Below are 57671 nucleotides of genomic sequence, written 5' to 3'. Positions count from 1 at the left end.
CAAACAACCCGAGGTTCAATTTGTGCCGCGCCAGTTCCAATAACTTTCGGTAACAAGAATAAGCTATAGAGAGATTCCAATGAATTTTGATCGTAATACGAAAATTGCATTTCTGGGGATGGGGTTAATGGGCAGCCGCATGGCAACCCGTTTGATTCAGGCTGGATTTGACGTGGCTGTATGGAACAGAACTGCTGCCGCTTGTGATGTCCTGATTGATTTAGGTGCCACAGCACTGAAACTGGAAAATATTGCAGATTATCCTGTGATCTTGACCTGCCTTTCAGACGATTCCGCTGCACAACAGGTGATAGAAAAAATTCAGCCTTACTGGACAGCGAATCAGGTGATTGTGGATTTCTCAAGTTTATCTGTGGATAAAACCAAAACGCTGGCCGATTTAGCGCAGCATGATGGACTACACTGGATTGATTCACCTGTCTCTGGTGGTACAGCAGGTGCTGAGCAAGGAACGTTGGTGATTTTCGCTGGTGGAGATGCCGACATCATTCAGCGTTTAAGCCTGATTTATAACGTGCTTTCACAACGCGTCACGCGTATGGGTGAAACAGGTACAGGGCAAGCCACCAAAATTTGTAACCAATTAATTGTCGCAGCCAATAGCACGCTTATTGCAGAAGCTGTTGCCTTGGCACGCCAAGCGGGTGTGGACACCACCCTACTGGCTCCTGCACTGGCGGGAGGATTTGCCGACTCGAAGCCGTTTCAAATTTTAACACCAAGAATGGCCAATCATCAGTTTGAACCTGTACAATGGAAGGTGCAGACTTTATCAAAAGATTTAAATAATGCGGTGCAATTGGCTGAAAAATTCCAATTAGATATACCTGTAGCAAAAAAAGCATTATCACAATTGCAGACACATCAGAATAAAGGCTATGCTGAATCAGATTTAGCCACAGTAATTCAACAGGTTGAAGCAGAATAATAATGCAGGAGCAGACTCATGACTAAACTCGCAGTGAATCTTTCCATGATCTTTACTGAAGTGCCACTCATTGAACGTTTTGCACTGGCTTATGCGCATGGCTTCAAACATGTTGAAATTCAATTCCCTTATGAACTCAGTATTGCCGACATTCAAAAGCAACTGACTCAGCATGACTTAAGTTTGTGCTTAATTAATGTGCCCGCGGGCGATTTGATGCAAGGAGGAAATGGCTTGGCGGGCATTCCTGGCAAAGAAGTTGAATTTCACCAAGCCCTTGAATTGGCAATTCAATATGCTGTGGCATTAAAAGTCCCAAATGTAAACATTTTAGCAGGCAAGCAGCCACTGGATTGCGATCTGCTTCCATGTCTCAATACCTTGGCAAAAAACTTAAAACTGGCGTGTTTCATGCTGGCAGAACACCATATTCAGCCCGTCTTTGAAATGATTAATGGCACCGACATGCCACGCTTTCTAATTCAAAATATCGCCCAAGCACAAGAAATTCTAGAAGCGGTGCAACACCCTGCCCTTAAAATGCAATTTGACTGTTATCACATGGCCATGATGGGTGAAGATGTGCTTGAAGAATTGAAAGAAAATATTCTTGAAATTGGACACATCCAGTTTGCCGATTGCCCTGGGCGACATGAACCCGACACCGCGCAAATTAACTTTAAAGAGATTTTTGACTGGCTCAGCCATAGCGATTATGCAGGCTTTATTGCCGCAGAGTATCGCCCGCAAGCTCACTCAAACCACTCATTTGCATGGAAAAACAAGTACTTTGCCGAACATCCACAAAGTTAAAAAACAGACAATTGAAATTTGGTGATAAAACCGCTATATTAGAAGATGAGTTATTGTCAGGAATTATGACCCTTTATGAATTTAGAACCATCGCCCAGCGCTTCTAATTCTCTCGATCTCGCAATGAATTCTCAAGCTCAAGACGTACAAGCTTGCTTAAAAGTTGTACATGAAGCTCTATTAGATGTAAAAGCAAAAGATATTATCGAACTTGATGTAAGCAGCATCAGCAATGTCGCAGATGCGATTGTGATTGCTAGCGGTACATCAACTCGTCACGTAAAAGCACTTGCAGACAATGTCGCTGAAGAAGCGCGTAAAGCAGGTTTCCGCCCAATTGGTGTGGAAGGCGAACGTGATGCAGAGTGGATCTTGATTGACCTTGGACTCGTTGTGGTTCACGTCATGTTACCGACTGCGCGTAAATTTTACGATCTCGAAAGTTTATGGCGCACAGCTCCAGAATCTGTAGCATAAGAAATTGACCGATTCGGTCTAAAAAAGCCAGTTAATCTAAAGACTAACTGGCTTTTTTATTTTCTAGCATCCGTTCAATGGATTGATAAAACGCCCCACGCTTGAAACGCTTTATCTTACTTCACACTTATGCCTGCTAAAGCAATTGATGTAGATCCACATCCATAAATTGTTGCTTAATCTGTTCTTTGGCCCGCGCAAAGATATAGTCCGCTTTACTCGGTCCATAAAACTCGCAATACACTTCATAAATAGTGGTGAGTACTTTGGCATAACTGGTGATCGGCAAACAGCTCACAAATTCATATTCATGAATGTCCTGTTGTGTGACCACCGCATAACCTGATTCATTCAGGCGTGCTTTAACATCCTGATCAAAATCGGGATAGTCCGACTGCGCAACCCCCTTCACCACAAAGACCACAAACTGCATGAAAGCATCGGTCAGTTGAGCCGAAACCAAGGCTTCTTCTTTGGCTTGCGGCTTGGTTTGCATTAAAACCTGTTTTTCCACCGCTGAGATTTCAAACAGCACTTGGCGCAGCATGTCTTTTCGATAAAACCGCAGTTCTTCGGTATTACACACTTCACTTAAAAAGCGGTTCAGTACAAAAGAAGGTTTATCGCCATATTCTTGCTCCCAATAACTCAGGACACGTTCCAGCGCAATTCCTGTTATATATTGGCTTAAGCCCCGCTCAATTGCAGTGCGCTTTTGCCCTATCGTCAATAATTCATTCGGCATACTCATGAACTCCTTAATGGCGTTTGGTCATACCATCGGTTTCAAAAGTCACATCCCGCTGAAACTCGGGGTATGACAACTCGGCATGTTCGGTATAGTCCAGTCCACGCTGTTCATGTTGTTTGCTGACACGCAAACCACCCAAGACTTTTTCCAGCACTTTGAACACCACAAATGCCACACCAAAACCCCAGACAAAACCAGCAATGATACCTAAAATCTGAATAGAAATAATTTGCGAATTGAATGGACTTGCTTCATAAAACAGCCCTGCCGCCAATGTCCCCCAAGCACCACAAAAGCCATGGACGGTAACCGCATCGACTACATCATCGAGTTTTAATTTTTCAATCAGAACTGGCATGACACTGACCACCAGCCCTGCTGCCAGACCTGTCACCACCGCATATAATGGAGACATGGTGGCACAGCCCGCAGTAATTGCGACCAAGCCCCCTAAAGACGCATTAATTGTGGTGCGAATGAGAATGGCTTTACCACGCATAAGCGCATACAGCATGTAGGCAACAGCGGCAGCACATGCTGCCAAGTGGGTATTTAATGCTATACGTCCAATACTGACAGTTGCATTCACTGTAGAAGCCGCATTAAACCCAAACCATGCCAACCATAAGATAAAACCACCCAACGCCACTAAAGGTACGTTATGACCTGCCAAGTAATGTGACTGACCATTCCGCCCAAAACGCCCCAAACGCGGACCCAATACCACAATCCCAGCCAAAGCGACCCAACCGCCAATCGAATGCACCACGGTTGAACCCGCAAAATCGATGAAGCCGAGAGACTTTAACCAACCCTCACCCTCAAACAGACTGCCCCATGCCCAACTCCCAAAAATTGGATAAATCAGACCACTGACCACTGCCGCACTAACCACATAAGCCACAAAATGAATTCGCTCCGCCATGGCACCACTGGCAATGGTGGTGGCAGTTGCAGCAAACATCATTTGAAAGAACACCAAGTTCCAATGCCAATCATCCAAATCATTTGGCGCAAAATGACTAGCACCAAACCAACCCGTGGTATTGATGCCAAACATCAAGCCAAAGCCAATCAACCAAAAGACCAAGCCCCCCAAGCAAGCATCCATATAGTTTTTCATAAGGACATTGACCGTGTTTTTGCCACGGACAGAACCACTTTCGACCAAGGCAAAACCCGCCTGCATGAAAAAGACCAAAATCCCGCCCATGACCACCCAGACACTGTCGAGTGAAATGCGAATTTCCTGAATGTTTTGTGCTTGTGTTGCTACAGGATCAGCCGCAAAACTTGCGCTTGATAGCAGCCCTAACATGATGAAGTAGATATAGTTTATTTTTTTCATGAACACCCCCAAATTATGTTCACAAAAAAGCAAAATCAGTGCCAAGAAAAACACATAATTTAAATTAAGTGACTCATTCAGCATTTTAAAACTGCCGTTTCAGCCCACTTTTTTTCAATTTCTCGGTTACGATTCAAAGTACATCAATAAAAAAACCACCCCGTAGGATGGTTTTGATTTATCAATGAAACTACCAGCTTGAACGTTTAAAATTTATAACGCAAATTTAAATTAATCTGACGCTCATCCCCTACGGTGACCACATTGTTACTTAGACCACCTGCATAATATTCCTTATCAAAGAGGTTTTTCGCATTCACACTGGCTTGCCACGTTCCAGCGTCATAGCCCATTTCAGCATCAAATAACGCATAACCTGGAATCGTGTAATCATATTTATAACTGCTCTTTTTCGATTCGCTGCGCACCCCAGCTCCAATAAACCAACCTTGTAATGCACCTTGATTAAATTCATATCGAGTATTGAGATTGAACATTTGTTCGGAAACATTATTTAAGCGCTTCCCTTCATTACTGCTGATTTCGCTATCTACAATACGTGCTGTCGGTAAATAGGTATAGTTAGCATTCACGACCCAATTAGGTAAGACTCGTACAGCAAGCTCAGTCTCAATGCCTTGAGTATTCTCTTCACCCGTCTGATAGTTATCTCCATTGGCATCGCTCGATACCACATTAAAACGGGTCAAATCAAACCATGCCAGACTGGCTTGTAAGCGCTGATCCAAGGTTTGAAACTTAAAACCGACTTCATATTGTTTAGCTTTTTCAGGGTCGAATACATTGCCATCCACATCTACATCGGTTACTGGTAAAAATGAAGTGGAATAGCTCACATAGGGCGAAACCCAGTCATTATAGGTATATAAACCTGCGATACTGCCAGAAAATGCCTGACTACTTTTACTGCTCTGATTGTCGTTATAATTACTTTTGGCATCGACGGATGCCCAGTCATGTCGTAATCCTAAATTCACATTAAAACGATCCGTCACATCCACTTGGTCTTTAAAATACACCCCCATGGTTTTTAACGTTGTTTCGACACTGTCACTGCGCAAAGTCTTGCTGGCACACCAATCTTGATTGGTATAGCTCGGTGTATAAATATTTAAAGCCGTGATCGTACAATTATAGTTCCAGATATCACGGGTATCATGCATGCCATCTAAACCCAGCATAATATGATGCTGCATATTGCCCAGTTCGACTGTTTTGGCAATATTATTATCAATACTAAAATTTATATCATCATAATGCTGATCACGCCCCTGACGGGTGATGGTGCTACTGCTCGCTGTAGATTTACTAATAAACACGCCTTGCCCATCTAAACGAGAATTTTGTACGGCAAAATTCTGTTTGAATGTCCAGCCATCCTCAAAAACATGCTTCAGGTTATAACCAATACGCATGCTGTCTGAAAGATAGGGATCGGCACTGGGCTCACCAATAAATAAATGACGGTTCACCTGCCCGTTGCTGTTGGGCAAAATACTGCCATAGACTGGCAAACCCTGCTGTCGAACATATTCTTTATGGTTATAAGTCGCAATCACCGACAAATCCGTCTGATCCCCCAAGTCAAAATTATACGAAGGTGAGATATAAAAGTTTTTAAAATACACATGATCCGTTGCATCATCTTGATCTGAATAGTTCGCATTTAAACGCCATGCCGCTTTATCCGAACCCTCAATAGTATGGTTGGTATCCACCCCAATTTGGCGCAAATTATGACTGCCGTAGCGCAAGTCCAACTGATTAAAATCATCCTGTACAGGGCGCATGGTCACCAAATTCACAATCCCACCCGGTGCGGTTTGACCAAAATCCATGGAATCTGGACCTTTCACCACCTCAATGCGCTCTAGACCTGTAATATTACTCGGTGAATCAGAAGCTTGAGCCTGACGTAAACCATCGACATAAATTGCGTCGGACGACAATTGCCCGCGAATAATAAAATCATCTGCACCACGGCGACCCAATGGTGCTGAAATGACTCCAGCCACGCCTTGAATGGCATCGGTCAAATTCATGGCTTGCTTTTTTTCAATTTGTTCTTTGGTAACCACCGAAACTGATTTTGCTGTTTTAAATAACGGCTGCTCTGACTTTAAGCTTTGCGTAGTGGTGGGTACATCACCATCGGATTGTGGATTTTCTGCCGTTAACGTAATGGTTGGAAGGACACTGTCTTCAGCAAGGGTCGGTTGCGTTACAGATAAAATTGCCAATGCCAAGCTGCTTGGCACAAACCAAATGGGAGTACTTTTTTTCATAAAATCTTAAAAATGGAAGCATAAAAAATTATTCGCAAATATTAAGCTTATTAATAATCTTTCTCAATAACAATTAAAAAAACCAATGTACTTACAGTAACTTCATAAAAATATTAATAAAAGCTATACTTTCAAAGTAAACACCTGACAATAACAACCAAAACACTTAACGATCAATCTTTAGAAAAATAGAATTAAAATAATCATTTAAATAAATCATGTAGTAAAAATTAATAGTTTTTATTAAATGTACTGCTTCCAAAATGTGACTTATTCTTTTCAGTAAAAAACGGACAATTTGAAAAATTAAGAATTTATTATTTTTAAAACCCTCAAAAATAGCAGAACAACTTACACCATCACCCTCGTAGAACAATTCAATCTAACTTTGGAGCTATCTCACACGGAGATAGCCCTCAATAAAATCCACTCAGACTGATCTGACTCTATCGGGTTCTGCTCACACCCTACTTGGAGAGTGCAGCAATCATCAGTGGACCCGCTTGCTCATCAGTTAACGCAGGATAGACTTCCATAGAAAGGAGGTCATTCCACTCCATTACCCACTGTTGAATCAACATGGCATCACTAGCCTCAATGATTGCAACACCAGAGAGCTGTGCAATAGCATGCCATCGACCTAACATTTTTATGCCCGAAGGTACTGTACCTCCTGTCTTCAAAAACCGTTCCATTGCAGCATTACGGTTTTCAGGGCGAATACTATACTTAACTATAAACAACATAAGTCACCTCTCACATTGATTGGCGCACCTAACTAGACCACATGAGAGAATATGCAAGCAGATAAATTCACATGTCTTATACCGCTGCTAAACCTCCACGCGGTTAGATCTGACCATCAAACCTCTTCGTCATTTAAATCACCTACCCCTATATTTTGAGCGCTTTTCAATCAATTTTAAAGAATAGCAGCGCCTAAAATTATTCAAACAAATGTTGCAAACAAAATGTTTTAAATATTTAACTTAACCCATAGCAGCAGTAGATGATGCATTCAACACGCCCTCACTCACTCCCACCCCAACAGCTTAATATTAAAAAATAAAGGATAGGCTTACCTTGTGAAGATCGAATTTCAGCCGTAAAAAAACCACCCCGAAGGATGGTTTTAATCTCCCTAAATCCCTCTTTATAAAAGAGGGACTTGAGACTTTGATTTAGTGTCCGCCACCATTAATCGCTTTCGTCATATCTTCCACAACTTTCTTCGCATCACCGAAGACCATCATGGTTTTTTCATTGTAGAACAAATCGTTGTCTAAGCCTGCATAACCTGTCGCCATAGAGCGCTTGATCACCATAATGGTACGTGCTTTATGTGCTTCAAGAATTGGCATACCGTAAATTGGTGAGCTTGGATCGTCTTTTGCCGCAGGGTTAACCACGTCGTTCGCACCAATCACTAGTACTACGTCAGTCGCTGGGAAGTCAGAGTTAATTTCATCCATTTCCAAGATGTCTTCATACGCGACATCTGCTTCTGCAAGTAATACGTTCATGTGACCTGGCATACGACCTGCAACAGGGTGAATAGCAAAACGAACTTTTACACCCTGTTCTTTCAGGATTTCACATAACTCTTTTACCGCATTCTGTGCACGACCTTGCGCCATACCATAACCCGGTACAATCACAACACTGTCCGCATTTGACATCAAGAAGCCTGCGTCATCTGCCGAACCAGAACGATGGTTACGTTGAACTTGCTCACCTTTGTCTGCTGACGCAACTGCCGCACCACCCATCGCACCACCAAACAAGACGTTGATGATTGAACGATTCATCGCCTTACACATGATGTAGGACAGAATCGCACCCGAAGAACCCACCAATGAACCCGCAACAATCAACATATTGTTTTCAAGGGTAAAACCAATCCCTGCCGCAGCCCAACCTGAGAATGAGTTAAGCAGTGAGACCACAACTGGCATATCACCACCACCGACTGGCGCAATCCACACCCAACCGAATGCAAGTGCAAGTGCAGTCATCGCCCAGAATGCAGCCATGTTGCCCGTGGTAAAGAATGTGAAACCACAGACCAACATTACAATAAAGATGGTTGCTTGAACTGGTTTAACCCATGCACCCGAAATGGTTTTTGCCCATTTCTTCGCAGCCAATTTACCGTATGCGAATACCGATGCAGTAAAGGTGATTGCACCAACGAAGCAACCTACAAACAGTTCAAATAAATGAACCGAGCTCATATGTGCATGTTGAACGCCCGCAGCAGTTAAAGCTGCTTCATTTTGTTCAAACAATACAGTGAGTTGGTTGTTATGCAGAATCGCTGCAATCGCAATGAGTACCGCAGCCAAACCGACCAAAGAGTGCATTAAAGCCACTGTTTCTGGCATTTGCGTCATTGGAACCGTACGAGCACGTGCGATACCGACAACCGCACCCAATACCATTGCCCCACCAATCATCCAAATCACAGGATGGTCTGCAACAAAGAAGGTAGTCACCACAGCAATTGCCATAGCGATCATACCGTAACGGTTACCTTGAATTGCGGTCTTAGGACCTGACAAGCCACGCAACGTGAGGATAAAGAGGACGGCACCAATAAGGTAGAACCAATCCGCATAGTCTCGAATGAATTCCATGTATTAGCCCTCTTTTTTCTTTTGCTTTGGCTTGAACATTTCAAGCATACGAGCAGTTACAGCAAAGCCACCGAAAATATTGATACTTGCCAAGAACACAGCCACTGCACCCAAAATGCTCACCACATTCACGCTTTGGAATGCAACATTTGCTTCCATACCAATCGCAGGCATACCTACAGTTTGCAGCATTGCACCCACAATGATGATGGATGACAATGCATTAGTTACCGCCATTAATGGCGTATGTAATGCTGGCGTTACGCCCCATACCACGTAATAACCTACGAAGATGGCAAGGACGAAAATAGTAATCGTTTCAACCATGAGAAATCTCCTTAACCACGCTTCAGCAGTACTTGACCGCCATGAGTGACCATTAGGGCTTTTTGAATTTCATCTTCTTGATTCAAGACAAAGTTTTTGTCCTTATCAAATAATGTTTCGACAAAATTAAAAACGTTACGTGCATACAGTGCAGATGCTTCGGTAGACACGGTCGATGGAATATTTGGAATACCCAAAATCTTCACACCATTACTCGTCGTAACGGTCGTACCACATTGTGAACCTTCAACGTTACCGCCTGTTTCCACCGCCATGTCTAGAATGACTGAACCCGGTTTCATCTTGGCAACGGTTTCAGCCTTGATTAAACGTGGTGCATCACGACCTGGTAACAATGCCGTGGTAATTACGATATCTGCATTCGATACCGCTTTGTCCACGATTGCCGCTTGGTCTTTGATGTATTGCTCACCTGGCATCCATCCATAACCGTTTTTCGCGGCATCTGCTGCACGTTGTTGCTCTTCTTCAGACATTGGCACGTCTAACCACTTACCACCCAAAGATTCCACTTGGTCTTTTGCAGTTGGACGTAAATCTGTAGCTTCAACCACTGCACCTAGACGTTTTGCCGTAGCAATGGCTTGCAGACCTGCCACACCCACACCCATGATCACAACACGTGCAGGCTTAACAGTACCTGCAGCCGTCATTAACATTGGGAACATACGTTGATATTCTGCCGCAGCCAAAAGTACAGACTTATAACCTGCAAGGTTGGCTTGAGAAGACAACACGTCCATGTTTTGCGCACGAGACAAAGTACGTGGCAACAGCTCTAATGCAAATGCAGACACTTGTTGTGATGCAAATTGATCAAGCTCGGTGTTACGGTACGGGTCAAACATTGCCACTACGGTGGTGTTTGCTGCCAATTTTTGAATTTCCTCACCCTTTGGGGCACGGACTTTCAAAATCAGTTGACTGCCGGTATAGGCATCTTCTGTAATTTTGGCACCAACTTGTTCATAAGCACTGTCAATGTACGCAGCATTAACACCCGCGCCACGTTGAATGACCACAGTATGACCAGCGTTGATCAACTTCTTGACTGTCTCAGGCGTAGCAGCTACGCGATGTTCACCGACGACAGTTTCGGTTGGGATTCCGATTTGCATGAGCATTCCTCAAGCTAAATTTTTCTCTAGCAAACACCGTTAAAAACGATGTTCCCCCAGGATGTGTTCTTGTTGAATTTTTGGATTCTAATTGAACTTTTTTAAATTACCACCCAATATTTATTTAATAAATACCCATATTTTGAACTGATGATTCATAAATATAATCGTACGATATATCATTCATCAGTTTTGCCTAACACCCAGATCTGCTGCATAAGCATACAATTCGGCTATTTTTCTCATTTTTAGCCTCCTTCACGCCCTGTTTCAGGCTGAATGCTATGTGGGTGATTTGAGCTACTGGTATTTTTGACAGAATTCAGCCTTTGAGCATCCCTCTTCAGATTCATCCCTGTTCTACACAATTTAAGCAATTCTTGCTTTTTTATGCGCAAAATTGACTGATCTGACAATTTATAAAGCATTCTTTCGAAATTGGATTGACCGAACATCAGCCTATTTTCTGTCTTTAAAGCAATCCCTAAAATACCTAAAAAAAACCGTTTCAAGCTGAGCTTAAGATGATTTAAAGACACGCAGATGAAATCCCACAAAAGTCTTATAAAGCAGGAAATTTAATTAAAAATAATTTTCAAATCATTTAGTCTGATGATGCAATATGTTTCACTTGTCATATTTTGCACTATTTTAGGTCGTTTATCATTCAAGAGCGGTAGAGGAAATCTTTGCACTTAAAGCGCTAAACCGTTGACACTCCTGTACTTAGAATACACACGACTATTTCATTAAGTTAATATTTATCAATCGATTAGTTTTATGCAACAAAGCATTTAAATAAATTAATTCTATATATTGTTAAATTTATTATTCCAAATAGTATGCATATCTATCATTTTTTTGCATTTTTAACTTTTTAAACCAGCACCTATACTGAGCATCAACCCTAGCTTGCTAGTGCTTACACAGTCCTATTTTCATGAATTTTTCTTTATCTCGTACCCAGCTCGGCAGTTTATTCGCGATTGGCGCGGCATTCTTGTTTAGCAGCAAAGCCATTTTCATTAAACAAGCTTATGCTCTCTCTCCTTTGGTGGATGCCACTTTACTGATGGCCATTCGGATGGCATCTGCCTTACCTTTCTTTTTGCTGATTTGCTGGTTGAATCGGGAAAAAAGCAAAGGCTTGCAAGCGAAAGATTGGGCGCTACTGATGACCGCGGGTTTAATGGGCTATTACTTTGCCAGTTGGCTCGACTTTTTAGGGCTGATGTATATCAGTGCTTCTTTGGAACGGATCATTTTATTTCTCTATCCAACCCTAACGGTCTTGGCATCATGTGTTCTGTATCGCCAAAAACTGTCTCTTAAAAGTGTGATTGCCATCCTGCTCAGTTATGGTGGCACGGTCGTGGTGATGCTACAAGAACAGCAAAATGCACCTGTACAAGAACATTTTTGGTTAGGTGCCAGCTTTGTGTTTGCCAGTGCAATTGCCTTCGCTGCATATCTCTTACTCACCCCACCCTTGATTCAAAAATTTGGTTCTTGGAATTTTACCGGACTGGCGCTCAGCACGGCTTGTATAGGCACACTGGTACAATTTTTCTGGGTCACGCCTCACCCAATATTGTTGATTCAACAACTGCCTCATGCCGTACTTTGGTATGGCTTGGCTTTGGGCTTCTTTGTGACGGTCGTCCCTACCGTTTTGTTAATGCAGAGTATTGAACGCTTGGGGGCGGCTCAATCTGCCATGATTGCCTCAATTGGTCCTATCCTGACCATTTTATTGGCAGTGGCGTTCTTAAATGAACATCTGAATTTCTGGCAATGGGTCGGCTGCGCACTCAACATTGTCGGGGTTATGATGATTACCTTATCCAAAAAGAAATTAGCCAAATAAGCAGGATGGCGCCACATGAGATCTCACTTATTTAGACTCAGTGGTTTCGTCTTTGCTACGAAGCGATAACTCGCCATGCTCTGGATGAATTTGCATAAGTAACTGCTGAAAATGCGCACCTGCCGAAGTTTCAGCAAAGACATCATTCGGATTACGCAAAGGGCATTGCTCGAGGGATAAACACCCACAACCGATGCACCAGTCCAGTTGTTGGCGTAGCTGCAATAAACGCACAATCTGCTGATCTAACTGAGCTTGCCAGTTTTTCGACATCTGCTGCCAATCTTGCTTGGTCGCATTACCCTGTTTGGGCAAATCCGCAAAAGCAAGTTTCACCTGTTGCAATGAAATACCCACCAGCTGTGCCGCCTTAATAATTGCGACCCGTCTTAACATGGAACGTTGATAACGACGCTGATTGCCTGCGGTGCGGGTACTCCAGATCAATTCTTTTTCTTCATAAAAACGTAAAGTGGCAACGCTGACATCGCTGCGCTTTGCCAAGTCGCCAATGCTTAACCAGAGTTGCGTCATTGAAGCAGGTTGTGAAATTTCAGACACAGGTCTTGACCTCAAGTTAACTTGAGCTTTGATACTAGCAAAAATTCAAAAGCACACAGGACTTTTTATGCAACAGGCTAGCGCAGCAGCGGCATTTCAATTGATTAACCCCAAAACACTTTATAATCCACGTCCTTTTGCCTATAGTCACATGGCTGAAGTTCAGCACTTTTCACGTATACTTCATATTTCAGGACAAGGTGGTGAAAGCCAACGAGGACATTTATCTAAAGATTTCGCAGAGCAAACGCATCAAGCTTTTGAAAATCTCACTCAAGCCCTTCAACATGCGCATGCTTCTGTTTTAGATATTGCAGTTTTAAGAATTCTGGTGGTTGATCATAGCCCCAAGAAGCATCAGTTTTTAATTCAGGAAATACAAAAGCGCTGGAAACAACATGATTTTCCTGCCTGCACACTGATTCCTGTTCCGTGTCTTGCCTTATCAGGGATGCTGATAGAAATTGAAGCAACCGCTTATTGCAATTAACCGAACAAGCCAAGGAACTTTATGAATTCTCCTCGTGATATTAGCCAAGACAAACCATTGCTATGGCTTATGGCTGTGGCTTGCGGTCTTTGTGCTGGTGCCAACTACTACTGCCAGCCTTTGATTCATTCGATTCAACAGTATTTTCATGTTCCCGAATCTCAAGTTGCCTTAACCGTGACCTTTGCCCAAGTGTCCTATGCACTGGGGCTACTGTTAATTGTTCCGATTGGCGATATGGTGAATAAAACCAAATTTATTCCGCTGCTGATGTTTCTGGCGGCAATTGGTTTGTTTATCTGTGCCTTTGCGGTCAACTTACCCATGCTGTGGCTCGGGACCAGTATTGTCGGGCTGTTTTCTGTGGCGGCTCAGGTGCTGATTCCTTTGGCAACCATGGCGGTTAAGCCTGAGAAAACAGGCGAAGTGATTGGTTTTTTAATGAGTGGCTTATTGGTCGGTTTACTGCTTTCAACCAGTTTGGCGGGTTTACTGTCCAATTTGTTCCACTGGAAACTGATTTACATCTTAAGCGGCATCTCGATTTTGATTTTGGCTTTTTTACTCCAATCTCGCTTGCCTTATGTAATGTCGTTCAAGATGAGCTATCCGCAAGTATTTCAGTCCATGGGGCAATTACTTAAGCAAGAACGCCGCTTGGTGTTACGTTCGTTGATTGGCGGTTTTGTTTTTGCCGCCATGAGTATTTTATTTTCCACCATTGCGCTGTTACTTACGTCAGAAACCTATCAATTGCCTGATGTACTGGTCGGCGTCATCCCGCTGATTGGGGTTTTCGGTGCGCTTTCGACACAATATGTCGGGAAATTGGCAGATCGGGGCTATACCACAGTACTGACGTGGACAGGTTGTGCCATCATGGCAATCAGTTGGTACTTCCTATACTTAGGTGGGCAGCATCTGTTGAATTATATTATTGGCTACGGTCTGATTAACTTAGGCTTAGCCGTAGTACATAGCAGCAATCAGAACATTATTTTCCGTATTCGTCCCGATGCGAAATCGCGGATTAACTCGATTTATATGACCATGTATTTTATTGGCGGTGCCTGTGGTTCTGCATTGGGAGTCTATGCTTGGCATCATGGTGGATGGAACATGAGCTGTCTAGTGGGAATCTTGCTGGTGCTTGGTGCAGCGATTTTTGCATTGATTGATTTACTCAGCTACAACAAACCGCTGAGTCCACATAAGCCTATTTAGTTTTACATTAAGATTACCTTGCCCTATCGCCTTACATTCAGCTATAGGGCAAAAATCTAAAATGAATCAAGAGACTTGCATCACTGGATAGAACGGTTTGTCCGTATCTAACAGTTCGGCATTTTCCAGCAAGATATACATAAAAATTGGAATCAGGCTCGACAAAATATTACAACCATCCGCAATATAGCGGCGGTTCACGACACTGTTATAAGTCACACCACCCTGCAAAATCTGATTGCGCAAGGTATTTAAACGGGCGAACAGAAAAGCCAAGATCTCTGTAATTTTTCTGCCCTGCAAGGCCTGATGCACCACACGCTGCTCGGCTTCAAACTCGGTTTTCCACGATGCCTGACTGATTTTATGATTGTGATAATCCCAAAAACCCTGATAAATATAAGGATTATCTAGAAAGACCTGAATGGTTTGCTTGCATTTATGTCCCAGCACATAGTCAATTTTATGTTCACGATCCAACTGGCTTAGCCAGCCTAAAAACTGTTTCACCCCCTGCTGCGGTTGCAGCACAGCACCTTCACGCGCATAAATGGCATTAAAGGCAATCCACAAACTAATAAATTTTAAATCGAGATCTTCATCCAACAGCATCGCTTTCTTGAACCAACTAATCCCACGATGGAGTCGTAGATTAAAAGCATCGGAATGTTCTGCTTTTTTATTTTTAAATACTTCTTCGAGTACTAACATATTCATCTCCATTTCTTTATTCTTTTCTATGTTTTTACCTTAACGAATTTAACGCTCGCGCTCAATCAAAAAACGCATATTCCCCCGTTCATTAAATCCGTTTGATTTGGAAAAAGCATTGTATATCAATAAAAAAACAGCCCAGCGAACTGGACTGTATGCATTTCGTCAAATCTATTTTATTTCTTTTGTGACAGTAAATTTTCAACCAATTTACTGAAATCTAGCGTGGTGGCTTTTTGTACAGGCGGGTAATCCATCAATGACTTCACATGCTCCCCAAGCAAGGCTTCTACAGGTTCACCCAACCATAATTTTTGCTGGGTAATTTCAGAGCGATCTGTGGTGCTATCAAATGACTCATATGGGTCCTGACGCAGGTTGAAAATCAATGGAATCTTCTGCTTTTGATAACCGTCATAATAGTTTTCACTGGTTTCTAAGTGAATCTTCCACTGGTTAATTCGAACTGCACGCAGCGTAGACTCATGGTAATACAGGAAATTATTACGCTTACTTTCAGCCGACTTACCTGTCCAGTAATCTAGGTTATTCACACCATCAATGAATTGCTTACGGTTGGTTTTCATATCCTCCACGACATTGGAATTACCTGCTACAGTTGCCAACGTGGTGAACAGATCCATATTGGCTTGAATCCCCGTTTTGACTTGGCCAGCAGGAATGTGTCCAGGCCAACGAATCATCATTGGAACGCGCACGCCCCCTTCATAAGTCGTCATCTTCTCGCCACGGAAAGGTGTAGTTCCGCCATGGTTTTTGGCACTGTGTTCAGGACCATTGTCGGTGGTATATACAATGATGGTGTTATCCAACACCCCCATCTTTTTCATTTCATCCAGCACATGACCGACTTGCATGTCATGCTCAATCATGCCGCTACCGTACAGATCTTCTTCAGAGGTGGCTTTTGCGGCTAAATAACGATGCTCAGGACGTAAATGTGTGAACATATGCATACGACTTGGGTTTAACCAGACAAAATTTGGTGCGACTCAAACCTTTGGTGGTGCCATTCCCACACCGACCTATGATCGACTTGCGAAAAATGGTCTGAAATTTAACAACTTCTATACTACCGCCCTCAGCTCCCCATCTCGTGCTGCGCTCATTACAGGGCGTAACCATCACGTTGGTGCGACGGGGATTATTATGGAGCTGTCCACCCCTTATCCTGGTTATCACAGCTTAATGTCGAAAAGCGTAGGCACCATTGGGGAAATCTTGACTGACAACGGTTATGGAACTTCTTGGTTTGGTAAAAACCACAATGTACCCGACTGGCAAACCACACCTGCGGGACCTTTCCAACTGTGGCCAACGGGCTTAGGCTTTGAATATTTCTATGGATTCTTGGGTGCAGATGCACATCAATTCCGACCCGCACTCTTTGAAGGCACCAAAGCGCTTGATCCATACTTAGGTAAGGAAGACTCCTATATTTTAAATGAGGACTTGGCCGACCACGCAATTAAATGGATTCAAATGCAAAAAGCCGTCAATCCCGACAAACCATTCTTTGCTTATTACACGCCAGGGAGTGCGCACGCCCCACACCATGCCTCCAAGAAATGGTTAGACAAGTTTAAGGGCAAGTTTGATATGGGTTGGGATGAACTCCGTAAACAAACTTTCGAACGTCAGAAAAAGATGGGGATCATTCCTCAAAATTCCGTACTGAATCCAACCCCAGAGATTTATGGTCGATTTGCAGATCTATCCCCTGACATGAAAAAAGTGGTCTCGCGTGAAATGGAAGCCTATGCGGCGACCCTTGCAGAAGCGGATTACGAAATTGGACGTGTGATCGATTCCATTGACAAAATGGGACAACTGGATAATACCCTGATTATCTACATTCAAGGCGACAACGGTAGTAGTGCGGAAGATCCATCCCCTGAAGGCATTGGGATGACCAGTGAAACCAATCTAATTGCCAACCATATTCCGAATGATAAGCAATATATGATTGATCACATTGATGAATTTGGTGGTCAATGGATGCAAAACCACTTTGCGCGTGGTTGGGCACATGCAATGAATACACCATACCAATGGGACAAAAAAATTCCTTCGCATCTTGGTGGTACCAAAACTTCAATGGTGGTGTCATGGCCAGCACGCATTAAACAAACTGGGCAAATTCGTAGCCAATTTGTCCACATTACCGACATTGTGCCAACCATTCTTGAAGCTGCAAAACTTCCTGCACCAAAAACCATTAATGGCTTCCAGCAAGTGCCGATGAATGGCACCAGCTTTGCCTATACCTTTGACAGTGCTAAAGCACCTGAACGTCACAAAACACAATACTTTGAAATTATTGCTAACCGCGCCATTTATAATGATGGCTGGATGGCAAACACCACACCAGTGATTGGTCCTTGGAGTAATGAGTTATCCAAAAAACCTGCCTCTCCTCTTGACTACAAATAGGAACTCTACAATTTAAAAGAGGACTTCACTCAATCTAAAGATTTATCGAAACAGTATCCTGAAAAATTAGCTGCAATGCAGAAACTGTTTATGCAAGAAGCGGAGAAAAATAAAGTCTTCCCACTGGATGACCGTTATGTAGAACGTGCTGAACCACAAAACCGCCCACAACATAATGTGGGACGTACTTCTTATACCTATTATGAAGGTACTACGCGTATTACCGAAGGTATGGCGCCAGACATGAAGAACCGCTCTTATAGCATCACAGCCGATGTGGTGATTCCTGAAGGTGGTGCGAATGGTATTATGATGACCCAAGGTGGATTCTTTGGGGGGAATGCCTTCTTACTGATGGATGGCAAACCGACCTTCCTCTATGCACGTTCACTCACGCCTGATCAGAAATTTAAAGTACAGGCGCCAAACAAATTATCGGCAGGTAAACATACCTTAAAAGCTGATTTTGTCTATGACGGCGGTGGTACGGGTAAAGGCGGTACAACCACCATTTATGTTGATGGTAAGGAAGTTGCCAAAGGTCGCATTGATGGCACTGTGCCTGTCCGTGTCAGCCTTGATGAAACTCTGGACATTGGCGAAGATACAGGTACACCAATTGTGCGGGATTACAAAGTACCATTTAAGTTCACAGGAGAACTCGAAAAAGTCGTGATTGATCTTAAATAGTTATTCCTTCCGTCAGGTTTCGACCTGACGGTTTTCCCCTCCAGTAAAAGATTCAACACTTCCTCTCCATTATTATTCACCTCAGTTATTGAGACTTAAAATTCAAATAAAAAATTATCCTCGTCTAAAACACATGGTGAGGTTTGTTGTGCATGATGCAGTTGTCTCGTCAGGTTCATTATAGAGCTAAGAGAAAGATCGCCAATAGATATAATCCGTTCCCTGCAATCTGTGGTTAGGTCGTAATGAGGCGATGCCTTAATCATCATGAAACTGAATTGGTGGGAATATTTTCCGAATGACCTCCAACTGAAAAATATCACTTCGACTGTAGTGTCCCGCGACATCGAGACTTCTACGTGCTTTTGCTGCCGCTGTAGGATCAATGTCGACATAGAGCAGTCGTTCTTCACCACCTAAAGGTTCCGAGATGCACTTGCCGCCTGGCGCATAAACACTGGCATTGCCTGGATTGATACACTCTGATTCATCAGGAAAAATCTTCTCACGATACGGAAAGTTGTATGGAATATCTTTGCCGTAGATGCAACTCGCTACTCCAATGACGTAACATCCGCCTTCTCGAGCAATATGCTGTAACGTGCTTTGCCATACATCACTACTGTCCCAAGTTGGCGCTAGATAGATATCAACTCCTTGTGCGTAGAGAGAATATCTTGCGAGCGGCATATAGCTTTCCCAACAGATGAGCACACCCACTCTCCCAACAGGAGTATCTACAACGCGTAAGCCTCGAGCATCACCAATTCCATGAATCATTCGCTCTGGATTGGTGGGCATTAACTTGCGGTGCAAATTCAGTAACTCACCTTCATGGCTAATCAGCGCGTTACTGTTAAAGATCGTCGCCCTTGAGAAATCTCCCTCTCGCTCATTGAATCCAATACTCAATGAAATACCACAATCCTTTGCTGTTTGGAGAAGTGGCGACAATTCACCTGCGGAAACATCTACTGCATTTTCTAATAATCTGGCATGGATATCATTGTAGCAGCCCATATCTGCACCAGGCTTGAGCCGCCACGACCAGCTTGGATAGCCAGGAATAAAACATTCTGGGAGCACCAGCAGTTGTGCCTCACTGTTCGCTGCCTGCTCAATCAGCGAGACCGCTTTAACAATCGAAGCTTCTTTGTCTAGAAGAATGGGGGCAACTTGAGCTACAGCTATTTTCTTCATAGCGACTCCAGCAAGTGAGTGATGACTTAGGTGCTTTAACTAAAGTTATTCGGCACATTTGCCATCTTATTAAAATGGAATACAACGACTACTTTTAATAATTTGCTTGTTATTTACTCAAAATTATTTACTACAATGTATATCTCCCGCCAGTCAAATTACTCCATCTGATCTCTTAGTTTGCAACAAGATATGCAGCAATGATCTGAGCATTTTTAAATCCTCACCATTCAATACGCTGAATTTATTTTTGTAATGATGTGATGTTCTTGTTTCAACCCAAGTCGATAAACCTTTCCCTTATTTTCATAGCTGACTGCACGATAGACTCCTTTCTTTTCCTCTACCTCTGAATAATGCAATTACCAATTAACAAAACCCTAGCGGCTATTTCTTGCCTTTTTATCGTATTTTTTGCACTATAGCGACCCTTCATCTCGTTAAATTCTGTTGTGCTGGTCTTCACATTTATCTTTGTCGTGTGGACAGCCCATTCTGATAGGTTCTTTCATGTCTGAGTTAAAACCGAACGCTGATATTTCCCAGCTTCCGCGTATATCTGTTGCCCCGATGATGGATTGGACCACCAAGGACTATCGTTTTTTTGCACGCTTGTTTAACCCGAATGTGATTCTCTATACCGAGATGGTGACCACAGGTGCCATTTTATTTGGCGATGCCAAACGTCATCTCGACTTTAACAATCAAGAACACCCGATTGTGTTACAACTGGGTGGCTCGAATCCGAAAGACCTTGCCACCTGTAGCAAAATGGCGCAGGACTGGGGCTACGATGAAATTAATTTAAATGTCGGCTGCCCAAGTGACCGCGTACAGAACAATAAAATTGGCGCATGTCTCATGGCAGAGCCAGACTTAGTCGCAGAATGTATTGCAGCAATGCGTCAAGCCGTCGACATTCCTGTGACGGTAAAACACCGTATCGGGATTGATGACATGCATTCTTATGAAGAAATGCTGCAATTTGTCGATACCGTGGCGAAAACGGGCTGTAATAATTTTATTGTACATGCCCGTATTGCTCTACTTCAGGGCTTATCGCCAAAAGAGAACCGTGAAGTTCCGCCTCTACGCTATGAAGATGTATATCGTCTGAAACAAGAACGTCCAGAACTGCTGATTGAAATTAACGGCGGCATTAAAACCTTTGCCGAAACACAGCAACATTTACAACATGTGGATGGCGTGATGATTGGTCGTGAAGCCTATCACAACCCGTATTTACTGGCAGAACTTGGACAACTTTGGCAACTGGATGCACCAGACCGCTTTGAGATTATGGAGCAAATGCTGCCTTATATTTCGCAGCGCATGGCAGAAGGCGCGCCATTGTCGATTTTAACTCGTCATATTCTCGGTCTATTTCAGAACTTGCCTGGTGCACGCAAATGGCGTCAGGCACTGAGCGGTGGCAATGCCAAAACTTTTGCTGATGTTGAAAATGCAATACAAAACATTAAAGAAGCCATGAAGCGCACCGAAGATTACCTGATTGAACATCAAGTACAACCTTAAGTTCTTTACTTGAATAAAAAGCCCAATTTGAAATTGGGCTTTTTATTTTCTAAGGTTAGCTATTTTTGATTTACATCACGGAACCGACAGTGGTCGACAAGGCCTTATTCTCAAACTCACAAGAAGCCGCGTCTGGCACATCGCCTTTACGCTGCGCAGTCTGATATTCCTTCTGTGCTTTTGCCAAATCTTTTAAAAACTGTTTTTGCGTATGTAACTGCGCCACAGTCATGGCCGCCATATTTTTACCTTCAATGATGTCGCTTTGCCAATGCACATTACACACCAAGCGACTTTCGGCAAAAGCCCGTCCACGTAGGAAAATATGATTGGCACGTTGCGGCGCAATTTCACTCATGATCAGTGCCCAGCCCCAACCAATGGTCGAATGTCCCGATGGATAAGAACCATCCGTGGATAATTTTTCTTTGTTCTCATCATAAGTGATGCCGTACTTTTCACGGTCTGCGGCTGAAATTTCACAGATGCCCTGACCATTACTCATAAAAGGTCGGGCACGTTGATATTTGTTTTTCGCTGCATAGGAAGATAAGCCCAAATCCACCAAAGAAGTTTCTAACATTTTATAAATGGTCGGGGTCTTTTCTTTGCTAATGTTGACATTGGCTGAGCAAGAAAAGGCGTTGATTGCACTTGGTGGATACAAATTACTGTCATAACCAGCTTGCACCCAGCGGTCTGAACCATACAGCATCAGCGCATTTTTATTGACAAATTCATCATTGGCTTTGGTCACAGAGCCTTCAGCAGGCGGCGGCGGTAAAATCAGTGCGCTATCAACAGTCGATTCGGTTAAATAGCCCTGATGTTTGGATCGTAATTCTTTTTCATAAGTACTCATTTCAGCATGTGTCGCAGCGGTTGCCAAGGCCAAAAGCATGAAACCTATGGGTCTAATCATTGTCATATCCACCTCTGTTCTCAGTTTTTTATGTCGTTCTTTATCGTTTTTACATATAGATTCTGATTCGAATCAATTTTTAATCAACATAGCATAATTTGGGGGACAAGCGTGATATCCCCCTAAGAACAGCACTTTTATTATGTAAATTTTTTAGTGGCAAGCTCAATGACTATTAACGTTTGGCTTGAATCGCTTCTAATTTTTTCAGCACTTCAGCCACTGCAATCATGGCAAAACTTGAGGTCACCACCACTGCCGAACCATAGCCACCACAGCGTAAGCCTGCACTTGGGCAAACATCGGCACTGGAGAAAGGATTATCAATTGAATACACGCAGGTAATCCCGAATTTTTCTTTCGGTTTTTTGCAAATCCCTTTTGAACGTAGCTGTGCACGTAACTTAGCTAACATCGGGTCTTGTTCGGTTTTCGATAAATCCGCAACACGGATTTTCAGCGGGTCCAGTTTACCGCCTGCACCACCCGACACAATTAACGGAATTTTATTAAAACGGCAATGTAACATCAGCGCCAGCTTGGCTTTGACATCATCAATACAGTCCAGAATTAAATCAGGTGCATTGCTTAACAGCTCTTTGACATTGTCTGGCGTTAAATAATCATCAATCAGGTTAATTTTAATTTTCGGATTAATTGAGCGACAACGTTCCGCCATCACTTCAATTTTTTCACAGCCCAAAGTTGAAGTCATGGCTGGCAATTGACGGTTAATATTCGATGCAGCAACCACATCCATATCCACCAAGGTTAACTCACCCACGCCTGTACGTGCCAAAGCTTCTACAGCCCATGAACCGACCCCACCAATGCCAATCACCATGACATGACTTTGTTCATAGCCTTGAAATGCTGGTTCTCCATAAATTTTAGCGACGCCCGCAAAACGGCGTTCATATTCATCATCTTGGAGTAAATCAGTCATAGGGAGATCAAATCGGAAATAGAATCGCGGCTATTTTATCAAATTCAATTTAAAAGTTGCGGATTAATATGCGGTCCATGCACTGGGAATCTGGATGGCATCGGCCTTATTGCTCTTCAAGACATAAGTCTTGCGCTGATTCATCGGTAGCTGATCTGAAGATGGCGACAAGCTCCGCATATAGTGATACTTCATGCGCCATGTCTGTGCTTGTAGATATTCGATATTCAGCACCAATTTTTCCAGATCATGGCAATGTTCGCCTGACGTCGCATAATCTTGCTCTGAAAAACAGGCGCGAATCATCCTTGAGACTGAAAATGGAATATTCTGAAAAATCTGTTGGTAATGCCCTCGCGGCTTGAGTTGTAAAAAGTCTGCCACTTCTTCGGTCATGCCGCCACCCGAGTACATTTCGTCCCAACGTTGAATCAGGGCAATGCTGTAATCTGTTTCGTTAATAGGAAATAACACAGGATAGAGGTGTAAAGCATCGGTGCGGAGAAAATTACCGTATTGATCCAGTAATTCCTCTTTTTCCGCAGGGCCATCAACCGTCCAATGTGGTGTTTGACTAAGCGGTTGATAGGCTGAAAAATCCCAATCATTGCCTAGTTGATAACGCTGCGCATTTTTCTCTAATTCAAACAGTTTCAATTTTGCAATCAGATAATGTCGTTTGGCATCATTCGGGACTTGATAGAGTTGCCATGTCGCATCAGGTTCGCAGGAAATCTTGAGCTGAGTACACAGGCTTTGGCGCTGTGACTGTGTAATGGGTTGTGCTTTTAAAATTAAGGCTTGAGGTTTTGCATAGCCCCAAGCAGGAAAAATACAGATGCAAGCTGCCAGTAAAAATTTCAACATAAAAAGGATTTTAAGATTATATTTTATCTATGAATGATACCAGAGCCTGAGCAACATAGACTCTGGTATCAGATGCTGAAACAGCGCCTCATGCTAACTCGCAATGAGATGACGTAATACATAATGCAGAATACCACCCGCTTTAAAATATTCCACTTCATTCAGGGTATCTATACGGCACAACACGGGGAATGAATCGCGCGAGCCATCGGTACGGGTCACTTCTACTTCAAAGGTTTGATGCGGTGCCAAATCATCCGACAAGCCTAAAATTGAAATACATTCATGTCCAGTCAGATTGAGACTGTGACGATTCTGATCCGACATAAATTGCAACGGTAGCACGCCCATCCCGACCAGATTTGAACGGTGAATCCGCTCAAAACTTTCAGCAATCACGGCTTTGACCCCAAGCAAATTGGTGCCTTTGGCAGCCCAGTCACGGGAAGATCCTGTGCCATATTCTTTGCCTGCAATAATCACCAGAGGTGTACCCTCTTGTTGATACAGCATGGCCGCATCATAAATGGCCAGTTTCTCGCCACTTGGAATATGCAAGGTGTTGCCGCCTTCTTCTCCACCTAGCATTTCATTCTTAATCCGAATATTGGCAAATGTGCCGCGCATCATGACTTCATGGTTGCCGCGACGCGAACCATAAGAGTTAAAGTCTTTCGGCTCGACGCCATGCTCTTGTAAATAGCGCCCAGCAGGACTGTCCTTTTTAATGTTCCCTGCAGGAGAAATATGATCCGTGGTCACGGAATCCCCCAACACCGCAAGAATCCGAGCATGTTCAATATTGTGCAGCGATTTGAGCGGTTGCCCAATCTCTGAGAAAAATGGCGGATGACGAATATAAGTCGATTGCTCATCCCACGCATAGGTTTGACTTTGCGGAATTTGAATGGCTTTCCAATTGGCATCCCCCTCAAATACTGCGGCATATTCTTTATGGAACATGTCCGTGTTAACTTTCTGCAACACCTCATCAATTTCTGCCTGACTTGGCCAAATATCTTTTAAATAAACCACTTCCCCATTGGTTCCATGTCCCAACGGCTGTGTGGTTAAATCCAAACGAATATTGCCCGCGAGACCAAAGGCAATGACCAAAGGTGGAGAGGCTAGCCAGTTGGTTTTGACCAGAGGATGTACCCGTCCTTCAAAATTACGGTTACCCGAAAGAACTGATGCCACATTCAGGTCATAACAATTAATGGCTTCTTCAATTGGCTCAGGCAAAGGACCAGAGTTCCCAATACAGGTGGTACAACCATAGCCCACCAAGTTATAGCCCAACTGATCTAAATAAGGCGTTAAACCCGCAGCGTTCAGATAATCCGTCACCACTTTCGAACCCGGCGCCAAGGAGCTTTTCACCCACGGTCTACGCTGTAATCCTTTCTCAACGGCTTTTTTAGCCAGCAAGCCTGCGGCCAACATCACACTCGGATTGGAGGTATTGGTACAGGAGGTAATCGCAGAAATTACCACATCGCCATGCACCAAGGGATACTGCTTGCCATCAATCTCACAAAACGCACTTTCATGGGTGATATTGGCTTTTTGCGCATCGACTGCGGTACCACCACCTTCATTTTCCAAGCGAGATTTATCTTCTTTTTCGGGTTTTAAACTGAGTGCCATCAAGGCATCAAACGTTCCCGGCACATCTGCCAGCAACACCCGATCTTGCGGGCGTTTCGGACCTGCGACACTGGCCGCCACGGTCGACATATCTAGGCTTAGGGTATCGGTAAAGACAGGTTCATCTCCCGCATTGCGCCATAGCCCCTGCTCTTTACAATAGGCTTCGACCAGCGCAATCCGCTCATCGGTACGCCCTGTTAAACGCATATATCCCAGCGTTACCTCATCAATGGGGAAAAAGCCACAAGTGGCACCATATTCAGGGGCCATATTGGCGATGGTAGCTCGGTCTGCTAAGGGTAAATCTGCCAAACCATCCCCATAGAATTCGACGAATTTCCCCACCACGCCTTTTTGGCGCAACATTTGGGTAATGGTCAACACCAAATCGGTGGCGGTAATGCCTTCACAGAGTTTGCCTGTGAGTTTAAATCCGATCACTTCGGGAATCAGCATGGAAATCGGCTGTCCCAACATGGCGGCTTCAGCTTCAATCCCGCCGACGCCCCAACCCAAAACACCCAGACCATTAATCATAGTGGTGTGCGAGTCTGTGCCGACCAAGGTGTCTGGGAAGGCAAAGGTCTGCCCTTCCGATTCACCCAACCATACCGCTTGCGCCAAATATTCCAGATTGACCTGATGGCAAATCCCTGTGCCTGGGGGAACCACACTGAAGTTATTGAACGCGGATTGTCCCCAACGCAGGAACTGATAACGTTCGCCATTACGTTGCATTTCAATTTCGACATTTTCAGCAAAGGCACGCCCACTGGCAAAATGATCAACCATTACCGAGTGGTCAATTACCAAGTCCACGGGAGATAAGGGATTAATCATATTCGGATCGCGTCCCGCTTGGGCAACTGCGGCACGCATAGCGGCTAGGTCGACCACGGCAGGCACACCAGTGAAATCCTGCATCAAGACCCGTGCAGGGCGATACTGAATTTCCTGCTCCGAGCTTCGGGTTTGCTGCCATTCCACAATGGCCTGAATATCTTCATGCTTGACCGTTACGCCATCTTCAAAGCGCAATAAATTTTCCAGCAGGACTTTTAGGGATTTGGGTAGTTTGGCAATATCACTCAATACTTGTGTGGCTTGCGCCAAGCTAAAGATTTGATAGGTTTGAGAACCGACGGTGAATGTTTGTAAGGCATTAAAGCTATTGATTTGACTGTACTTTGCCATAGGTGGATCCTCCAGCCTGTATGACTTGATTTGATCAATTATTATTCTAATAATGTAGGCGAAATCCGACGCGCTAATGTTGTGGATTAGTAATTTTGGCGTCTTGAATGTCTGGATTTAGAGCCTTAAACACTGCTGGGTATTGTGCCAGAGTTGTTCTGCCAAGGTATTTTCGTTGCACTGTAAACTTTGTGTCAGACCCGCTAATACATAAGGTAAATTCACTGGCGTATTACGGGTTCGTTCTTGGCTTGAAACTTGGCAACACAGCGGCGTCATATCAGGGCAATCGGTTTCCAGCACCAAATGTTCAGCCCCGATTTCCTGAACCACTCGATGCAGTTTTTTCGCATTGGGATTGGTAATTTGTCCAGTCACGCCAATTTTAAAACCGAGCTTGATCAGGACCTTGGCTTCTTCCACGCCACCGCTAAATGCATGCGCAATCCCACCGTATTGAAATTTCTGTCGTTTTAACAAGGCAATACTTTCTGCATGTGCTTTGCGAATATGTAATAAAACGGGTTTTTGATATTGCCGCGCCAGTTCTAATTGCTGCTGGAAATAATCCTGCTGCTTGGCAAATATTTCGGGTTGTTTATGTTCAGGCAAAAAAGTATCTAGCCCAATTTCCCCCACTGCAACACAGTCCTGTTGCTGCAACAATTGTTCAAGCTGGAGTAAATGTTCAGGTTGATGTTGTTCGATATAAAAAGGATGCAAGCCGGGAGCAAGGTAAGCCTGCGGCGCCTGCGACAAACCATTCACAAACTGTTGGGTGTGTAGTAAATCTGCAAAGCGTGAAGCCACAAAACCAATGAGCACCAACGCCTCCACTCCTGCTGCTTTTGCCTGATACGCCAACTGTTCCCGATCTGAATCAAAATCAGGAACATCAAAATGGGTATGCGTATCAAATAAACGCGGCAGCATGCAGCACCCGATTACGGGCTTGGCGCACTGGCAGCACTTGCAGCACTTGCAGCTGCTGCGGTGGCAAATTCAGGTAAATACTGTTTTTTCAGGATGGTTTGCAATTGATCATACGGAATGGTCAAGCGTGGTAAACCCACCACATAAGGGCCAATTTCATATTCGCCATACTGCAGAATTAAGCCCTGCTGGCTCAAATAATAATTATCGCTGAGTTTAAATTTCCAAGCCTGTTCATACTCGGATACATCGTTCGCCAGTTTGGATTCAATTACCCACGTTTGAAACGCTTCGTGGGCTTGGTTTTCCAGCGCCGCTAACTGATTTGGTGCCAGTACCTCATCCAATTTCACCAGCTTTTGTTTTTCTAAATCGAAATTATAGTATTGCTGTGACGATGAACCGTGTGCACCGCCCAAGTAACTGCTGGTATTCAAGACCACCGTCACCAGTGGTCCTTTGGCATTCAGAATGGTCGGTTTGATCATCACACTAATTTTATGATTGGAACTGAGTGCTTTAATCTCTTGATCTAACTTTAAGAAGGTTTGGGTATAGGGTTGTAATTGTTGCTCAAGCTGTTGCTTGACCGTTGCGGCTTGAACCACCGCTTGCGATGCGGCTACTTCCGAGGCTTTCGTGGTCGATGCAGCCTCAGCATCACTTAACTCAGGAGAAATAGCTAAAATTTGCATGACCTGTTTCAGAATTTCCGCATCGATATAGGCATCAATAAACGGCTGATTGCTGCTCAGGCGTTCAATGGTCATTTCTGGACAGTTTTTATCATCACACTCTGGCAAATTCAGCGCAAGTTTTTCCGAATCTCCAATCAATTGCTGAGCTTGCTGTTGTTCTAATGCCGATGAAGCTGCCGTTTCAGGCTGTTCCGATTCTACTTTTTTAGGCTGACATGCACTGAGTAGCACAGCTACCGTGACTATGCTGACCGCGCCAAGCATTTTATTTTTTGTCATTTGATTCAAACCTATTGTCATTTTTCAATCGACCTACAACCACACTGCATTTACAACAGCTAAAACATAGTCCGGTAAATATCTGCTTTTACAACTTGCTGGGTTTGCGCCTTGGTCAGGTAAATATCTAGCTGCTTACCCTCATCCACAATTTGCAAACTGCGGTAATGCAAGCCTATGCCTTCACTGTCAAAGAACCAATCGGCCTGTCCCCAATACAATTTCTTCGGCGCTTTTTGTCGCGCTTCTGGCGTTTGTTGCTTTAACCAATCCTGATAGGCTTTTTGTACCAGCTCATTCATATAAACTTGCTGCTTTGGCTCGATAATGTCAAGTAGCGTGATGCCTTGCTGCTTCTTGCGATCTGCAACAGCAAAATAATAGCGCTCATTGACTTTCACTTCTTCTTGCTTGCTATCGACCCCGACTTGCAACAACACGTATTCATTACGCTGATAGGCAATACGGGTATACAACGACAACTGATAAGCAGGATTTTTAGAATACTTCGCCTGCCAATCATCCGACTTTTTCACATAAGCATTTACGGCTTGCTGCAAGCTCATGTTCTGCTTTAGGCCAATTTGATCTTGAATCACCATGGCTTGGGTTTTCGCCATCCAATCGTTGAGCCACTGATCTTGAGTGACTAAGGTTTGAATGTCGATATCAATACAGTTTTTGGTTTCACAAAAAGGTAAGGCAATTTTAGCGGGTTGCTGCTGAATGTGCAGATAAGGCAAAACTTCAGCTTTGTCCTGTTTAAAAATAGAAGCTGAATCACTGTTCTGCTGATCTTGTGACTGCTTGGAGGAATCACACGCTGACACCGCTAATCCTGCCAACACCAAAACAGCAATTTGAATAATGTTGTTGTTCTTCATTTCGACCACACGCTAGGCTGCCTCAAACACAAGGTCACCAATTCAATGAAATACCATGTAAAAACAGCCTCCTGAAAGAGGCTGTCTGGCTGACTTTAGTGTTCGCGAGTATTACGGAACACAATGTCAGGATAACGTTCTTGCATGAGCTGTAAATTCACTCGGCTTGGTGCAAGATAAGTTAAATGCCCACCACCATCGACTGATAACTGGTCATGTGCTTTTTTCTTAAATTCATTGAATTTCTTGTCATCATCACAAGACACCCAACGCACGGTATTGATGCTGACTGGCTCATAAATACAGTCGACCTTGTATTCTTCTTTCAAACGGAACGCGACCACTTCAAACTGAAGTACACCGACTGCCCCGACAATCAGGTCATTACTGTTTTGTGGCATAAACACTTGCGTTGCGCCTTCTTCAGACAACTCTTTCAAACCTTTTTGCAACTGCTTCGACTTCAGCGGATCTTTTAAACGCACGCGGCGGAACATTTCAGGTGCGAAGTGGGGAATCCCAGTGAATTGCAGTTTTTCACCTGAAGTAAAGGTATCGCCAATTTGAATGGTGCCGTGGTTATGTAAACCAATGATGTCACCCGGCCACGCTTCTTCTAAATGCTCACGCTCACCCGCAAGGAAGGTCAAGGCATCACTAATACGGACATCTTTATCCAAACGGACATGTTTCATTTTCAGACCTTTTTCATATTTGCCTGAACAAATACGCATAAAGGCAATACGGTCACGGTGTTTCGGGTCCATATTGGCTTGAATCTTAAAGACAAAGCCTGTGAAACCTTCTTCAGTCGCTTCCACCTTACGGTCTTGAGTTGGATGTGCTTTCGGTTCAGGCGCATAGTTACTAAAAGCATCCAGTACATGGTCAACACCAAAGTTACCGAGTGCAGTACCGAACAATACCGGGGTTTGACGACCCGCCAAGAATTCTTCACGGTCTAAAGGCTCATTCGCCATTTGTACCAGTTCTAAAGACTCTTCAAAGGCAGCCCAAGCCAACTCACCAACTTTTTCACGTAGGTCAGCATGGTCATAACCATCACGCACTTCAATCTCGGTAATGGTTGAGCCAAAACCCGCTTTATAGACATAGAATTTTTCTTCGATCAGGTTAAATACCCCTGCGAAGTCACGACCTGTACCCAGCGGCCAAGTCAAAGGAACACATTTAATTTTAAGAACGTTTTCAATTTCATCCAACAGCTCTAAAGGCTCACGGATTTCACGGTCCATTTTGTTCACAAATGAAATGATCGGCGTGTCGCGCATACGACAGACTTCCATCAATTTGATGGTACGGTCCTCGACCCCTTTTGCACCGTCAATCACCATGAGTGCAGAGTCGACCGCGGTTAAGGTACGATAGGTATCTTCCGAGAAGTCTTCGTGTCCTGGGGTGTCCAGAAGATTGATCATCTTATCTTTATACGGAAACTGCATCACAGACGTAGTAATGGAAATACCACGTTCTTTTTCCATTTCCATCCAGTCCGAGGTCGCAGCACGGTCCGATTTACGGCTTTTTACCATACCCGCCACCTGAATGGCTTTACCCCATAACAGCAGTTTTTCTGTCATGGTGGTTTTACCCGCATCGGGGTGGGAAATAATCGCGAAGGTTCGGCGTGCCTGAACTTCTTTCAATAATTGATCTTTGAACATGGAGGAAATCTGCAATTTGTACACAGTGATGCTCGCGCAAATGACACACGACATAACACTGTCAGGTGAGACAAAAATAGGCTCAATTGTAGCGTAAGAATCGTTTTTCTTCTATGTATTTCATGCCGAATGGTTTTGCCTGAAATCAGACAAAACCCAGCAAGTCAGTTAAAGCGCTTCGCTATTCGATGCAGGATTGGACAATACAATCGAGTTTTCTTTGAGTTTTTCCAGCACAATTGACGTAGTGATGTCATTAATCTGAAATTGATGCGATGAAATTTTACTGATCAGTTGCGACATTTCATCCAGATTCTTGACTGCTACTTTCAGCAAAAAGTCCGAGGTACCTGTCAGCTTATAGGCATCACGAATGCGTGGTTCATCCAGAATAAACTCCAAGAATTTCTCAAAACCATCATCATAGTGATTACGAATGCTGACCTCGATCATGCCCGTAATTGGCGATGGATCGGCTTTCAAGGCAATTTGCGCATAATAGCCCGTGATAATCTTTTTTTGTTCCAGCGTGGCACGACGGCGTGAGCATTGTGAAGCCGAAAGACCGATCAACTCTGCCAGCTCTTGATTGGTTAAACGACCATTTTGCTGTAATTGCTGAATAATTTTACGATCGTAATCGTCCAGTTCATCGCTCATCATCTATCCCAGAATCTTGTTATCAAACTACTGAAAAATCGTATTTTTCGCTGCAAACTACTTTATAGAAACAGGGAGAGAAAAACAAATCCAATCTGGTTTGCCCAACTCTCCCTTAAAAACAGCCATTAAGACGCGACGTAACGATCTTTACGATGGTTCATGGCAATAATCATATTCAACACCACCGCACCCATAATCGAAATCATCAACAAATTGAAATCGACGAAGAAGGCGGATGCAATCAGAATACTGATATCCACAAACATCTGGAACTTACCCACAGAAATGCCATATTTCTCATTCATGAACATCGCCAATAAATTGATTCCGCCCATACTCGACTTATGACGGAACAAAATTAAAAAGCTGACGCCCAAAATAATATTGGCAATCAATGAGGCATAAATCGGGTTGATATTTTCCAGACTAAAAAAGCTCGGATTGAGTTCAGCAAAGAAAGAAACCAAACCAATCGCGGCAACGGTTTTCAGCACCAATTGCAAGCCCATCTTTTTATACGCCAAATAGAAAAATGGAATATTGATACAGAAGAACAAGGTGCCGAAAGACACATGAAATACATAATGCAATAACAAGGCTAAACCCGCTGTACCGCCAGTCATAATGCCACCCTGCTGGATGATATTAATCGCAAAAGACAACAGGAACGTCCCAATAAAGAGCGCCACCACATCTTCTACTTTGGAATGTGACATTGGGGCTGGGAGAGATGCCAAAACGGCAGGATTTGATAAAGGTTGGTTGTCCATAAGAAAATCCAAGACATACAATACGCAATTTTAATGCAAATTATGTACCAATATAAAATAAATATGCATATCTAAACTTTTAAAGATTTTTTATTTCATTAAATCCAGCCATTTACTTCCTTAAAGGGAAACAATTTTCTACAAATAAGCGTTAAATCCGCAGGTTTTGCTTAATGATAAATAAACACAAATCATGCATTATTTTATTTTTAATACACATAATGGTGCATTTAATAATTTATTGCACAATTTTGTTGCATATTTTGGTGTTTATCGATTATACAATTGTACTTAATCTGCTTTAATTAAACGAAGCACCAAGGTTTTGCTGTCATGTATTTGAATCAAACAGGACGATGCCTCCACATAGGATTGAAATAGGTGAAATCAAGAAAATAATTCAAGCTATTGTTTTTATTTATCTATTTTAACTTCACCAGAGGATCAGCATCTTTTTTCATACCGAAGATGATGCCATGTGAGCATCTTCATACAGCAAAATAAAATTACAAATAACATAATTAAATTATGTATTGCATAATTTAATTGGATTGAGTAAGCTGTTCTCAACATAAAGTCTGCCTTAATGCACCTTTTTGATGCATAAACAGCACAAGCAAAGCAACGACATGTGAAAAGGAATATCACAAGCAGCGAAACCAGCACCGTAACACCATCGTCAGTCATACAGTGTCTGAGCCTGCGGTATACCTTGCTACAGTCGTAAAACGTCACACAGGATGTGTAACAGGAAGTTGAACTCGGTCATGGGATCCATGCACCTCAGTCAAGATCTTTGAGCCGAACACTGGCTGTTCTTCACATCAAAAAAACACCCTGAACATTGGACTCGTCAATTCACGACAAGAGGGAAATAAGATGGATATTTTAGAAAACCCATTAGAATTATGCGGATTTGCATTTATTGAATTTGTAGCCAAGGAAAATGAGCTTGATCCAATTTTTGAAACCATTGGTTTCAGCAAAGTCGCAAAGCATAAATCCAAAAATGCATACTTATGGCGTCAGGGCAATATCAATATTATTTTGAATTACCAGCCCGAATCTTATGCCTCTTATTTCTTTAAAGAACATGGTCCTTCTGCCTGTGCCATGGGCTTTAAAACTCGCGATGCAGCCAAGGCCTTTACTAAAGCGCTAGAATTGGGTTCGGAGCCGATGTATAGCAAAGTCGGTCCAATGGAGCTGAATATCCCAGCCATCAAAGGGATTGGGGGGATGCCAATCTTCTTGGTGGACCGTGACATCTATGAAAATGATTTCGAGTTTATTGAAGGCGTCGACCACCACCCTATCGGGACAGGCTTGAATGAAATTGACCATTTAACCCATAATGTCTACAAAGGTCGCATGGAATATTGGGCAAATTTCTATGAAAAAATCTTCAATTTCCAAGAAATCCGTTACTTCGATATTAAGGGTGAATATACAGGATTGACCTCTAAAGCCTTGACTGCACCAGATGGTAAAATTCGTATTCCATTGAATGAAGACTCGGACAAAGGCAATGGACAAATTGCAGAGTTCTTGGCGGAGTTTAATGGCGAAGGCATTCAACACATTGCCTTTATTACTGATGATTTGATTGGGACTTGGGACAAACTCAAAAGCCTCGGCATGAAGTTTATGACCCCGCCGCCAAATACCTATTATGAAATGTTGCCCGAGCGTTTACCAAATCACGGTGAACCGACGGAAGAACTGCAACAACGCGGCATTTTACTGGATGGTTCTACCCAAAATGGCGAGAAGAAACTGCTCCTGCAAATCTTCTCGCAAAATATGCTGGGACCTGTGTTCTTCGAATTTATTCAACGTAAAGCCGATGATGGCTTTGGTGAAGGCAATTTCAAGGCCCTGTTTGAATCCATCGAACGGGATCAAATCCGTCGTGGCGTACTGCAAGTTTAAGCCACGGGTTTAAACAGCAACACCAGTGCACGAAGCAGGCGAACCCATTTAAGCCGGCATCGTACACAAAAAAAGGCGACTGAATTCAGTCGCCTTTTTTTAATCGATCATACCAGCCATGTTAACGGGCTTGAATAAACTGATTCATGGCAGCCACTTCATGCTGCAATAACTGTACTTTTTCACTGCCTACATGCAGTGGCAAAAAGGTTTCGCTATCAATCGCGACCACAGAAAACTCGATCTGACCTTGTGCATTAAAAACAGGTAAACCCACGGCATTGATGCCAACCAGCAAATCCCCTTTCGCCAAAGCCATTTGCTCCGTACGAATCTGCTGTTTTAACTGGCTAAATTCATCCCAGTTGGTAGGTTTCAGTGCCAGACCTAAAGTCGCTGCTTTATCCCATTCGGCCTGCATTAAGGGACGAATCACGGTTTCAGGTAAATACGACGCAAAGACCCGTCCCGAAGCTGAGTTGACCAACGGCATGATCGAACCGACTTTGGTTACAATCGCAATCGGATGATTAGATTCAAGCGACTGCACCACCAACGGCCCGCGCGGCGACCATTTACTGATTTGAATGCTGCACCCAATCTTGGCTTGCAAGGCATAAATCATCGACTGCACTTGCTGCAAGGCATCGGTATGCTGAATACAGTTAAGACCTAAGCGCCACGCCTGATCGCCCAGTGCATATTGCCCATCGTCCAGTTGTTTAGCGTAATTCATCCGAATCAGGCTCACCAGATAGCGATGGACTTTGGCTGGATGCATGTCCAGCTTGTGCGAGAGATCTTTCAGAATAATCGGTTGATTATGCTCGAGCAGCGCATTTAACACCGCCAAACCGACTTCAAGCGATTGCACCCCACCCGATAACTTTTCTTCAACCATTGATGTGCTCTTTAAAGGTCATTTTCTCAATCATTTCTTTGCTTTTGTGTGACGACACAAGGACAAATTGGTCCGTGACATCATGCCTGAGATTTAGCAAAAACTGAACTCATCTTTTAACGGACTTTTATGCGCGACGGTCATCTGGCAAATCTCGCGGCAAAAAAAAACTGCACTCGGTCAAAAATGCAGTCAAGGGTAAAACCAAAAAGTCAGAACCGTGCTTTAAGCACCTAACTCTTCCTCATGTAAAAAGTGAGTATGATGTGGCGCACGTTTGGTCTTGCTCCATTCATCCAGCATTTCCAGTTTCATTTCTTCGGTAATGCGCGCAATTTTTTCATCGGCATGCACATCGTTATAGGTCAGCTCTAGGCGGTGACCATTTGGATCGAAGAAATAAATAGAATGGAAGATGCCGTGATTGGTAATGCCAAGCACTTTTACGCCATGTGCTTCCAAATGTTCTTTGGCTGCCAGTAATGCTGCCAAGTCTTCCACTTCAAAGGCAATGTGCTGTACCCAAGCTGGAGTATTTTCATCGCGCCCCATTTCAGGTTGCGTCGGCAGTTCAAAAAAGGCTAAGACATTGCCCTGACCTGCGTCCAAAAATAAATGCATATAGGGATCAAAGGCTTTGGTCGATGGCACGTGATCTTCAGCAAAGGCCAAAATAAAATCCATATTTAACATGGTTTTGTACCACTGCACCGTTTCTTTGGCATCCTTACAACGGTAAGCCACATGATGTATTTTTTTAATTGCAAAGCTCATAATCAAACTCCTTTTTCTGTTTTATTCCCAATCGGCTTGTTGTTCAGGTGCAGCCTGATGAAACGCTGCCAACTGCATACAGTGCGTATAAATCGACTGGATTTTTGGATATTCCGTTAAATCAATTTGAAAACGTTTGGCGTTATACACTTGTGGAATCAGGCAACAATCGGCAAAAGTCGGCTGTTCGCCAAAACAGTACTGACCATTCGATTGCTGTAATTGTTGCTCTAGGCTGTGAAAGCCCAGCTTAATCCAGTGTTGATACCAAGCCGTTTTCTCGCTATTGCTCACTTCAAGCGTCTGCTCCAAGTACTGCAACACTCTTAAGTTATTCAGTGGATGAATTTCACAAGCAATATGCTGGGCAAAAGCGCGTATCCGAGCGCGTTGATGCAGGTCCTGAGGCAATAACGCAGTTTTCGGATAAGCTTCTTCCAGATACTCAAGAATGCTCATCGATTGGATCAGAACATGCTGCTGATCTAATAAGGTTGGCAGCAACTCACTCGGGTTGAGCGCTGCATACGCTGCCAAATGCTGTTCACCGCCCTGTTTCAGCAAATGCACCGCCTGCGTGTCATAACTCAAGCCTTTTAAATTCAAGGCAATGCGAACACGAAACGCCGCCGAGCTGCGAAAATAGCTATACAGTTTCATGCTGTGCCTGCCCTGCTTCGGCAAAGTCAAAACTTAAAGCGGGTAAAATGCTATTTCGAACTTCACCAAAACCGACACGCATCCCGTCTTTTTCCGCATGACCTTTCATAATGACGGTATCACCATCCTGCAAGAAACCACGCTGTTCGCCATTGGCTAAAGTCAAAGGTACTGTGGTATTCCACGTCAGTTCCAACAAGCTGCCGTAAGAATCTTTAGTTGAACCCGAAATCGTCCCCGAACCCATCAAATCACCGACATTGACATTACAGCCTGCAATGGTGTGATGCGCCAACTGCTGTGCCATTGACCAATACATATATTTAAAGTTGGTCTGACAAATCACCTCTGCGCTCGAACTTTGTGCCGCTTGAATTTCTACCGAAAGCTGAATGTCATAACTGCTTTCTGCACGTTCCTGTAAATAAGCTAAAGGACGTGGCTCTTGCACAGGACCCTGCACTTTAAACGGTTGCAAGGCTTGCATGGTCACCACCCACGGCGAAATGGCACTGGCAAAAGTTTTGGCATTAAACGGACCTAAAGGCACATATTCCCATTGCTGAATATCTCGTGCTGACCAGTCATTCAACAGTACCATGCCAAAGATATGTGCTTCAGCATCATCAATATGAATCGGCTGACCTAAGCGACTTGGTTGACCGACAATAAAAGCCGTTTCCAATTCAAAATCCAGTTTCCGTGTTGCGGAAAAAACTGGACGCTCATGTTCAGGCAATTTGATTTGACCCGATGGACGAACAATGTCAGTACCACTTACCACCACTGAACTGGCGCGCCCGTTATAACCGACAGGTAGCTCGCTCCAATTTGGCAATAAGGCATTTTTAGGATCGCGGAACATGCAGCCGACATTGGTGGCATGTTCTTTAGAAGAATAAAAATCGGTATAACCTGAAATCTGTACAGGTAAATGCATGATGGCATCTTGCTGTTTATAGAGCACCTGTTGCTGCAAATCGGCATCATTCTGCAAACGAGGATTTTCCAGTGCCAAAAGTTGTTGTAACTCTCGACGTACTTTGTGCCAGTTGCTTGAACCCGATGCGATAAATTTATTCAGACTGGATTGATTAAAATAGTGCTCATGCTCACTCAGGCGTAAAACACCCGCCTGCTCCAAAGCTGCCAAATCTAAAATCCACTCACCAATCGCCACACCAACACGTCGCTCGCCATCCTGAGTACGACTAAAAATGCCATAAGGCAAATTATGAATAGTGAAATCTGAATCGTCTGAAACAGGAATAAAACAGCTCAATTGCGAATTCATGATAGTGCCATCCTTGTTATTTTCTCGATATTCTGCGCTTCACTGTGCGGATAAAATTAAACTTATTGAATAAAAATCATGAGATTAACTCAAATTTCTTATCCACTTCACCGCTACAATCGGCTCAACTTCATTTCATCATACTGAGTTTATAAAATTACGCAATATATAATTTAATTACTTTATTCATAATTTTATTCATTGATTGCACTTTCAAGCTCTTAGCCCATGCGACTCAAGTGCTGTTTAAAGCAGCACCATTGGCTAGAAAACCGCGATGAACTCGCTACAATAAACGCCCATATTTGGTGCATTTCTGCGAAAGAATGGATGCTGAACAGTAAGCACTGCATACAAAATTGCGTCTAAGTTTTTTATTTTTATAGGAAATAAAAAATAATTCGGCGTTTCACTTGTATATTATTTTTTAATCAATTTATGATATGCGTAATTTATTAGGAAATAATTACACGACAAGGATGAGAAGAATCATATGTCACTCAATGATCACGGTCAGCTCAAGCACGGTTTATCCAACCGTCATATCCAGCTGATTGCCCTAGGCGGTGCAATCGGTACGGGTCTATTCCTCGGTATTTCTCAATCCATCAAACTTGCAGGTCCGTCAGTCATTCTTGGCTATGCCATTGCCGGTTTAATCGCGTTTTTCATGATGCGCCAACTGGGCGAAATGGTGGTGCAAGAACCTGTGAGTGGTTCTTTCAGTTATTTTGCCAATAAGTACTGGGGGCGCTTTGCTGGCTTCATGTCTGGCTGGAATTATTGGGTGCTGAATGTTTTGGTCTGCATGGCTGAACTGAGTGCCGTCGGACTGTATGTACAATACTGGTGGCCTGAAATTCCGACGTGGATGTCGGCACTCGGCTTCTTTATTTTGATTAATGTCATTAACTTGCTCCACGTGAAACTGTTTGGCGAAATGGAATTTTGGTTTTCGATTATCAAAATTCTTGCCATTGTTGCAATGATTGGTTTTGGCTCTTATTTGCTGGCAACGGGTAGCGCAGGCTCTCAAGCTGCAATCAGCAACCTTTGGGCACTGGGTGGTTTCTTCCCGAATGGCGTCAGTGGCTTGGTCATGGCGATGGCAGCAATTGTCTTTGCCTTTGGCGGTATTGAACTGTTTGGGATTACCGCAGCAGAAGCACGCGACCCGCAGCAAACCTTACCCAAAGCCGTCAATCAGATTATTTACCGCATTTTGATTTTCTACATCTTCACCTTAGTCGTACTATTAGCCTTATTCCCATGGAATCAAATGGCACAAGGCGGCAGCCCATTTGTGATGGTGTTTGCTTCGTTAGACAGTCATGGTGTGGCAACTGCTTTAAACTTTGTGATTTTAACCGCAGCAGTATCGGTCTATAACGGCACCAGCTATTGCAGCAGCCGTATGTTGCTCGGCTTGGCAGAACAAGGCAATGCACCACAATTCTTAAAGAAAATTAATACTCGCGGTATTCCTGTGAATGCGGTTCTTATTTCAGCATTAGTCACTGCGCTGTGCGTCTTGCTGAATTATGTATTCCCAGAAAAAGCCTTTGGCTTACTGATGATGTTGGTGGTCGCTGCGATTGTGATTAACTGGGTGGTGATTTCAATCACGCATTTAAAATTCCGTCAAAGCATGCAACAGCAGCAACAAAGTACCTTGTTCCCAAGCTTGGCTTATCCATTCACCAATTATCTGTGTATTGCCTTTATGTTAGGCATTCTGGTGATTATGAGTCTAACCCCGGACATGCGCATTGCGGTGTATATGATTCCTGCGTGGGTCGGCTGCTTAAGTTTGGCCTATTGGATGAAGCAGCGTAAACACAAAGCTGCGGAAGCCAATTTAATTCTAAATACCGATAGTTCTTTTAAATAAGGCTATTGAATAAAACCCTGTCCTCCCCCATATAAGACCAGACTCGCCTAGCATGAATCTGGTCTTGCAAAACCCATGCGAATCGGCTTAAGTTATCAGCATCGATAACTGGGCGATGTGAAGCGCGAACAGTTTGACCCTAGCTGCAACAATCAAGGATTTTTTCATGTTTCAACATATCCCTCCTTATGCAGGCGACCCAATTTTGTCGCTTATGGAACAGTTCAATACCGATCCACGTGAAGGTAAAGTAAATTTAAGTATTGGTCTTTACTACAACGAAGACAGTATTGTGCCTCAGCTTGAAACAATCATGGAAGCGCAAAAGCGTCTTGAGCCACAACAAAGCAAAACCAAATTATATTTACCAATGGAAGGTTTCAAACCTTACCGTGACGCCATTCAAGCCTTGCTGTTCGGTGAAAATAGCCCAGCAGTACAAAGTGGTCGTGCCGTAACCATCCAAACTTTAGGTGGTTCGGGTGCGCTAAAAGTTGGTGCAGACTTTTTAAAAAATTACTTCCCAAATTCTGAAGTTTGGGTAAGCCAGCCAACTTGGGATAACCATGTAGCCATTTTCAATGGTGCAGGCTTAAAAACCCATTTCTACCCATACTTCGATGCTGAAACTCGCGGTGTAGACTTTGATGGTATGTTGTCTTGCTTACAACAATTGCCTGAACAAAGCGTGGTGTTATTACACCCTTGCTGTCACAACCCAACAGGTGCTGATTTAACCCCTGCACAATGGGATCAAGTAATTGCGGTATTGAAAGCACGTCAACTTATTCCATTCTTGGATATCGCTTACCAAGGCTTTGGTGAAGGCATGGAACAAGATGCTTATGCGATTCGTGCACTTGACCAAGCGGGCTTGAACTTCATTGTCAGCAACTCATTCTCTAAGATTTTCTCTCTTTACGGTGAGCGCGTGGGTGGTTTGACCTTCGTATGTGATGATGCTGCATCAGCACAATGCACTTTTGGTCAGTTGAAAGCAACGGTACGTCGTATCTACTCTAGCCCTCCTACAACAGGTGCATGGTTGGTTGACCAAGTCTTGAATGACTCAGCGTTAAATCAACAATGGCAAAATGAAGTGAAAGAAATGCGTGAACGTATTATTAAAATGCGTCGTATTTTGAAAGATGAACTCAGCAAAGCGCTGCCTGACCGTGACTTCAACTACTTGGTTGAACAAAAAGGCATGTTTAGCTATACAGGCTTAACAGGCGAGCAAGTCGATACTTTACGTGAAGACTATGCAATTTACTTGGTACGTAGTGGCCGTATCTGTGTTGCGGGCTTAAACATGAACAACGTTTATATCGTTGCCAAAGCCATGGCTGAAGTTTTAGCAAAAGCACCTGCTCAAGCTTAATCTTTAGTACTCAAAAACCAAGATTGTTTAGATGAACAGTCTTGGTTTTTTTACGTTTTTAATTTCCTAAATTGCAATTACGCACTTATTTTTAAAAGACCAATCAACATTTCAGCGCTCAATTCAGCGTTCGGTGTTGTACCAAATTATCCACGTGTTTTGCCAGATAGTCTTTGAGATGATTTAAAAAATACGCCACCCGTGGAGAATCTTGCAAGCGTGCCAAATAGACGGCATAAACATCTGCGGGCGGGGTGCTGTACTGCTCTAAAACTTGAACTAAACGCCCACTGCGCAAATATTTGGCGACATCCCATTCCGCTCGCATCAAAATTCCTTGCCCGTCTAAAGCCCAGTTTAGGGCAACTTCACCATCATTGGTGCTCAAATTGCCATGTACCTTAATGGTTTCAACCTGCTCACCCAAATTTAAGCGCCAGTTGCCATAAGCGGCTTCATTCTGTCGAATCACAATACATTGATGTGCAGTCAAATCATGTGGCGTTACTGGAATTCCGACACTTTTTACATACAGCGGTGAAGCACACAACAAGCGTCGATTCGCTGCAAGTTTCTGTGCAATTAAACGTGAATCTGGAATTTCACCAAAACGAATCACCACATCCGTCGCCTCATCGGGAAGATTGACAGGACGATCACTCAACTGCAATTGCACCTCAACTTCTGGGAAAATTTTGGCAAAATCCGAAATTGCAGGCGCAATATAAGAGCGTCCAAAGCCCAAAGGCGCATTCACCCGTAGCAGTCCTTTAGGAGCAAAACGAGTACTAGACACACGGCGCTCCATATCTTCGATTTCTTTTAAAATCCGCAGCGCATTTTCATAATAAATTTCCCCTTCATGCGTCAGGCTAATCCGTCTCGTGGTTCGATTCAGCAAACGTACTCCTAGCCGATCTTCCATTTGCGTCAAACGCCGCGACACTGCGGGTGGTGTTAAATTTAATTCACGTGCTGTAGCAACCAAACTTCCTTGTTTTATTAGTAAGCAAAAAAATGCCAATTCCGTATCTGAGTTCATGATTATTCAGTTTTTTGCAATAGTGATTTAACTTTATATCGATTCATCCATTTTGCAAAGTCTCTATTATCCATATCACGTTACCCCCCAAACAAAAGATCTCACTTAAGCAAGGAACCTTGAGTAGAGCATAAAGTCCACCGTGTAAGGATTACGGTGTCACAACGGGGAGCCTTTTCGCCAAACGAGATGCGATGTTTCGACATCAAATCAAGTGGTAAACGCTACTTATATGGAGATAAGCCATGGACATGGATATCGAAAAACGGACCTTACGTAAAATTACGTGGCGTATTGTCCCGTTTATCATGATTTTGTATTTAATTGCTTATATTGACCGCGTCAATATTGGTTTTGCCGCCATTACCATGAAAGAAGATTTGGGCTTTACCTCTTCTATTCTCGGTTTTGGCGCAGGGATTTTCTTTTTAGGTTATTTCCTATTTGAAGTGCCATCCAACATTATTCTGCATAAAGTCGGCGCCCGCATCTGGATTGCCCGTGTCATGGTCACGTGGGGCATTATTGCAGGGGGCATGGCTTTTGTCGAAAGCTCAACCAGTTTTTATGTCNATGCGCTTTTTATTGGGTGTCGCAGAAGCAGGCTTTTTCCCCGGCATTATTCTCTATCTCAGCTTCTGGTTCCCAGCGCGCAATCGTGCAGGTGTCATCGCCCTGTTTATGGCTGCTGCGCCAATTGCCACCGCCATTGGTTCGCCTATTTCTGCTGCCTTACTGGAAATGCACGGCATTATGGGACTGGCAGGCTGGCAATGGATGTTCCTGATTGAAGCTTTACCTGCGGTGATTCTTGGCGTGGTGGTGTTCTTTTACATGACTGATCGACCTGAAAAAGCCACTTGGCTGAAACAGGATGAACGGGAGTGGTTGGTCAAGACCATGCAGTCTGAAAATGCGGGCAAAGACAACCAGCAACATCACAGCATTCTTCGTGGCTTAGCCAACCCACGTGTTCTGGCTTTGGCACTGGTTTATTTCGGTACCTCTGCAGGTCTATATACCCTTGGTATTTGGGCACCCCAAATCATTAAAGAACTCGGTGTGAGCTCGATGACTGTCGGTCTACTCAATGCCATTCCGCCAATTATCTCCGTGATTGCCATGATTTTATGGTCGCGTCATTCCGACAAAACCAATGAACGCACTTGGCATGTGGCACTGGCTTGCATTACCGCTGCCATTGGTCTGGTGATTGCCGCAGGTACGGGTAGCGTGATTGGTTTAATCGCAGCACTCACCATTGTCAATGTCGGCATTAGTTGCTCAAAACCACCACTATGGAGCATGCCAACCATGTTCTTGTCAGGTGCTGCCGCAGCCACAGGTATTGCCACCATCAACTCGATTGGCAACCTCGGTGGGTTCGCAGGTCCAGCCATGATTGGTTGGGTCAAAGATCAAACTGGTAGTTTCACAGGCGGTCTGTATTTCGTCGCAGGTTTACTGATTCTTTCGACTGTCATCACACTGGTCTTAAGTTTCACCCAAAAAAAAGACAAAGTCAGTGCAGCTGAATTAAGTAATTCCTAACCCCCTATTTTTGAATTGATTGACTGAATTGAACGCTTAACAAGGAGCCTCCCATGGACAAAGAACTTGCCGTACAGTCCCTCACGGACACCATGGCCAAATTTACCGCCTACATTGGTAAACGCTTACCTAAAGATGTGAAAAAGAAACTCATTGAACTTAAAACCCTCGAAACTAATCCTCTGGCAAAGTCTGTTTATGATTCGATGGATGAAAACCAAGAAGCGGCAGATCGACTCAATCGCCCAAGCTGTCAAGACACGGGTGTGATTCAGTATTTTGTAGAAGCGGGTGCACATTTCCCTCTCTTGGGTGAATTACAAGAAATTCTTCGTGAAGCCACGGCTGAAGCGACCCGTTCAGGACCATTGCGTCACAATGCTGTAGAAACCTTTGATGAAAAAAATACAGGCACCAATACTGGTACGCAAATTCCATGGCTGGACTGGCGTATTGTGCCTGACAGTGACAGTTGTACCATTGATGTATATATGGCAGGTGGTGGTTGTACCCTACCTGGTGCAGCCAAAGTCCTGATGCCAGGTCAAGGCTATGAAGGTGTAGCTGAATTTGTAATGGATGTGATTACCGAACGTGGCGTGAATGCTTGTCCTCCTTTACTGGTTGGTGTCGGTGTGTCCACTTCGGTAGAAACCGCAGCGCGCTTGTCTAAACTGGCCATTATGCGTCCAGTCGACTCGAAAAGTGATAATCCTCGCGCAGCCTTAATGGAGAATTTACTTGAACAAGGTTTAAATGAAATCGGGATTGGACCACAAGGTCTCACAGGCAATAACAGTGTCATGGGAGTGAACATTGAATCTTCAGCCCGCCATCCATCGACGATCGGCGTGGCTGTGAATACTGGCTGTTGGGCACACCGTCGTGGAAAAATCAAAATTAACCCTGATATGACTTATGAAATTCTGTCACACGAAGGAGTCGTGCTATGAAAAAAGTCCTCACTACCCCATTGCGTGATGAAGATTTAGCAGATCTCAAAATTGGTGATGTGGTNGTATTTGACTGGTCGCCTTGTGACTTGTCGTGATGTTGCCCATCGTCGTTTGATCGAACAAGGACGTGAACTGCCTGTCAATTTAGAAGGTGGCGCCATTTTCCATGCTGGCCCTATCGTCCGTAAAAAAGATGATGATAGCTTTGAAATGGTGTCCATTGGACCCACCACCAGTATGCGTATGGAAAAGTTTGAGCGTGAGTTTATCAAACAAACAGGCGTCAAACTGATTGTGGGTAAAGGTGGTATGGGACCTGAAACCGTTGCAGGCTGTCAGGAACATAAAGCGGTACATGCCATTTTCCCAGGCGGTTGCGCAGTACTCGCTGCCACTCAAGTCGAGGAAATTGAAGGCGCTGAATGGCAAGACTTAGGCATGCCTGAAACTTTGTGGATTAACCGCGTAAAATTATTTGGCCCTTTGATTATCTCGATTGATACGCATGGCAATAATTTAATTCAGCAAAATAAAACGCAATTCCAAGCCAAGAAAAAACCTGTGCTAGAGCGCATTAGCAAAGAATTGAGTTTTATTAAATAATCAATTTCACTCAACAGCAGCTTCTTGAACATTCGTTTTCAAGAAGCTGGTTTATTTACAAGATTCATCTCGGATTTAATTATTTTAACATCTGATAAAATAGCACTCTCTTAATAACTGATGCCGCTCAAATCATCTGGTTTTATTCACCATATATGAAACAACAGCTTATTAAAAAATCATGTGATATGCTTAGTTAAATATTCCAAAATTTCAGCCGAATTAATTAAACGAGAACAATGCTTTGGACATTTTAAGCATTTAATTTGTTCAACCTTAAATATACGTTGCTCCGTAAGCAAATGACAAAATGCCTCGACGCACCATTGCTGATTGTCTTGATAGACACGAAGCACATCAATATCCCGAATTGTCATTTGACCTTTCGAATTTTGATACAAAATTTCAAGGGTTTTACATGGCTCGCATACGCAAGCAGGCTCCTCGACATGAGCCGGAAGCGCTTGCTCCATTTGATTTAGCGGACACACAGCATCATGCTTGAGCTTTCTGCGCCCAACCCAAAGCAAACCAGCAAATAAAACCACCGTCAAAACAGTGCCCGCAATTTCAGCCTTCAAACCGCACCTCTTTATGTGTGTTAAATTCTTTATCTATTTTGAATAGTTTGAAAGAATGCGTGATTGTAGCAAACTACTTTTCAATAATTGATTCAAATTTAGTATCAATTTTAACTAAATATCAAAAATAGATTTATAGATACGATGTCATTATGCAATTTACTTGAATTATTTTCTCTTGAAGTGATGTTCAGTTAATTTTCTAATTTCTTTATGCAAACACAGTTTAGATCGATAGATTAAATATACAGGACATAAACTAGGAAGCGTATTATCTCTATCATTTATATTGAATATTTTGCCAATTCACGACATTTTAAAAAACAAAAGATATAAAGCCTCTATAGAGCAGCAACGCTGTATCTCTTAAAAGAATACCGAATACTTGAATCAGAAAATACACCAATTCAAGTACTTCGGAGCTTAAATAATACTTTACTGGAACACCATATTTTGAGCTTCACTGGCACAGGTCTGTTTAGCCTGTACCCGATTTCGCTCTAATTGATCAGCAACGTCTACTGGCAGCTCACAATTGGCATTGAATTCAGTGTTGCCAAACAATTCTCGACAATAAGCCTCACCCTTAAATGGATTAAGCATCACCCGACGATCATTTAAACATTGCTCTAGATTGTTCTGATCCTGTTCCACAATCTGCTGACATGTATTTGCCCAGTGGTTGTTATAACTCTGCTCCGCATCATTCAGGCAATTTTGATAAACCTGTTTGCGCTGTTCGGCTTGCCATTGTTTTTTCTTGAGTGCCTTTTGCTCTTCTTGCTTTTGCTTGATTTTTTGTTGCTCCAAATCAAGTTTTTGCTGCTCGAGCTTCGGCACAAAAATGACATAATAATAAAACACACCCGCACTCGCGAATAATGCTGCTACAACCAACCCAATCGCCAGCATCATTTTAACTGGCTGCTTAGGTGCTGATTGTATTTTCTGTTTACCAAACATCGACTTACTCTAAACTTACTTACTGCAATGGAACGCTAACCTGATTAACCTTCCAACTCAAACCATCTCGTACCATATTGATTTTGACCCCTCTTGAATACTCAGGAGCTTGAATCTGTACTTCAAAATTCTGCCAAGAAGTATACCCTGCTTTATATTGGAGCTTATGTTGTTGTTTGACTTCAGCAGTTTCTTGTGTGACTTTCGCTTGATAGATTTCTTTTAGACCTTGCCCTTGTAACACCATGGTCATTCCCTCTGGTGTCACCACATGATCGATCATATTATCTAACAGCGTCGAAGCCAGCTTTTGTCCCAAATTTGCCAAACGGCTTTGTTCATCGATGCCTAGTTCTTGAAGCATGTGCGAATTGATCTGATCTTTTAGACTTTTTCGTACGCTCGGATAATCAATATATTCAGAGACTTTGGCACTATCTCCTGCTTGGGCAGCATTTTTCATCTTATTTAACACCAGATAAGGCGTGGCATAGAAATAAGCGAAAATAATCAGCAGCAGCCCGACTATGGACCCAGTCATTTTCTTATTCATTGTTCTTTTCCAAATCATGTGACCTTCCGTCATAACATAGCCTGTTATGGACGGAATCAAAAGCTGAAAAAGATCATCAAAAAGTGATTAAGGCCAGATAAAAAGATGGAGACAATAAAAAAGCCCCCAAGTCTTAATATGCTTGAGGGCTTTCTAATATTTGGTCCGAGGGTCAGAACCAAACTTAAATCACAAGTTATTATTTTTTATAAATTTAAATTAAAACCAACCTTATTCATATCTGCATTCGTATCTTCATTACAAAATCCATCCACCGAATGATTCACTTCAGTAACCCTCCTGCTCCACTCAACAAAAGTAATTATTTTTTTCAATAAAAAAGCCGACTACGACGAGTCGGCTTCGCATTTCAACGCCATTTAGGACTCATTGAAGCATGAAGCTCAAGCGCCACGTGTAACCAAGTAACTGCTACAAGGCGTATTAATCAAGACTTGCTCGCCTGTATGATCATCCCGAAGACTGTAAACAACCTCATTCGCTGTTTCTTGCATAACAACTAAACTATCTGCACTTTCGTGTAGTTCAATTAGGTCTGCAACTTCATCGGTTGTCAAAAATGTCACTTGCATGATTTGTCCCGTAGGATTTTTAAAGGGACTCTTACTTTATGTCATAGAGTGAGATAAGCGCGCAGTGACTATGTGCAATTAACAACCAGTTGAATAGATATGTTTAATTGATCGCCCAATATTTGCTCTATTTGATACTCTGCAAAATACCACTTCTCACTAATTTTTTGAAAAATATTAACTAAGTAGAACTTAAAACAGCTTACTTTCAAAAAATACAAGGGGGAAGAATGGAACTGGAACGCACGAAAGAAATGGACGAGCTTTGTGAATATCTCATCCAGATGGTCAAAGAGAAATCTTGGCACGAACAGAAAGCGCAACAATGCTTGGTGTCCGTAATGATCTTCGGTGTGATCGGCATCTTCTTCTTCCCTTGCCTTGTAATTGCGGTTTTATGTTACTGCCTACATCGTTGGGGTTTGGCGAAAGTTAAACAAGCCACCAAAGAGATTGAGAGAATCGACGCTGTGCCAGGAATTGCCGACTATTTCCGACAATTCTACTATGAGCCGCAGTCAGACTCTTGACAGATCAAAGTACGAGAGTTATTTCAACTTTACCTTTTGGGTTTATGCGTTTCGAGCTACCGTTCCGCAAGTGAACTTTAGGCCACAACTCCAGTCGAGGAGCGGGCAGGGAAACTTGCCCGTTTTTTATTGCCTGTACCAAGCCTAGCCAGCGCTTGAGTCAATCTGAGTGAATGACTACCGAATACCACCCTAATTGCTCATCATTTACGTTTCTAGCGCGTTTAAACCGTTTGACACGAAAATCATCAGCTTGATGTTAAAAGTGCTATAAACCGCATTAAATTGGCTTGTAGCATTTATGAAGTTAGTCTGCTGATCTATAAGACCGCTCAAATTTACTCCCGTTCGACGACTGTAGGGCATTCGCCACTTCGTCTTTTTTCTAAGACTTCCACCACCTGAGACGGTAGGTGTCATGCTCGATATGATCGGCTCGCATGATTGAAGTTTTGCGAAGCTGAGGCGTAGCAAGACTGAAACTGCGGCTGTGATCTTGTTGGTGCTTGGTCGGTGGTGGTCGCATTGAATGAAAATTGTCGGAGCTGGGGCGAAGACAATTTGAATTGCGGCTGCTGTAGTGAGGTGTTGTTTATACGTTCGGATTCGCTAGCGCTCATCCTCTCGTAGAGTAATTAAGTAAGTATAGATACTAATGTCTTTAGGCGACCTGAAACCGCCAAAACCACCCTAGACCATGCGCTACACGGCGTCGGGTTGAATGGCGTCAAACAAAAGTGTACCGAAAATTGCGAAATCAGAACTTCTTGGCAAACGAGTTGGCAAGCGATCGCACAGCCGTTCTTTTCGCTTCATTGAGCTGGCTATGCACTTCAATTCCATCAGCGAAGGGGCGAGGATGTCTGCTTCGGCTGATGGCTATAGGCTGTTCTTTCCCAAACGGCTGAACTTCATGTCGGTATACAAACCGCTCTTCAGGCGTCGCGTGTTTACTCAACTTGGTGAAGCGTAATTTCTTGAAGCCACGCGTGATGATTTGCGATAAATTATTGAGGTAACAATCAACTCCATCATGCTCGAACACGGACTTGCTCAAAGTAACCTCAAACCGCAATCTGTGTTTAGTCGATGGTAACGCTAGACCACCTTTGTCGGTGCGCTTGAAGTAAGCACGAATGCAAAGCTCGTCTGTCCGATGATCCCCCATGCCAATGTTGTAGCCTTCATTAAGTAACTCGACCAGTTCTGATGGTGATGTAGGAATGCTGCGCTTAGTTCCTTTTGTCTTGTAAATCCTGAACTTACTTGCATCTTCTGAGTACATCATCGACTTATGTAACGCGACAAGTAACGCTGTGTTCCTTGCGCCATCGAGGTCGAGAGACAGTTCTATTGCATCAATGGTCATCGTGTCATATCGAGCACCGTACTGCGCTTCTAGCAAGCCAGTGATTTGCCTTAAATCTTTCGCGTTGCGAATGTCGTGCAGCCTGATAGTGAATGACTCTCCATCTTGCGTGACATCTGATTCATCGGGCTTGATGTAATGTCTAGTTCCTGTTTCCCGAGTTAGAAATGCTTTGATGTGGCTACGCGCTTTAGGCGCTCTATGGAATGAACATACCGCTGGGTCTACGGTGAACCTCAAATCCAGCCAATCAATCACAGCTTCGATCTTTACCGATGTGAGCACCATCTCCTTAGCAAATCCGTACGTGTTGATGTCGCTATAGATTTCGATCTCCATGATCTCTGCTTGCTTTGCATTTTCTGCTACGCGCTCCTGATAAGCGTCTAGAAGTGCGTGAACCTCCTTCGTTGGTGTATCTGTTTTGACGGCATGATGCCCACCGTCATTGCACAATTCAGAGATCATTACATCCACTTCCGCGAGCAGCCACTCTGTTTCTTCCTGCTCACGTACGTTGAAAAATCCTGTGTTTTCCATGTCCTACTCAACTGATTTTCATGACAAAATCTGCTAAAATGACTCCTGTCCAGTACGCCACTAGCTTGGTTTTGCCAACCTTGCAAATTGGAAAAGGAAGCGTTTCAGCGCTTCCTTTTTTATTGGCTATAGTTTGGTCTTAACTGGGCAAGTTGTAATCTAACAACAAGGCACCTTCTAGTAAGCCTTCAAACTGTTGCCGCGTCATGGTAAATGCGGTTCGATCTGTACCATGATCAAAAGCAACTGTGTATTGCTGATTACCAGCGTTTAGCCAAACCCGATCGGCTTTGAGCTGTTTTGCTTCGCTGATCGCAAGCGTTGTTTCAATCGCGTGTAGGCAGTTTTCTGTATGAGCATCCATGCTCTATCTCCTATAGTCCCAAGCGCTTGGCTTGCGCCACTGCTTCAAGAATCTCATTCGCGAAAGCTTCAGCTTGAGCTGTTGTCAGTGCTGATACTCGCAAAGGATGGTTGATCTGTAATTGAATAGAGACCGCGTTGGGCTGCCCACGTTCAGCATTATCAGCGATCAAATTCACCGATGCACCTTTCCAAACATATCCAAAGTTTTGCCCGAATGAGTTTTCATTCTCTTGGTCAGCCAAACCGAAGTGTGCCGTCAAATCCGCTACCCGTGACTGTTTGGCTATTTCACGCTTCGCTTGTGCTTGCTCTTTACGCTTGGCGATAAACACCTCAAGGTCAGACAAACGATACATGGCAATGTTGTGGATGGTGCGCTCGTACGGAATACGCTTTTCAGGCTTCACTCTTGGTTTGGAGTTGTCGTTTAAGAACGTATTCCACTGGATGGCTGTTTTTGATTTGTCCGCTTCGTGCAACCTCTGTGCTGCTTGAGAGCGAGTTAGTAACTTTGTTCTTGCCATATCAATCCTTTGTGTGGCGTGCTTTTCGAGCGCTAATTATACAACAAGAAGTAGGAATAAAAAACCACTATTGGAAAAAATGGAGGCTTTAGCCCCCATATTGAATTAGCGCACAACTAAGCCGCGAGCTTTTGCTTCTCGTGCCACTCAATGAGAGAGGCATAATCATAATAAACGCGACACTGCCTAGAGCCCCCTGCCTTTAATGGCTTCGGAAAGGTTGGGTCATTCATCTGCAATTTCCGCAATCCTTCACGTGTAATATCCAACAGTTCGCAAACTTTATTCATCGACAGTCGTAGAGGTTGAATTGATAGCACTCTAAGGGTCTCCATGCATTCATATGTATTTCTCTTATTTTAGTGAGCACCAACCTACTTTTTAGAAAATAGTTTTGTGTTTGAGCAATTAACAACCAAGCTTGATTAACCCGCTGACAACATCGCCATCTGAATCTTCGTAAGTTTTCCATATTTAAAACTTTGAACGCCACTCCGTGCATCTCGCAATAAAGACTCTCTGAACTCCTGAGGCGAAATAAATTTATCGTGATTTAGCTCAAGGTAGTCACCCCACCACTCCATCATAATTTTCCGCTCTTCCATAAAATCAACATGATGCGTGTATGCCCACTCAATCGCATTATCAGTCTTGTGACTCATTTGACGTTCAATCGCATCTCGATCAAACAAACCGCTCAAACCCAAAGCACCGCGTGCCATTCCGCGAAAGCCATGCAAGCATACATCCGTTTTAGTATTGTACTTCATGCGCTGCAACGTCTTGTTGACGGTATTCTCACTGATGAATTTGTTTAAGTCATGGTCAGCAGGAAATACATGCTTGCTCACACCGCTGTAAGCCCGTACCTCCATGAGGATGTCTTTAACTTGGCGCGATAACGGCACAATATGCTCTCTTCGCATTTTTGCACCACGATGTGAATTTTTGCATCCTTCTACAGGGATGCGAGTTGCAGGGATCGTCCAGATACTTTTATCGAAATCAAACTCATCCCAGCGTGCAAACATCATTTCACTGGAACGAGCAAAAGTGTGCAATGCAAACTCGACATAAAGCTTAGTGAGTGGATTCCCAGTGTCATTTTTAAGCCTTTGAAAAAGCTCACATAGTCTATCCAGCGGCAACTTCGGATGATGTTTCTCTTCACTTTTCTGAGTCAATGCCCCTTTTAAGTGAATCGCAGGACTTTGTTCGATATACCCCTTACTGACCGCGTGAGCAAAAATAGCCGCTAGTCTACGTTTTACTTTATCGACCACTTCAACGAAGCCTTTTTCTTCAATGTGCTCCAAAACTATACTCAAATCGCGCGGCTTGATTTCATCTACGAGTTTCACCCCAATCAAGGGAAATACATACATCTCGAAACTTCGTAAGGATTTTGAGATTGTCGAATCTTGGGAACCCGAAGACTTTGCATAAGCCACATGCCAATCTCGTGTTATCGACTCAAAGTCAAATCGATGATTAATTTTTTCATCTTCAATTTTTATAAAATCGATTGGATCAATACCATTCTCTATCAGAGATAAGTAGTTTTTGCGCTTCTCTCGCGCAGCATCTAGCGAAATAAGCACCCCTTTGACGCCAGCTTTAGAGTAATCGCCTATCGTGATAACGCCGTCCGTTGGCTTACCTTTGGCATTTAAATAGTTCTTTCGCCCATAAATGAATTGCCACGTTTTCCTGCCCGATGGTCTGACAATAAGATAAAGCCCATTCCCATCTGCAAGTTTGTTATTGACAGGTTTGCCTTGCGAATCCACTTTGGGCTTCGCAGATGCGCATTTAGTATCAGTGAGTGGTTTGACGATTTTTGCCATGATAAAGATATAAATACCAAAAAATGTCTTGTATCTTTAATCGTATCTTTAAAACGTTTGGATGTGTATAGGTATGAGTTGGCATATAGAAACAACAAAGCCCTGAATTATCAGGGCTTTCGAAGCTTACATGCTATCAATTGGCATATAATTATATATCTGTGGTCCCGAGGGTCGGACTCGAACCGACACGTCATCTCTGACAGCGGATTTTGAGTCCGCCGCGTCTACCAATTTCACCACCTCGGGTAGGTGTTGATGCGTATATTAACCTGTTTGAAAAACTTGTCAACGCCAATTTCTCACATTTGGTTACTTTTACAACAGAATGGTTTTTTTAGATTCTTATTTAACCAATTTCAAGCAAAAAATGAAAAAAAGCATATACTACAGCCAGTTTTTTTAGCGAAATGTGTCATGCAACTTTCTGACTTCAATTTTGATCTCCCTGATGAGCTGATTGCTCGATATCCTTTAGACACGCGTAGCGCATCACGTTTGCTGCATTTAGATGCGCAAGGTCAATATCACGACCATCAATTTACCGACATTCTGGATTTACTCAATGACGGCGATCTGTTGGTTCTGAACGATACCAAAGTGATGAAAGCGCGCCTCAAAGGCAAGCGTGCCACAGGTGGTGCCGTTGAAGTGCTGGTCGAGCGTCTGCAAGATGCCCATATCGCACATTGCCATATTAAAGCCAGCAACTCGCCGAAAGCGGGTGCAGAACTGTTTATTGGTGCAGAAGAAATTAAAGTCACGGTGCAAGGTCGCCATGAAAATCTGTTCATTGTCGAATTTTCGCAGCCGATTCTAGAGGTCTTAGATCGTTGTGGTCAGTTACCGATTCCCCCGTATTTCAACCGTGAAGCGGAAGCCATTGATACTGAACGCTATCAAACGGTATTTAATGATCCGACTAAACTGGCCAGTGTGGCTGCCCCTACTGCCAGCTTGCACTTCGATCAAACTTTACTAGAAAAACTAGAAGCCAAAGGCATCAGTAAAGCATTTGTGACATTGCACGTGGGCGCAGGTACGTTCCTGCCAGTACGTACCGATGATATTGCCAATCATATTATGCACAGTGAATGGTGCGATGTTCCCGCTGCAACGGTTGAGCTGATCCGTCAAACCAAGGCGCGTGGCAATAAAGTCATTGCTGTCGGTACCACGGCAACCCGTGCCGTGGAAAGTGCTGCACAAGCACATGGCGGTGTACTCGATGCTTGGGTTGGTGACACGCAAATTTTCATTTATCCAGGTTATGATTTTAAAGTGGTTGACCGTCTCATTACCAACTTCCACTTGCCTGAATCGACTTTACTGATGTTGGTTTCGGCACTCTCCAATCGCGAGAACATTTTGAATGCCTACCAACATGCGGTAGCTGCACAATATCGTTTCTTCAGCTATGGCGATGCGATGTTGATTGACCGCTATACAGGATAATCACAACAAGGACTGTACCCGCTTATGCCGATGGATACTGTGCGACATTCGATTCATATTCGCCGCAAAAAGAATCAGGTGGTGTTTCACAATATTGCTCGGCTTTGGGATGTGGGGCGTCAAGCACACAGCCATCAAGACATTCTCGATGGTTTACACCCTTGGAATGCACCAACAACCTTAAAGTTTGAAAATGCCCTGCCATGCTTACTCGCCATTGCAGGTGGTCTTTTCATGTTGGCTATCCTGATTCAACCCAGCAGTATTTGGGCACAAGCCAGTTTATTCTGCGGTGCATTAATGCTGTTCTGGGCGTATATTTGCTATGAAGATGACGACCCGATCGAAGAAGTCATCGATTATTTAGAACAACAAACGATTGCGCAAAAATACCAACTGGCGTATCACCGTCAGCCACAACATATTTCCATTCCTTTAAATCCTGTTTTATTTATTGCACATTTAAAACGCCTATTTCCCTTGTTTGAGCAAGGCTCGCAGTCTAATGAGTTTCCACTGTATGCCAGTACCGTCTGGACAGACGAACAGGGACAAGCTCATCAGGTATTGGTATTTCAGTATCATTTCGTCAATGAAATGCGCATGAAAGACAAAGATGACAATCAGGTCAAAGTACAGGAAGTGCATCGGGATCTTTGGGGGGTATTTGTGTTTGATATTGAAATGCCAGGCTTGGCCATTACTACGGCAAGCAAATCTTTTGGTTATCCTTATTCATTCGCTTGGCACACCAGTGACATTCAAACCAATCAACGTTTGAAGTTTTACGGCTGTGATCAAATGCAGATGGCAAAAACCCTTACCCCTGCAAGAATCCTGAGAATTTCTGACTTCTTTGAACATCGTGCTGGGGATTTGATGTTTCATCCTGAAAGCAATGTGCTGTGCTATCTGGGACCTCACGATTTATTTAAGATTTCCAGTAAGGCGCAAAACATTCAAGATATTTCCAGTTTACGTGGACACTTACGTACATTTAAATTACCGTATCTAGAGCAGTTAAAGTCTGACTTATTACAGCTTTTAAAATAACCATCACTAGAAAGCACAACCATAAAGGGGAACGGCGTGGGGCTATTCATTTTTTTATTGCTGATTATTTTGGCAGTTGTCGCAACCATTCTGATTCGAAACACCATTGTGCGCCATCACAATGCCACCATTCGTGCATGGTCCGATGTTGCCAGTTACGAACGTCAAAAAATCAAGATTTTAGATGCCCTGACCCCACTGGTGGAACAATATTCAAGTTTTGAAAAAGGCACACTAGAAAAAGTCACCGAATTACGTCAAAACATTCTAAATTTGAATTTGAACAATGCCGATGTGACTCAGCTACAGCATATTGAAAATCTGAATAAAGAATTGATGCGCAGTTTAAATGTGGTGGTCGAGAATTACCCCGAACTCAAAGCCAATGAAATTTATCTAAAAATGATGAATGAAATTGAAGAGCAAAATGAAAATGTCGGTGCAGCGATTACCATTTTTAATCGCAATGTTGAATTATTTAATAACCAGATTCAGATCTTTCCGCACAACATCATCAATACCATGACTGTAGGCAAGAAAGCGATTCGACCATTCCGTGATACCGCAGCCATGCAGAATTTTGATTATCGACCAAACTTCTAAAAATTTTCATCAATTAAAACGAAAAACAGCATGGCAAACCATGCTGTTTTTTTAATTTAAGAGTAATAACAAATCTGATTACGACCTTCAGCCTTAGCCTGATACAACAACTCATCTGCCGATTGCAAAAAGTTAGACACATTCAAGTAGTTTTGCCCAGCTCCATGGGTATTCACCCCAATACTCACGGTCACATCAGCAGGCAGTTCTTCACTAAGATTCGGAATGGTCAGATGTGTGACAGACTTACGGAAACGTTCCGCCAACATCACGGCATCATCCAAAGTCGTTTCTGGCAAAATCACCACAAACTCCTCACCACCAAAACGTGCTACAAAATCATAGGCGCGACTGAACATCTTTTTCAGCAATTGCGCCACCGCAATCAGACAGCGATCCCCCTGCAAATGCCCGTGTTCATCGTTGTATTGTTTAAAATGATCAATATCGATAAACAGTACAGACAATGGACGATGATTACGTTCTGCGCGTTTAAATTCATGCTCGATGCGTTCATTTAAGGCTTTACGGTTCGCCACTTGGGTTAATGAGTCGAGCAATAATAATTCCTGATTCTTTTTATTCAGTTCTTCGAGTTCTAATTCCATGCGCTTGCGCTCAGAAATATCAAACATGAAGCCAATAATCGCAATGGTGCGGTCATTTTCACGAATCACATGCACCACATCGCGAATCCAGACATAGCCACCATCTTGGGTTAAGGCACGATAAT

The 57671-nt window shown here is 43.4% G+C and carries 54 protein-coding genes, 1 tRNA gene and 2 pseudogenes (2 of these 57 only partly in view); 20 read left to right on the top strand and 37 right to left on the bottom strand.

Annotated elements, in window-relative coordinates:
• From GWK51_RS15540 to rsfS, 4 genes are all read left to right on the top strand, one after another.
• A protein-coding gene (locus tag GWK51_RS15540) for a crotonase/enoyl-CoA hydratase family protein (protein ID WP_161934397.1) crosses the window boundary here: on the top strand, positions 1-43 show its 3' portion. The gene continues 746 nt to the left of window position 1, outside the view; only the last 43 of its 789 coding nucleotides appear in the window; its start codon lies beyond the left edge, outside the window; its stop codon occupies positions 41-43.
• Between the two features lie 36 nt (positions 44-79).
• Positions 80-949 (top strand): NAD(P)-dependent oxidoreductase, encoded by an 870-nt coding sequence (locus GWK51_RS15535; RefSeq protein WP_161934396.1) that lies wholly within the window; start codon positions 80-82, stop codon positions 947-949.
• An 18-nt stretch (positions 950-967) separates the two neighbouring features.
• Complete coding sequence (locus GWK51_RS15530; protein ID WP_142767838.1) at positions 968-1762, top strand: hydroxypyruvate isomerase family protein; 795 nt, start codon at positions 968-970, stop codon at positions 1760-1762.
• A gap of 75 nt (positions 1763-1837) precedes the next feature.
• Complete coding sequence (gene rsfS / locus GWK51_RS15525) at positions 1838-2239, top strand: ribosome silencing factor (RefSeq protein WP_016166152.1); 402 nt, start codon at positions 1838-1840, stop codon at positions 2237-2239.
• Positions 2240-2375: 136 nt separating this feature from the next.
• On the opposite strand, the gene GWK51_RS15520 is transcribed toward rsfS, so the two are convergent.
• The 8 genes from GWK51_RS15520 to GWK51_RS15485 form a co-directional block, all read right to left on the bottom strand.
• Positions 2376-2990 carry a hypothetical protein gene (locus tag GWK51_RS15520; RefSeq protein ID WP_235941168.1) on the bottom strand — a complete coding sequence of 205 codons (615 nt, stop codon included), beginning with the start codon at positions 2988-2990 and terminating at the stop codon, positions 2376-2378.
• 7 nt (positions 2991-2997) lie between these two features.
• Entirely contained in the window at positions 2998-4338 is a 1341-nt protein-coding gene (locus GWK51_RS15515; RefSeq protein WP_161934395.1) for an ammonium transporter, read from the bottom strand.
• A 206-nt stretch (positions 4339-4544) separates the two neighbouring features.
• The gene (locus GWK51_RS15510; RefSeq protein ID WP_161934394.1) at positions 4545-6644 is read right to left on the bottom strand and encodes a TonB-dependent siderophore receptor; all 2100 of its coding nucleotides are present in this window, start codon (positions 6642-6644) and stop codon (positions 4545-4547) included.
• Positions 6645-7111: 467 nt separating this feature from the next.
• On the bottom strand, positions 7112-7390 hold the full coding sequence (locus GWK51_RS15505) for a DUF3303 domain-containing protein (RefSeq protein WP_161934393.1): 279 nt from the start codon (positions 7388-7390) through the stop codon (positions 7112-7114).
• Between the two features lie 435 nt (positions 7391-7825).
• Positions 7826-9280, bottom strand: coding sequence for an NAD(P)(+) transhydrogenase (Re/Si-specific) subunit beta (locus tag GWK51_RS15500; RefSeq protein WP_161934392.1), 1455 nt, complete (start codon positions 9278-9280; stop codon positions 7826-7828).
• A gap of 3 nt (positions 9281-9283) precedes the next feature.
• Positions 9284-9607, bottom strand: coding sequence for a proton-translocating transhydrogenase family protein (locus GWK51_RS15495; protein ID WP_161934391.1), 324 nt, complete (start codon positions 9605-9607; stop codon positions 9284-9286).
• 11 nt (positions 9608-9618) lie between these two features.
• Positions 9619-10746, bottom strand: coding sequence for a Re/Si-specific NAD(P)(+) transhydrogenase subunit alpha (locus tag GWK51_RS15490; protein WP_161934390.1), 1128 nt, complete (start codon positions 10744-10746; stop codon positions 9619-9621).
• A 248-nt stretch (positions 10747-10994) separates the two neighbouring features.
• Positions 10995-11285 carry a hypothetical protein gene (locus GWK51_RS15485; RefSeq protein ID WP_161934389.1) on the bottom strand — a complete coding sequence of 97 codons (291 nt, stop codon included), beginning with the start codon at positions 11283-11285 and terminating at the stop codon, positions 10995-10997.
• A gap of 401 nt (positions 11286-11686) precedes the next feature.
• Between GWK51_RS15485 and GWK51_RS15480 the strand changes: the two genes are divergently transcribed.
• Entirely contained in the window at positions 11687-12613 is a 927-nt protein-coding gene (locus tag GWK51_RS15480) for a DMT family transporter (RefSeq protein WP_161934388.1), read from the top strand.
• 27 nt (positions 12614-12640) lie between these two features.
• Here the strand turns inward: GWK51_RS15480 and soxR are convergent, their stop codons facing one another.
• Positions 12641-13147, bottom strand: a complete 507-nt coding sequence (gene soxR / locus GWK51_RS15475) for a redox-sensitive transcriptional activator SoxR (RefSeq protein ID WP_161934428.1) — start codon at positions 13145-13147, stop codon at positions 12641-12643.
• A gap of 94 nt (positions 13148-13241) precedes the next feature.
• Between soxR and GWK51_RS15470 the strand changes: the two genes are divergently transcribed.
• Positions 13242-13664, top strand: a complete 423-nt coding sequence (locus GWK51_RS15470; protein WP_161934387.1) for a RidA family protein — start codon at positions 13242-13244, stop codon at positions 13662-13664.
• 21 nt (positions 13665-13685) lie between these two features.
• On the top strand, positions 13686-14888 hold the full coding sequence (locus GWK51_RS15465; RefSeq protein ID WP_161934386.1) for an MFS transporter: 1203 nt from the start codon (positions 13686-13688) through the stop codon (positions 14886-14888).
• 66 nt (positions 14889-14954) lie between these two features.
• Here the strand turns inward: GWK51_RS15465 and GWK51_RS15460 are convergent, their stop codons facing one another.
• Positions 14955-15599, bottom strand: a complete 645-nt coding sequence (locus GWK51_RS15460; RefSeq protein ID WP_161934385.1) for a HEPN domain-containing protein — start codon at positions 15597-15599, stop codon at positions 14955-14957.
• Between the two features lie 179 nt (positions 15600-15778).
• Positions 15779-16573, bottom strand: coding sequence for a sulfatase-like hydrolase/transferase (locus GWK51_RS15455; protein ID WP_235941167.1), 795 nt, complete (start codon positions 16571-16573; stop codon positions 15779-15781).
• On the opposite strand from GWK51_RS15455, the gene GWK51_RS15450 reads away from it, so the two are divergent.
• The gene (locus tag GWK51_RS15450; RefSeq protein WP_161934384.1) at positions 16566-18056 is read left to right on the top strand and encodes an arylsulfatase; all 1491 of its coding nucleotides are present in this window, start codon (positions 16566-16568) and stop codon (positions 18054-18056) included. The genes GWK51_RS15455 and GWK51_RS15450 overlap by 8 nt on opposite strands.
• Positions 18057-18131: 75 nt before the next feature.
• The gene (locus GWK51_RS15445) at positions 18132-18746 is read left to right on the top strand and encodes a hypothetical protein (RefSeq protein ID WP_161934383.1); all 615 of its coding nucleotides are present in this window, start codon (positions 18132-18134) and stop codon (positions 18744-18746) included.
• A 258-nt stretch (positions 18747-19004) separates the two neighbouring features.
• On the opposite strand, the gene GWK51_RS15440 is transcribed toward GWK51_RS15445, so the two are convergent.
• Positions 19005-19946 carry a carbon-nitrogen hydrolase family protein gene (locus tag GWK51_RS15440; protein WP_161934382.1) on the bottom strand — a complete coding sequence of 314 codons (942 nt, stop codon included), beginning with the start codon at positions 19944-19946 and terminating at the stop codon, positions 19005-19007.
• A gap of 510 nt (positions 19947-20456) precedes the next feature.
• Here GWK51_RS15440 and dusA point away from each other — a divergent pair.
• On the top strand, positions 20457-21482 hold the full coding sequence (dusA, locus tag GWK51_RS15435) for a tRNA dihydrouridine(20/20a) synthase DusA (RefSeq protein WP_161934381.1): 1026 nt from the start codon (positions 20457-20459) through the stop codon (positions 21480-21482).
• 70 nt (positions 21483-21552) lie between these two features.
• Here the strand turns inward: dusA and GWK51_RS15430 are convergent, their stop codons facing one another.
• The 10 genes from GWK51_RS15430 to GWK51_RS15385 form a co-directional block, all read right to left on the bottom strand.
• Positions 21553-22404 carry an acid phosphatase gene (locus GWK51_RS15430; RefSeq protein WP_161934380.1) on the bottom strand — a complete coding sequence of 284 codons (852 nt, stop codon included), beginning with the start codon at positions 22402-22404 and terminating at the stop codon, positions 21553-21555.
• Between the two features lie 175 nt (positions 22405-22579).
• Positions 22580-23350 (bottom strand): tRNA threonylcarbamoyladenosine dehydratase, encoded by a 771-nt coding sequence (locus GWK51_RS15425; protein ID WP_161934379.1) that lies wholly within the window; start codon positions 23348-23350, stop codon positions 22580-22582.
• Positions 23351-23413: 63 nt separating this feature from the next.
• Positions 23414-24217, bottom strand: coding sequence for a hypothetical protein (locus GWK51_RS15420; protein ID WP_161934378.1), 804 nt, complete (start codon positions 24215-24217; stop codon positions 23414-23416).
• 93 nt (positions 24218-24310) lie between these two features.
• Positions 24311-27064, bottom strand: a complete 2754-nt coding sequence (gene acnA, locus GWK51_RS15415; RefSeq protein WP_161934377.1) for an aconitate hydratase AcnA — start codon at positions 27062-27064, stop codon at positions 24311-24313.
• A 117-nt stretch (positions 27065-27181) separates the two neighbouring features.
• A complete protein-coding gene (locus GWK51_RS15410; protein WP_161934376.1) occupies positions 27182-27997 on the bottom strand; it encodes a TatD family hydrolase in 816 nt (271 codons plus the stop codon).
• An 11-nt stretch (positions 27998-28008) separates the two neighbouring features.
• Positions 28009-28974 (bottom strand): RsiV family protein, encoded by a 966-nt coding sequence (locus tag GWK51_RS15405; protein ID WP_161934375.1) that lies wholly within the window; start codon positions 28972-28974, stop codon positions 28009-28011.
• Between the two features lie 59 nt (positions 28975-29033).
• Complete coding sequence (locus GWK51_RS15400; RefSeq protein WP_161934374.1) at positions 29034-29858, bottom strand: hypothetical protein; 825 nt, start codon at positions 29856-29858, stop codon at positions 29034-29036.
• A gap of 95 nt (positions 29859-29953) precedes the next feature.
• The gene (locus tag GWK51_RS15395) at positions 29954-31543 is read right to left on the bottom strand and encodes a peptide chain release factor 3 (RefSeq protein ID WP_161934373.1); all 1590 of its coding nucleotides are present in this window, start codon (positions 31541-31543) and stop codon (positions 29954-29956) included.
• A 168-nt stretch (positions 31544-31711) separates the two neighbouring features.
• On the bottom strand, positions 31712-32203 hold the full coding sequence (locus tag GWK51_RS15390) for an Lrp/AsnC family transcriptional regulator (RefSeq protein WP_100242039.1): 492 nt from the start codon (positions 32201-32203) through the stop codon (positions 31712-31714).
• 128 nt (positions 32204-32331) lie between these two features.
• The gene (locus tag GWK51_RS15385) at positions 32332-32976 is read right to left on the bottom strand and encodes a YitT family protein (protein WP_228151422.1); all 645 of its coding nucleotides are present in this window, start codon (positions 32974-32976) and stop codon (positions 32332-32334) included.
• Positions 32977-33855: 879 nt separating this feature from the next.
• Here GWK51_RS15385 and hppD point away from each other — a divergent pair.
• Positions 33856-34908 carry a 4-hydroxyphenylpyruvate dioxygenase gene (gene hppD / locus GWK51_RS15380; RefSeq protein ID WP_161934372.1) on the top strand — a complete coding sequence of 351 codons (1053 nt, stop codon included), beginning with the start codon at positions 33856-33858 and terminating at the stop codon, positions 34906-34908.
• Positions 34909-35029: 121 nt separating this feature from the next.
• On the opposite strand, the gene GWK51_RS15375 is transcribed toward hppD, so the two are convergent.
• From GWK51_RS15375 to fahA, 4 genes are all read right to left on the bottom strand, one after another.
• Entirely contained in the window at positions 35030-35809 is a 780-nt protein-coding gene (locus GWK51_RS15375) for an IclR family transcriptional regulator (protein ID WP_161934371.1), read from the bottom strand.
• A 225-nt stretch (positions 35810-36034) separates the two neighbouring features.
• Positions 36035-36583: a VOC family protein gene (locus tag GWK51_RS15370; RefSeq protein ID WP_161934370.1), complete on the bottom strand. Its 549-nt coding sequence runs from the start codon at positions 36581-36583 to the stop codon at positions 36035-36037.
• A gap of 21 nt (positions 36584-36604) precedes the next feature.
• Positions 36605-37243 (bottom strand): maleylacetoacetate isomerase, encoded by a 639-nt coding sequence (maiA, locus tag GWK51_RS15365; RefSeq protein WP_161934369.1) that lies wholly within the window; start codon positions 37241-37243, stop codon positions 36605-36607.
• Positions 37230-38537, bottom strand: a complete 1308-nt coding sequence (gene fahA / locus GWK51_RS15360; RefSeq protein ID WP_161934368.1) for a fumarylacetoacetase — start codon at positions 38535-38537, stop codon at positions 37230-37232. Before fahA ends, maiA begins: the two co-directional genes overlap by 14 nt.
• A gap of 493 nt (positions 38538-39030) precedes the next feature.
• On the opposite strand from fahA, the gene GWK51_RS15355 reads away from it, so the two are divergent.
• Both GWK51_RS15355 and GWK51_RS15350 read left to right on the top strand, forming a co-directional pair.
• The gene (locus GWK51_RS15355; protein WP_161934367.1) at positions 39031-40428 is read left to right on the top strand and encodes an amino acid permease; all 1398 of its coding nucleotides are present in this window, start codon (positions 39031-39033) and stop codon (positions 40426-40428) included.
• A 166-nt stretch (positions 40429-40594) separates the two neighbouring features.
• The gene (locus tag GWK51_RS15350) at positions 40595-41809 is read left to right on the top strand and encodes an amino acid aminotransferase (protein ID WP_161934366.1); all 1215 of its coding nucleotides are present in this window, start codon (positions 40595-40597) and stop codon (positions 41807-41809) included.
• Between the two features lie 118 nt (positions 41810-41927).
• On the opposite strand, the gene GWK51_RS15345 is transcribed toward GWK51_RS15350, so the two are convergent.
• Positions 41928-42851 carry a LysR family transcriptional regulator gene (locus tag GWK51_RS15345; RefSeq protein WP_100242031.1) on the bottom strand — a complete coding sequence of 308 codons (924 nt, stop codon included), beginning with the start codon at positions 42849-42851 and terminating at the stop codon, positions 41928-41930.
• Positions 42852-43096: 245 nt separating this feature from the next.
• Here GWK51_RS15345 and GWK51_RS15340 point away from each other — a divergent pair.
• The 3 genes and pseudogenes from GWK51_RS15340 to ttdB all read left to right on the top strand — a co-directional run bounded on the left by GWK51_RS15340 (position 43097) and on the right by ttdB (position 45961).
• A pseudogene (locus tag GWK51_RS15340) lies at positions 43097-44402 on the top strand (MFS transporter).
• A 53-nt stretch (positions 44403-44455) separates the two neighbouring features.
• Positions 44456-45355, top strand: a complete 900-nt coding sequence (gene ttdA, locus GWK51_RS15335) for a L(+)-tartrate dehydratase subunit alpha (protein WP_161934365.1) — start codon at positions 44456-44458, stop codon at positions 45353-45355.
• Positions 45352-45961, top strand: a pseudogene (gene ttdB, locus GWK51_RS15330) (L(+)-tartrate dehydratase subunit beta). The gene ttdA and the pseudogene ttdB overlap by 4 nt, the downstream one beginning before the upstream one ends.
• A gap of 179 nt (positions 45962-46140) precedes the next feature.
• Here ttdB and GWK51_RS16825 read toward each other — a convergent pair.
• The 4 genes from GWK51_RS16825 to GWK51_RS15315 all read right to left on the bottom strand — a co-directional run bounded on the left by GWK51_RS16825 (position 46141) and on the right by GWK51_RS15315 (position 48651).
• Positions 46141-46434: a WYL domain-containing protein gene (locus tag GWK51_RS16825; RefSeq protein ID WP_407925995.1), complete on the bottom strand. Its 294-nt coding sequence runs from the start codon at positions 46432-46434 to the stop codon at positions 46141-46143.
• Between the two features lie 543 nt (positions 46435-46977).
• Entirely contained in the window at positions 46978-47505 is a 528-nt protein-coding gene (locus GWK51_RS15325) for a hypothetical protein (RefSeq protein ID WP_161934364.1), read from the bottom strand.
• 19 nt (positions 47506-47524) lie between these two features.
• On the bottom strand, positions 47525-48058 hold the full coding sequence (locus GWK51_RS15320) for a DUF2939 domain-containing protein (RefSeq protein WP_161934363.1): 534 nt from the start codon (positions 48056-48058) through the stop codon (positions 47525-47527).
• A gap of 404 nt (positions 48059-48462) precedes the next feature.
• Complete coding sequence (locus GWK51_RS15315; protein WP_161934362.1) at positions 48463-48651, bottom strand: hypothetical protein; 189 nt, start codon at positions 48649-48651, stop codon at positions 48463-48465.
• Positions 48652-48905: 254 nt separating this feature from the next.
• Here GWK51_RS15315 and GWK51_RS15310 point away from each other — a divergent pair, with 254 nt between their 5' ends.
• Positions 48906-49181, top strand: coding sequence for a hypothetical protein (locus GWK51_RS15310; RefSeq protein WP_161934361.1), 276 nt, complete (start codon positions 48906-48908; stop codon positions 49179-49181).
• Between the two features lie 757 nt (positions 49182-49938).
• On the opposite strand, the gene GWK51_RS15305 is transcribed toward GWK51_RS15310, so the two are convergent.
• The 5 genes from GWK51_RS15305 to GWK51_RS15285 form a co-directional block, all read right to left on the bottom strand.
• The gene (locus tag GWK51_RS15305; protein ID WP_161934360.1) at positions 49939-51090 is read right to left on the bottom strand and encodes a hypothetical protein; all 1152 of its coding nucleotides are present in this window, start codon (positions 51088-51090) and stop codon (positions 49939-49941) included.
• Between the two features lie 139 nt (positions 51091-51229).
• Positions 51230-51454 carry a hypothetical protein gene (locus GWK51_RS15300; RefSeq protein ID WP_161934359.1) on the bottom strand — a complete coding sequence of 75 codons (225 nt, stop codon included), beginning with the start codon at positions 51452-51454 and terminating at the stop codon, positions 51230-51232.
• A gap of 10 nt (positions 51455-51464) precedes the next feature.
• Positions 51465-51980 carry a hypothetical protein gene (locus GWK51_RS15295; protein WP_161934358.1) on the bottom strand — a complete coding sequence of 172 codons (516 nt, stop codon included), beginning with the start codon at positions 51978-51980 and terminating at the stop codon, positions 51465-51467.
• 425 nt (positions 51981-52405) lie between these two features.
• Positions 52406-53827 carry a tyrosine-type recombinase/integrase gene (locus tag GWK51_RS15290; protein WP_140986578.1) on the bottom strand — a complete coding sequence of 474 codons (1422 nt, stop codon included), beginning with the start codon at positions 53825-53827 and terminating at the stop codon, positions 52406-52408.
• A gap of 162 nt (positions 53828-53989) precedes the next feature.
• Positions 53990-54076: transfer RNA gene (locus GWK51_RS15285), tRNA-Leu, on the bottom strand.
• A 168-nt stretch (positions 54077-54244) separates the two neighbouring features.
• Between GWK51_RS15285 and queA the strand changes: the two genes are divergently transcribed.
• The 3 genes from queA to GWK51_RS15270 are packed head-to-tail and all read left to right on the top strand — an operon-like array spanning position 54245 to position 56938.
• Entirely contained in the window at positions 54245-55282 is a 1038-nt protein-coding gene (gene queA / locus GWK51_RS15280; RefSeq protein WP_161934357.1) for a tRNA preQ1(34) S-adenosylmethionine ribosyltransferase-isomerase QueA, read from the top strand.
• Between the two features lie 24 nt (positions 55283-55306).
• A complete protein-coding gene (locus tag GWK51_RS15275; protein ID WP_161934356.1) occupies positions 55307-56335 on the top strand; it encodes a hypothetical protein in 1029 nt (342 codons plus the stop codon).
• A 36-nt stretch (positions 56336-56371) separates the two neighbouring features.
• Positions 56372-56938, top strand: coding sequence for a LemA family protein (locus GWK51_RS15270; RefSeq protein ID WP_142767793.1), 567 nt, complete (start codon positions 56372-56374; stop codon positions 56936-56938).
• A gap of 56 nt (positions 56939-56994) precedes the next feature.
• Here GWK51_RS15270 and GWK51_RS15265 read toward each other — a convergent pair whose 3' ends face one another.
• Positions 56995-57671, bottom strand: partial view of a sensor domain-containing diguanylate cyclase gene (locus GWK51_RS15265; protein ID WP_161934355.1) — the 3' portion only. The gene runs 250 nt beyond the window's last position; the window shows 677 of its 927 coding nt (coding positions 251-927); its start codon lies off the right edge, out of view; it ends in the stop codon at positions 56995-56997.

Source organism: Acinetobacter kanungonis, from assembly GCF_009939195.1.
In the GTDB taxonomy this organism is placed as follows: domain Bacteria; phylum Pseudomonadota; class Gammaproteobacteria; order Pseudomonadales; family Moraxellaceae; genus Acinetobacter; species Acinetobacter kanungonis.
This window is presented reverse-complemented; position numbering and strand designations above follow the sequence as displayed.

What these genes read in the sequence shown, in the direction of transcription:
- GWK51_RS15535 (WP_161934396.1), top strand. Translation starts at nt 80, where the DNA reads ATGAATTTTGATCGTAATACGAAAATTGCATTTCTGGGGATGGGGTTA.
- GWK51_RS15530 (WP_142767838.1), top strand. Translation starts at nt 968, where the DNA reads ATGACTAAACTCGCAGTGAATCTTTCCATGATCTTTACTGAAGTGCCA.
- rsfS (WP_016166152.1), top strand. Translation starts at nt 1,838, where the DNA reads ATGAATTTAGAACCATCGCCCAGCGCTTCTAATTCTCTCGATCTCGCA.
- GWK51_RS15520 (WP_235941168.1), bottom strand. Translation starts at nt 2,990, where the DNA reads ATGAGTATGCCGAATGAATTATTGACGATAGGGCAAAAGCGCACTGCA.
- GWK51_RS15515 (WP_161934395.1), bottom strand. Translation starts at nt 4,338, where the DNA reads ATGAAAAAAATAAACTATATCTACTTCATCATGTTAGGGCTGCTATCA.
- GWK51_RS15510 (WP_161934394.1), bottom strand. Translation starts at nt 6,644, where the DNA reads ATGAAAAAAAGTACTCCCATTTGGTTTGTGCCAAGCAGCTTGGCATTG.
- GWK51_RS15505 (WP_161934393.1), bottom strand. Translation starts at nt 7,390, where the DNA reads ATGTTGTTTATAGTTAAGTATAGTATTCGCCCTGAAAACCGTAATGCT.
- GWK51_RS15500 (WP_161934392.1), bottom strand. Translation starts at nt 9,280, where the DNA reads ATGGAATTCATTCGAGACTATGCGGATTGGTTCTACCTTATTGGTGCC.
- GWK51_RS15495 (WP_161934391.1), bottom strand. Translation starts at nt 9,607, where the DNA reads ATGGTTGAAACGATTACTATTTTCGTCCTTGCCATCTTCGTAGGTTAT.
- GWK51_RS15490 (WP_161934390.1), bottom strand. Translation starts at nt 10,746, where the DNA reads ATGCAAATCGGAATCCCAACCGAAACTGTCGTCGGTGAACATCGCGTA.
- GWK51_RS15480 (WP_161934388.1), top strand. Translation starts at nt 11,687, where the DNA reads ATGAATTTTTCTTTATCTCGTACCCAGCTCGGCAGTTTATTCGCGATT.
- soxR (WP_161934428.1), bottom strand. Translation starts at nt 13,147, where the DNA reads ATGACGCAACTCTGGTTAAGCATTGGCGACTTGGCAAAGCGCAGCGAT.
- GWK51_RS15470 (WP_161934387.1), top strand. Translation starts at nt 13,242, where the DNA reads ATGCAACAGGCTAGCGCAGCAGCGGCATTTCAATTGATTAACCCCAAA.
- GWK51_RS15465 (WP_161934386.1), top strand. Translation starts at nt 13,686, where the DNA reads ATGAATTCTCCTCGTGATATTAGCCAAGACAAACCATTGCTATGGCTT.
- GWK51_RS15460 (WP_161934385.1), bottom strand. Translation starts at nt 15,599, where the DNA reads ATGTTAGTACTCGAAGAAGTATTTAAAAATAAAAAAGCAGAACATTCC.
- GWK51_RS15455 (WP_235941167.1), bottom strand. Translation starts at nt 16,573, where the DNA reads ATGTTCACACATTTACGTCCTGAGCATCGTTATTTAGCCGCAAAAGCC.
- GWK51_RS15445 (WP_161934383.1), top strand. Translation starts at nt 18,132, where the DNA reads ATGCAGAAACTGTTTATGCAAGAAGCGGAGAAAAATAAAGTCTTCCCA.
- GWK51_RS15440 (WP_161934382.1), bottom strand. Translation starts at nt 19,946, where the DNA reads ATGAAGAAAATAGCTGTAGCTCAAGTTGCCCCCATTCTTCTAGACAAA.
- dusA (WP_161934381.1), top strand. Translation starts at nt 20,457, where the DNA reads ATGTCTGAGTTAAAACCGAACGCTGATATTTCCCAGCTTCCGCGTATA.
- GWK51_RS15430 (WP_161934380.1), bottom strand. Translation starts at nt 22,404, where the DNA reads ATGATTAGACCCATAGGTTTCATGCTTTTGGCCTTGGCAACCGCTGCG.
- GWK51_RS15425 (WP_161934379.1), bottom strand. Translation starts at nt 23,350, where the DNA reads ATGACTGATTTACTCCAAGATGATGAATATGAACGCCGTTTTGCGGGC.
- GWK51_RS15420 (WP_161934378.1), bottom strand. Translation starts at nt 24,217, where the DNA reads ATGTTGAAATTTTTACTGGCAGCTTGCATCTGTATTTTTCCTGCTTGG.
- acnA (WP_161934377.1), bottom strand. Translation starts at nt 27,064, where the DNA reads ATGGCAAAGTACAGTCAAATCAATAGCTTTAATGCCTTACAAACATTC.
- GWK51_RS15410 (WP_161934376.1), bottom strand. Translation starts at nt 27,997, where the DNA reads ATGCTGCCGCGTTTATTTGATACGCATACCCATTTTGATGTTCCTGAT.
- GWK51_RS15405 (WP_161934375.1), bottom strand. Translation starts at nt 28,974, where the DNA reads ATGACAAAAAATAAAATGCTTGGCGCGGTCAGCATAGTCACGGTAGCT.
- GWK51_RS15400 (WP_161934374.1), bottom strand. Translation starts at nt 29,858, where the DNA reads ATGAAGAACAACAACATTATTCAAATTGCTGTTTTGGTGTTGGCAGGA.
- GWK51_RS15395 (WP_161934373.1), bottom strand. Translation starts at nt 31,543, where the DNA reads ATGTTCAAAGATCAATTATTGAAAGAAGTTCAGGCACGCCGAACCTTC.
- GWK51_RS15390 (WP_100242039.1), bottom strand. Translation starts at nt 32,203, where the DNA reads ATGAGCGATGAACTGGACGATTACGATCGTAAAATTATTCAGCAATTA.
- GWK51_RS15385 (WP_228151422.1), bottom strand. Translation starts at nt 32,976, where the DNA reads ATGGACAACCAACCTTTATCAAATCCTGCCGTTTTGGCATCTCTCCCA.
- hppD (WP_161934372.1), top strand. Translation starts at nt 33,856, where the DNA reads ATGGATATTTTAGAAAACCCATTAGAATTATGCGGATTTGCATTTATT.
- GWK51_RS15375 (WP_161934371.1), bottom strand. Translation starts at nt 35,809, where the DNA reads ATGGTTGAAGAAAAGTTATCGGGTGGGGTGCAATCGCTTGAAGTCGGT.
- GWK51_RS15370 (WP_161934370.1), bottom strand. Translation starts at nt 36,583, where the DNA reads ATGAGCTTTGCAATTAAAAAAATACATCATGTGGCTTACCGTTGTAAG.
- maiA (WP_161934369.1), bottom strand. Translation starts at nt 37,243, where the DNA reads ATGAAACTGTATAGCTATTTTCGCAGCTCGGCGGCGTTTCGTGTTCGC.
- fahA (WP_161934368.1), bottom strand. Translation starts at nt 38,537, where the DNA reads ATGAATTCGCAATTGAGCTGTTTTATTCCTGTTTCAGACGATTCAGAT.
- GWK51_RS15355 (WP_161934367.1), top strand. Translation starts at nt 39,031, where the DNA reads ATGTCACTCAATGATCACGGTCAGCTCAAGCACGGTTTATCCAACCGT.
- GWK51_RS15350 (WP_161934366.1), top strand. Translation starts at nt 40,595, where the DNA reads ATGTTTCAACATATCCCTCCTTATGCAGGCGACCCAATTTTGTCGCTT.
- GWK51_RS15345 (WP_100242031.1), bottom strand. Translation starts at nt 42,851, where the DNA reads ATGAACTCAGATACGGAATTGGCATTTTTTTGCTTACTAATAAAACAA.
- ttdA (WP_161934365.1), top strand. Translation starts at nt 44,456, where the DNA reads ATGGACAAAGAACTTGCCGTACAGTCCCTCACGGACACCATGGCCAAA.
- GWK51_RS16825 (WP_407925995.1), bottom strand. Translation starts at nt 46,434, where the DNA reads ATGGAGCAAGCGCTTCCGGCTCATGTCGAGGAGCCTGCTTGCGTATGC.
- GWK51_RS15325 (WP_161934364.1), bottom strand. Translation starts at nt 47,505, where the DNA reads ATGTTTGGTAAACAGAAAATACAATCAGCACCTAAGCAGCCAGTTAAA.
- GWK51_RS15320 (WP_161934363.1), bottom strand. Translation starts at nt 48,058, where the DNA reads ATGAATAAGAAAATGACTGGGTCCATAGTCGGGCTGCTGCTGATTATT.
- GWK51_RS15315 (WP_161934362.1), bottom strand. Translation starts at nt 48,651, where the DNA reads ATGCAAGTGACATTTTTGACAACCGATGAAGTTGCAGACCTAATTGAA.
- GWK51_RS15310 (WP_161934361.1), top strand. Translation starts at nt 48,906, where the DNA reads ATGGACGAGCTTTGTGAATATCTCATCCAGATGGTCAAAGAGAAATCT.
- GWK51_RS15305 (WP_161934360.1), bottom strand. Translation starts at nt 51,090, where the DNA reads ATGGAAAACACAGGATTTTTCAACGTACGTGAGCAGGAAGAAACAGAG.
- GWK51_RS15300 (WP_161934359.1), bottom strand. Translation starts at nt 51,454, where the DNA reads ATGGATGCTCATACAGAAAACTGCCTACACGCGATTGAAACAACGCTT.
- GWK51_RS15295 (WP_161934358.1), bottom strand. Translation starts at nt 51,980, where the DNA reads ATGGCAAGAACAAAGTTACTAACTCGCTCTCAAGCAGCACAGAGGTTG.
- GWK51_RS15290 (WP_140986578.1), bottom strand. Translation starts at nt 53,827, where the DNA reads ATGGCAAAAATCGTCAAACCACTCACTGATACTAAATGCGCATCTGCG.
- queA (WP_161934357.1), top strand. Translation starts at nt 54,245, where the DNA reads ATGCAACTTTCTGACTTCAATTTTGATCTCCCTGATGAGCTGATTGCT.
- GWK51_RS15275 (WP_161934356.1), top strand. Translation starts at nt 55,307, where the DNA reads ATGCCGATGGATACTGTGCGACATTCGATTCATATTCGCCGCAAAAAG.